Genomic DNA, 57671 nt, shown 5'->3' on the forward strand with positions numbered 1-57671 from the left:
GGCCGACGACCAAGTGGTCGACGAGGCCGGTGCCACGCACGTGTTCGTCGAGAAGGAGGCCGCGCCCGCACTGGATGCGCTGAGTCTCGACACCGATCCGGAGGCCCAGGGTCCGGGGTTCGTCCTCACGCCTCAAGGCTGAGTCACCGAGCGTCGACGACGGCCGTCGCCCCGCCTGGGGCGGCGGCCGTCGTGTGTGCCGCCCACGGTGCCCGGTCGTGGCGACGCGGGACCGCTCGGCGGCACAAGGGTGCGCGCTGGATCCTGCCCGGGTGTGCGTGACGCCCCGAGCGCCGCGCGAGCCGGTGTGCGGGCCTTGGCTCAGGACGGGTCGTCGCGGTCGGTGCCCGCCGATTCCATGCCCGGGGAGCCCCGGGAGCCCGCAGGTGCGGGGTCCTGCGTGCGCCGTGCGCCGTGTGCCGGTGCGAAGCCGTTCGAGCGCAGGTCGTCGTCGATCAGCACCCGCAGCAGTTCTACGACCACCTTGCGGTGGCGGGGGGAGAGGTGGTCGACGTCGGGCGGGAGCTCTTCGGCGAACGGGGGCCCTGGCAAGGGCTCGCCTGCGGCGGCGAAAGCCTGGGACTCGGGGACGTTGGCCAGCCAGGCGACGGCACGGATGGTCGCCGGGGTCGGGCGGGACTTGTAGGTGCCCGCTGCGAGGGCGCTCAGCGTGGTGCCGACGATCCTGAACCCGTTCTCCTGAGCCCTGCGCGCGAGCTGGCGCATCGACGACGCCCCGGACCGGTCCTGCGCCTCGCGCGCGAGGTCCTGGAGTGTCTGGCTCATCGGCTCCATGACGTTCCCCCCCGTCTGGCAGCGGTCGGCGCGTGCCACGACGACCTTGACAACCAGCAGTTTCATCATCGCAGGTGGGAACGGACTTTGCGGGAAATTGTCTGACAACGAGCGGCAAATGCGGTATACGGCACTTGATAACGTTTCCGAACCGGCCGTTAGAACGGGCTCGTGCGAGCACGTCGGCCGCAAGGAGGACCGCATGTGGGTGAAGGACCCTGAGCTGATCCGGTGGACACGCCAGCAGCGCCGCTACACGCAGCGCGACCTGGCGTTTCTGGTCCGCCGTTCCCAGGCGGCGATCTACGCCGTCGAGGCCGGGAAGCTCCGGAGCATCGGGGACGACTTCGCCCTCGCGATCGCGCAGCGTCTCGACGTGCCGTGGGAACTGCTGTTCCAGGCCGACTCCGACGGCGAAACCGCGCCCGCGAGCCCCGTACGACGTGGAGCTCGACGGGCATCCTCCGCACCAGCCGCTGGCCCCGAAGCGGCTGTCTCCCCCAGCGCAGGCGACGACCCCGGGGTGGCGTCGCGACGAGAGGTGTTCGAACAGTGACTCACAGGCCCGCACGATCCCCCATGTCCCGGAGAGGAGGGGCGAGTACCGGTGCCGAACGCCGCACCCCGTGCAGTCCGGCGCGCCCGCGAGTGCTGCGGCTCGTCGCCGGCCTCGCCGCGGTGACCCTCGCCGTCGTCTCGGGCGGCCTCGTCGCGACGTCGGCAGCGGCCGACGAGCCAGACCTGACGACCCTGGTGACGGCAGCCGATCCGGGCAGCAACCTCAGCCACGGGCCGACGGAGCAGCCGACCGACCAGCCAGGCGACGAGCCCGGTGACGGTGGTGCCGAGGAGGTCAAGGAGCAGAGGCTCGACGATGCGGACGCGTCCGCGGACGCGTCCGGCCTCGCGGAGGAAGGACCGGCCGAGGCGGCGTCCACGACGCCCGACGCGGTCACTCCAAGTGATGCCGTCGAGCGCGCCGACGCCCGCGGTCCCCCGGCCCCGGGTGGCCAGCACGCGGTAACGCCTGCCGCAGACGCGGCTCACGCGACCGTCGTCGTACGGACCGGCGCGCCGGGCACCCGGCTGGGCCTCGCCACCGAGGCCAGCGAGGGCGTTCCCCTGACGTTCGACTGGGCCGAGGCGACCTCCGGGGCGAACGGCGAGGCCGTCTTCACCATCCCTGTCCGCTCCACCACGGGCGGCGCCATCACTGCCGACGGCGTCGCGAAGAACCAGCAGCTCTGGGTGCGCGCAGTCACGGCCCCTGCGGGCTACTCGCTGCCGACCACGCTCGGCGGAGGGCCGCTGACGGCATCGGCCAACGACCAGCACCGGCTGCTGCCCTACGCGTTCCAGACCCCCAAGCTCGTCGCCGGCGAGACCTCTCGGTCCGGCGTGACGTTCATGAGCCAGCCGAGTCAGACCGGCACCTCCGACGCGCGGTACTCGGCGTCGAGCGGCACCTGGGCGGTCGTCCGGGACAATCCGACGATGCCGCGCTCGTGCTCGGGCCTCGACGTGGCGCTCGTCCTCGACTTCTCCGCCTCTGTCACCGAAGCCCAGGTCGCACAGGTCAAGAGCGCGGCGAACGCCTACATCGACGCGCTCGGCGGGACGCCGTCGTCGATGCAGGTGTTCCCGTTCGGGACGAAGGCGCTGACGGCCTCCAGCAAGCACGCACTGACCACGCAGAGCAACGTCGACTACCTGAAGCGGTACGTCACGCAGTTCAGCCGCCCGAGCAACCAGTACACGAACTGGGACAGCGCCCTGAGTGCGATCCCGACGGGCGTCTTCGACGTCATCGTCGTCGTCACCGACGGCATGCCGACCGTGTACGGGAACGGGTCGACGGCGGGTGGCTCGGGCGTCACACGGTTTGTCGAGATGGAGGCCGCGATCGCCGCGGCCAACGAGCACAAGAGCGCGCGCACCCGTGACGTGCCCGAGGGGACGCACATCAGGGCGTTCGGCGTCGGGAACGGCATCAGCTCACCCGCCGCGCTGGCCAACCTCGAGGCGATCGCCTCCAAGGACGCCGTCACGCGGACTGGCGACTACGCGGCGGTCGCCGCGTCGCTGCGGGCGCAGGTGCTGGCCGACTGCACGCCGTCGGTCTCCGTGACCAAGCTCGTCGAGCCGTGGAACGGTGGCGTCGACGACCGCACGCCTGCCGCGGGGTGGGAGTTCACGGCGTCCGTCGACGGGATGGCGTTCGGCGAGGAGGCGCCCACGCAGACCACGCCCGACGGTGGCGGCGTCATGTGGCGATTCAAGGCCGACCAGCCCGGTGACCTCGCGAACGTGACGATCACCGAGGCGCAGCAACCCGGCTACCGGATCGTCCCGCAGGCGGGCCAGAACGCCGCGTGCGTCGTCAAGAACGCGTCGACCCCGGTCGAGGGCTCGCCCCTGCGCGTGACCGACGCCGACGACGGGTTCACGATCGCCGACCTCGCGGGCGGGGACATGGTGACGTGCACGGTCGTCAACAAGGAGCCCGCGCCACCGGTGATCGGCGGCCTCTTCGCACAGGGTCGCGCCCACGTCGACTACGACTGGGCGATCACCAAGGAGGTCACCAACGACCCCGACGGCGACCGCACCTGGGAGACGACACCGGGCGAGGACGTCTCGGTCGACTACCGGCTCACCGTCTCGGCGACGAAGGACGTGTCGCCGCTCGACGTCGAAGGCTGGGTGACGGTCACCAACCCGTCGTCGGCCGAGCAGACGCTGAGCCTGCCGTCCGTCACCGTCGGGGGCGTCGCCGCCACGGTCCACGTGCCGTCGGGCGAGGCGCCCGTGGTCGCGGGCGGCGGAGCGGTCACCCTCCGCTTCACGGCCGCGCTCGGCGCCGCGGACCTCGAGGAGTGGATGCTCGAGGGCGGTGAGGTTCCCGTCGTCGTGAGCGTGCCCCACCGGCCCGACACGACGAGCGGGCTCAACCTCGACGACGTCGTCCGCACCGTGCGGGACGCGACCGCCGTCGTCGGGGACGACTTCCCCGAGCTCGCGCGGGCGTACTCGCCCGCCGAGCGCACGCTCGACGCCGAGGCCGTCATCGCGGCGGGCGGAACGGTGTTCGTCTACACCGCCGAGCGCGGCGGCAGCGTCCCCGCGGACGCCAGCGCGACGTTCGTCAACACCGCGACCGTCACGCCGAGCGACACGCCTGGCGGCGACCCGCGCGAGGACGACGAGAACCAGGACGCGGGCGCGCTCACCGACGACGAGACCGTCACCGTACGGACCCCTCCGCAGTACGACCTGGCACTGCGACTGTGGGTCGCCGAGGTGTGGCGCGACGGCGTCATGGTGTTCGAACGCAACGCGGACCCGAGCGACGCGGGACCGGACTACGCGATCCCGCACGTCACGTTCGACCACACCGAGGTCGACATCCGCGTGGGTGACCTCGTGGTTCACGACATCCACCTGTTCAACCAGGGCGACCGCACGGCACGGGTCGAGGAGATCGTGAACTACCGCGCGCCCGGACTGGAGCTCGCCACCACCGAGTCGATGGACGGCGTCGAGGGTCACGACAACGCCGGCTGGGAGCTCGCCGGCGACGGCTTGCTCCACCTGCCGATGGGTGACGCCGGCCTGGTGCTTGCACCGGGCACCTCGTCCGAGGTCAGCCTGACCCTCCAGGTCGCGCTGGACGCACCGGAGGAGGACGAGTACGTCGACCGGTTCTCGTTCGCCGAGATCTCGCGCTTCAGCGGTTGGGTTCCGGCGAGCCGGCCGGCCGCCGCGGGTGCGGTCTTCGCCGCGCCGCTGATCGCGGCCCGCGGTCTGGACTGTGCGACCGCGCTGGCCGTGCCGCTCGCCGCGGAGGTCCACGACGGCGTTGCCGGTGCCTGGTCCGCCGACGTCCTCGACGCCGACTCCGTGCCCGACAGGCACAACGGCGGGATCGACCCCGACGAGCAGACGCTGGTCTACCACTCGTGGGAGGACAACGAGATCGACGAACGCAACACGACCATGCTCTGGGACGACGAGAGCACCGACCACGACAACGACGAGGACGACCACGACGGGTCCATCATCCGCGTGGCCCGGACGGTCGCCACGGTCCCCGAGGGGTCCGGTGCACCAGGGCCCGGGACGAACGCGCCGGCTCCCGGTGAGAACACTGCCCCGGCGGAGCCCCAGGGGAGCCTCGTCAGCGCGCCGGTCACGCTCCCGGTGACGGGCGCGACGGTCGCGGCCACCGCGGCGGTGGCGGTTCTGCTGGCCGCCGTGGGTGTCCTTCTGGTCGTTTCGCGCAGGGCGCGTCCGCGCGTCTGACGGCGACCGCCTCGCGATCCCGGCACACCCTCGACGGGCGGTGTGCCGGGATCGCGGCGTCTCGTCCCGTGGACCGGGCGGTCGGTGCCGGCGCACGAAGATGAGACACTGGACCAGGCGCCCGCATCTACCGGCGCCGACGTCGTGGAGATCGCCCCCCAGGGGAGCGCGCGCGGCGACCCACGACCGGCGCCTCGCGCCGTGCCCACGAAAGGCACCATGAACTTCTCTTCCTTCGGCCTGCCCATGCCCGTTGTCGACTCCCTCGCGGAGCGCGGGATCACCGAGCCGTTCCCGATCCAGTCGGCCTCGCTGCCCGACTCCCTGTCCGGCAAGGACGTGCTCGGCCGCGGCCGTACCGGCTCGGGCAAGACCATCGCGTTCGCCCTGCCCGTCGTCACCCGCCTCGCCGGCGGCCGCCGCGCCCCGCGCCGCCCGCGTGCGCTGATCCTCGCCCCGACGCGTGAGCTCGCGCTGCAGATCGATGCGACGACGGCGCCGCTCGCCGCGACCCTCGGCCTGCGCACCACGACGGTGTTCGGCGGCGTCGCGCAGTCACGCCAGGTCGCCGCGCTCGACGCGGGTGTCGACATCCTCGTCGCGTGCCCCGGCCGCCTCGAGGACCTGCTCAACCAGAAGCTGCTCACGCTCGACGCGATCGAGATCACGGTGCTCGACGAGGCCGATCACATGGCCGATCTCGGGTTCCTGCCCGGCGTCAAGCGCATCCTGGACCGCACGCCGCAGCGCACGCAGCGCCTGCTGTTCTCGGCGACGCTCGACAACGGCGTCGACGTGCTGGTCAAGCGGTACCTGCACCAGCCCGTCACGCACTCGGTCGACGACGCCGCCGCGCCGCCGCCCCAGATGACCCACCACGTGCTGGCCGTCGCGGACGCGGCCGCCAAGCGCGACGTCGTCCAGCAGCTCGCCGCGGGAACCGGGCGCCGGGTGCTGTTCACCCGCACCAAGCACCACGCCAAGAAGCTCGCCAAGCAGCTCACCGCGGCGGGCGTGCCCGCCGTCGACCTGCACGGCAACCTCGGCCAGGGCGCGCGTGAGCGCAACCTCGCGGCGTTCACCTCGGGTGCGGTGCGCGTGCTGGTGGCGACCGACATCGCGGCGCGCGGCATCCACGTCGACGACGTCGAGCTCGTGGTCCACGTGGACCCGCCGGCCGAGCACAAGGCGTACCTGCACCGCTCGGGCCGCACGGCTCGTGCCGGGTCGGGTGGGGACGTCGTCACGATCATGCTTCCCGAGCAGCGTGGCGACGTGGCCGACCTGACGCGCAAGGCGAAGATCAGCGTGCGCCCGCGCCCCGTGGTTCCGGGCGACGCGACTGTCGCGGCTCTCGTCGGGACGGTGCTCGCGCCGGTCGCCCCGCGCCCGCAGGCCGCCCCGGCCCAGCAGACGCGCCAGGGCCAGGGCCGGACCCAGCAAGCCCGGACCCAGCAGGCCCGCCCGCAGCAGGCCCGGACCCAGCAGGCCCGCCCGCAGCAGACCCGGGCGCAGGCGACCCGGCCGCCGCAGTCCTCGGGTCAGCAGACCGAGGAGCAGCGGTCGCCGCAGTCGCGCTCGCGGTCGCGCCGTCGTCGTCGCCCGGGCGCGAGCCAGGGCCGCGGCGCCGTCACAGGCTGAGCGGACCCACGATCCACACGGCGCCCAGCACCAGGGCGCCCACGGTGACCACGAGGAACACGGCCACCCACACCAGGCCCGGCAGCCCGGTGAGCCGCGCGAGCTGGTCCGCATCGGACTGCCGTGCGGCTCGCCGGGCGCGCTGCGCCTGGAGCTCGAACACGGGCCGTACCGCGCCCAGCAGCAGAAACCACGTGACCACGTAGGCCACGGCGGCCTGTGCCGGCTCGTCGAGGAACCACGACACGAGCACGAGCCCGACGCCGGCCACGAGCACCGACCACAGCCCGAACAGGTTGCGGATCTTGAACAGCACGAGCGCCAGCATCACCACCAGCAGCCACAGCAGCCCGACGGCGTAGCCCGCGCGCAGCAGCCACGCCGCACCGAGCCCCACGAGGCCGGGGCCGACGTACCCCGCGAACGTCGTCGCGACCATGCCGAACCCGCGCGGGCGCCCCGCCGTGATCGTCAGGCCCGAGGTGTCGGAATGGAGCCGGATCGCGTCCAGGCGCCGCCCGGCGAGGGTGGCGACGAGGGCGTGAGCGCCCTCGTGCGCGATGGTGATGACATGCCGCGCCGTGCGCCACACCGGCCCCACGAGCACGACGGCGAGCGCGACGAGCCCCGCCGCGAGCACCACTTCCTGCGCGGGCGCCGGCACCGGTGACGTCGCCGCCTCCCAGATGCGCGCGAGCACGTCTTTCACTCCGCTCACGTTCACGGGAACCAGAATGCCCCCTTCGTTGTTCACGCCCTCGGAGGTGAGAAATGACAAAGCAGTACGAAGTGACCAAGACGAACGACCAGTGGAGGGCTGATCTCTCCCCGAGCGAGTACGCCGTCCTGCGCCAGGCGGGCACGGAGCGTCCCTGGACGGGGGCGCTGCTCGACGAGAAGCGGGTCGGCATCTACCGGTGCCGGGCCTGCAGCAACGAGCTGTTCCGTTCGGAGACCAAGTTCGACTCGCGCTGTGGCTGGCCGAGCTTCTACAGCCCGCTCGCCGGCGATCGTGTCGAGCTCATCGAGGACCGCAGCCTGGGCATGATCCGCACCGAGGTACGGTGCGCCCGCTGCGGCTCCCACCTGGGGCACGTCTTCGACGACGCGCCCCAGACTCCGACAGGTGACCGGTTCTGCATGAACTCGGTCAGCCTGACCTTCGAGGAGCAGGAGGGCTAGCGCGCCGAGGCAGGGTCGTCATGGGTGTCGCGCCAGCGCACCCAGTCCTCGGAGTAGCGGCGCAGCAGCGTCGCGAGGGTCGCGACGTCGTCCTGGTTCCACTCCGAGAGGGCCCGCCCGAGCGCGTCGATGCGCCCGTCACGCGCGGCGGCGAAGCGTGCTTCGCCGTCGCGCGTGAGCGTGATGAGCTGGCCGCGCGTGTCGTCAGGGTCGACCTCGCGCTGGATGAGGCCGAGGTCCGCGAGCCGCGAGAGCTGCCGCGACACGGTGGCCCTGCCGACACCGAAGTGTGCGGCGAGGTCGGACCCGCGCGTGCCGGGATGCATGTGGATGTGGGCGAGCAGCGGGTAGGCGCTCGCATCGAGCTCGGGGTGGACGACCAGGGCGATCTGCGCCGAGGACGACGCGGCCCGGCGCACCAGGATGCGCAGCTCGCGCTCGAGAGCGCTGAAGGGGTCGCTCGACGGGTCGGGCGCCGTGATGGCATGCGTCATGCGCCCATCATCGCCCCTGAACAGGCGGGACGGTAGGCGGCAGGCCGCAAACGGCGAGGCCGGGGCGCCCCGTGCTGGGGTGCCCCGGCCTCGCCGTCGGCGCCGATCGGATCAGCGGGACGCGGCTCCGGCGTCGTCCGCGCGCCCGGCGACGCTCGCGAGCACCGCCTCCTTGCCGGCGTCCGGGGCGGCGACGGTGGTCGCGGGTGCGGCGTCGGCCTTGTCCTGCTCCGCGAGCACCATCTCGATGCCGGAGCGCTTGCCCAGGGGACCTCCTTGATGAACAGCGTCGCGACGAGCGCGATCACGGCCATCGGCACGGCGATGAGGAAGATCTCGGAGATGCCGTCGGCGTAGGCGTTCTCGACGATCGTGCGGACCGGGCCCGGCAGGGTCGACATGTCGGGCACGGCCGAGGAGCTGCCGCCGAGCGCGTCGGCGGGGATGCCGAGGGTCGCGAGCCCGGTCAGCAGGTCGTTCTTGACCTGGCTGGCCAGCACGGCGCCCAGGGCCGAGACGCCGATGGCGCCGCCCAGCGACCGGAAGAACGCGACGGTCGCGGTGCCGGTGCCCATCTCGTGGACGGCCAGCGTGTTCTGCACCGCCAGCACCAGGTTCTGCATGAGCGCACCGACCGACAGGCCCAGGCCGAACAGGTAGATGCTGATGAGCACGAAGCTCGTGTGCGCGTCGATGGTGCTCATGCCCACCAGTGCGCCGATGAGGACGACGCCGCCGCCCACCATGATCGCCTTGTAGCGGCCGGTGCGGGAGATGATCTGGCCGAGCACGATGCCCGCGAGCATCGTGCCGACGACCATGGGGATGGTGAGCAGGCCGGACTGGGTCGGCGTCTTGCCGCGCGAGAGCTGCAGGTACTGCGACAGGAACACCGCGGTGCCGAACATCGCGACGCCCACGGCGATCGAGGCGACGACGGAGAGCACGAACGTGCGGTTGGCGAACAGGTGCATCGGGATGATCGGCTCGTCGACCTTGGTCTCGACGACGATGGCCGCGACGAGGCTCGCCACCGCTGCGGCGATCATGAGCGCCGTCTGCCACGATGCCCAGTCGAACTCGTTGCCCGCGAAGGTGACCCACAGGAGCAGCAGCGAGACGCCGATCGAGATGAGCGCGGCGCCCCAGTAGTCGACGCGGACGACCTTGCGCGGGCGTGCAGGCAGGTGCAGCGTCTTCTGCAGCACGATGATCGCGGCGACGGCGAACGGGATGCCGACGAAGAAGTTCCAGCGCCAGCCGAGCGCGGAGTCGGTGATGACGCCGCCGAGCAGCGGGCCGCCCACCTGCGACACCGCCATGACGCCGCCCATGATGCCCATGTACCGCCCGCGCTCACGCGGCGAGACGATGTCGGCGACGAGCACCGTGGCGAGCGCCATGAGGCCGCCGGCGCCCAGGCCCTGGACGGCACGGCACGCGATGAGCATGCCGATGTTCTGCGAGAACCCGGCGGCCGCGGCCGAGACGACGGTGATGACCAGGGCGATCTGGACGAGCGACTTGCGTCCGAACAGGTCGGCGAACTTGCCCCACAGGGGGGTGGAGACCGTCTGGGCGAGCAGCGTGGCGGTCACGACCCAGGTGTACGAGCTTTGCGAACCGCCCAGGTCCGCGACGATGCGTGGCATCGAGGAGGACGTGATGGTCGCCGCGAGGAGGGCGACGAACATGCCGAGGATGATCCCGAGAGAGCCTCGAGGACCTCCCGGTGGGTCATCGCCGCCGGCGTGGCCGTCGCGGTGGTGGTGGATGACATCAGTGAGTGCCTTCTTCGTCAGTGGCGGTGAGGGGAGGTTCGAGGGCGGCGTCGAGCGGGGCGTCGTGCGCGCTGGTGATCGCCTGGGCGACGCGGCGCACCTGGTGCGAGGCCTGGGCGATCTCCGCGGGCGACCAGAGGGTGAACGCCCCCCCGAGCATCTCGGCGAACTGCACCGCGAGCTGCTCGGTGAGCGCCTCGCCCTGCTCGGTGAGCTCGAGCACGCGGACCCGCCGGTCGGCGGCGTCCACGGTGCGGCGCACGTACCCGGCGTCGACGAGCTGGCTGACCTGCCGGCTGGCGACCGACACGTCCACGCGGAGCTTGGCGGCGACGTCGGTGAGCTGGACGGGGCCGCATGTCGAGAGCAGGCGGACGACGCCGAGGCCGGCGCGTGGCCAGTCGAGTCGGCGTGCCAGGTGCAGCCCGGCCTCGCGCTGGGCGCGCGCCAGCTCCTCGAGCGCGGAGAAGAGGTCCTCGGCGGGGGGCTGGGAGCGGTGCTGCGGGGCGGCCGAGGTGGCCGCTGCGTGTGCGATCACGAACACTCCTTAGTTGCTGAGCGCAACAATAACCCCAAGTGCTTGCAGCAAGCAACTATGGGGGGAACCCGGACGGAGCGCCTGGCGGGCACACTGGACGACATGAGCGAGCCCCGCTTCCGCCGCCCTGCCCGTCTCGACCCGCGTGACGCCGAGAGCCTCGCGGACCCGAGCGATCCCGCTCTGCGCGACGAGGTGGCGCACACCACAGCTCGCGCCGTCGTGAGCAGGGCGCGCGCCTCGGAGGACCCCGTAGTCGTCGAGCGGCTCGTGAGACTCGTCGAGACCGAAGGGCTCGACGCCGTCGCCGCCCTGTGGTCCGACGCCGCGCCCGTCACGCTCCCCGGGGCGCTGTGGCGCCTGTACTCGTTGCGGGAATGGGTGCTGCGCGACCCGCAGACGGTGGGACTGCGCTACCGCCTCGGAGCCGGTGCCGCGCCCGTGCACGAGGCGGTCGCAGGCGTTCCCCGCCCGCCGGAGCCGGCGGACCTGCGGGCGCTCGCCGACGCCGTGCTCTCGGGCGTCTTCGCGGGCGACCTCGCCGTCGCGCTCGAACGCGCCGCCGCGTTCTGCCGCATCCTCGCCACGGGTGCCGCCTTCGACGCCGACGCCCGCGAGGCCGCAGACCCCGGCGGCGCCGACCGCATGACCCGCGGGGCGTCGGGACTGCTGCGCACGGCCGAGGAGCTGGAGCAGGCTGCCGGGTACTGGCGTGCCGGCATGCTCGACTAGAATGCAGGGGCGACGTCGGGCCGAGGTTGCCCCGGGCTCCATCTTCAGCCGCTACGAGCGGCCACGCGCCGAGAGGCGCTTCCCGGTCCGGCGTCGCGCTCCTCGTGACAGCGGCCGAGGAACTGTCTCGCTCGGACGACGGTCGGCGCCAGCGCGTCGTGGAGCGTGCCCCTGGAGCGCGGGGCATTTACCCTGTGTTCGCCCCCGCTTCACCTTCGACTTCCTCCGACTGGAGAGCTGACGTGCGCTTGCGTCTGACCCCGCGCGACACCACCTACTTCGATCTCTTCACCACGCTCGCCGGGCATGTCGTCACCGGGGTGGGGCTGCTCGCCGAGCTGCTCGGCGCGGACAAGGCCGGGCGCAAGGAGATCGCTGCACGGTTCGTCCAGGTCGAGCACGAGGCCGACGCGGTCGCCCACGAGATCACGATGCGTCTCAACCAGACGTTCGTGACCCCGTTCGACCGCGACGACATCTACGGCCTCGCCAACGCGCTCGACGACATCATCGACGCGATGGAGGAGGCCTGCGACCTCATCGTCCTGTACAAGGTCGAGGAGCTGCCGCGCCGCGTCCCCGAGGTCGTGCAGGTGCTGCAACGGTGCGCCGAGCTCACGCACGACGCCATGCCGCGACTGCGGACCATGGAGGAGCTGCGCGAGTACTGGACCGAGATCCACCTGCTGGAGCACCAGGCCGACCGGCTGCACCGCAAGCTGCTGGCCCACCTCTTCGAGGAGACGACGGACGCGATCACGCTGATCAAGCTCAAGGAGATCGTCGACGTGCTCGAGGACGCGTGCGACGGCTTCGAGCGCGTCGCGACGCTCGTCGAGACGATCGCGCTCAAGGAGTCCTGACGCGTGGAGGCAGCACTCGTCGTCCTCGTGGTGGCGCTCGCACTCGGCTTCGACTACACCAACGGCTTCCACGATGCCGCGAACGCCATCGCGACCTCGGTCTCGACGCGTGCGCTGACGCCGCGTCTCGCCCTGATGATGGCCGCGGTCATGAACTTCGCGGGGGCGCTCCTCGGGACCGCCGTCGCGGAGACGATCGCGAAGTCGATCGTCGCGCTCGACCACGCCTCGACCACCGTGGAGCTGCGGGTGGTGCTGTGCGCGCTCGTGGGGGCGATCGTGTGGAACCTCATCACGTGGTGGTTCGGGCTGCCGTCGTCGTCGACGCACTCGCTCATCGGCGGGCTCGTGGGGGCGGGGCTCGCGGGGGTCTGCCGATCTTCTGGCGTGCGATCCTCGACAAGGTCGTGCTGCCCATGGTCGTCTCGCCCCTGGTGGGCTTCGTGCTCGCGTTCGCGGTGATGATCGGGCTGCTGTGGCTGTTCCGTAATGCGGCCCCGGCCCGCGCGCATCGCCGGTTCCGTATCGCGCAGACGGCGTCGGCGGCGGCCATGGCCCTCGGCCACGGCCTGCAGGACGCGCAGAAGACGATGGGCGTCATCTACCTCGCGCTCATCTCGGTCGGCTGGGCCGATCCCGCGGACGGCATCCCGCTGTGGGTCAAGCTCGCTGCCGCGGCCGCGATCTCGCTCGGCACCTATTCGGGCGGGTGGCGCATCATGCGGACGCTCGGGCGCCGCATCATCGAGCTCGATCCGGCGCGTGGCTTCGTGGCCGAGTCGGTGTCCGCGACGGTGCTCTATCTCAACGCGTTCGTGCTGCATGCGCCTGTCTCGACGACGCACACCATCACGTCGGCGATCATGGGCGTCGGCGCGACGCGCCGTCTCTCGGCCGTGCGCTGGGGGGTGGCGAAGAACATCGCGATCGCGTGGGTGCTCACCATTCCGGCCGCGGCGGCCGTCGCGGCGTTCGCCACCTTGCTGGTGACGATGTGGTGACCGCGTCGCCGCTCAGCTCAGCGGAGGCGTGACCCGTTCGACGGCGACGACGCGCGGGCCCTTGGGCGTGTGCGTCACGTGGGCGACCAGGAGCTCGCCTGGCTCGAGGAACGGGTCCTGCGGCGGGAGCTGGTCGGCCACGCTGCGGCGCGAGTGCTGGCCCAGCACGTCGAGCACGGTCGGCAGGACGGGCCGGTGCGTGCACAGCACCGAGGATCGCGGGGTCTCCAGGAGCTGGCGGACGGTGCGCGCGACGCGGGCCGGTGACTGCTCGTGCTGCGTCTCGGTCAGGTGCTCGCTGTACCAGGGCCGCAGCTCGGCGGCCTTGACGTACGGTGCCACGGTCGCGGCGCATCGTTCCCAGCGGGAGCTGACGACGCGGCTGACCCCGTAGGAGGCGAGCACCGGGACGAGGGCCGCGGCGTGCGCGTACCCGATGGGCGTCAGCGGCCGGCCCAGCTCCTCGCCGTGCCAGGCCGCGCGGGGCAGGGCGCGGCCGTGCCGCGCGATGACGACGGCGTGCGTCGCGAGCCGGCCCTGCTCGAACTCTTCGACGAGTGCGGCGAGCGGCTTGCGGTCGGCGCGGCGCGTCAGGCGGGCGACCGCGTCGGTGGCGTCGAGCCAGCAGACCTTGTCGATCTCCTCGGGTGACGCCGGCGGCACGGTCTGCCGGGCGGCGAGGGCGTGCCGGTGGCGTTCCGGCCGGGCGCGGTGCGCAGCCCAGTACGAGACGGTCTTCCACCGGCCGTCGGGCATCCGGTAGCGCAGGCCGGGCAGCGGCATGCCGAGCACGACGGGCTTCGACGTCTCCTCGGCCACCTCGCGGACGGCGGCCACCTGGTGGGACTCGCCGGGCTCGAGCTTGCCCTTGGGCCACGACCAGTCGTCGTAGCGCGGGCGGTGGACGAGCTGCACCTGGAGCTTCTCGTCACGTACACGCCAGACGAGGCCCCCCGCCGTCTGGACCGCTGGGACGCGTGCCGTCACCGGCTCTGGTCCCTGCGCCGGCGATGACGGCGCACGAGCACGGCCTGCAGGTCGGCGAGCTGCTTGCCCTCGGCGTCCTTGTGGTGCCGGGTCCAGGCGCCGTCGGGGCCGAGGTGCCACGAGGACGTCTGGTCGGAGGCCGAGACCTCGAGCAGGTCGAGCAGCTCGGCGACGTGACCTTCGTCGGTGATGCGCACGAGCGCCTCGACTCGACGGTCGAGGTTGCGGTGCATGAGGTCGGCCGAGCCGATGAAGACCTCCGGCCCGGTCTCGGGACCCTCGCCGATCGCCGGCCCTGCCGCGTTGGCGAACGCGAAGATGCGCGAGTGCTCCAGGAACCGGCCCAGGATCGAGTGGACGCGGATGTTCTCGCTCAGGCCCGGCACGCCGGGGCGCAGCGCGCAGATGCCACGCACCACGAGGTCGACCTGGACACCGGCCTGCGACGCGCGATACAGCGCGTCGATCGTCGCCTCGTCGACCGCGGAGTTGACCTTGATCTTGACCCACGCCTCGTGGCCGGCGCGCGCTGCCGCGGCCTCACGTTCGATGCGTTCGATGAGTCCCGAGCGGACGGTGCGCGGCGCGACGAGCAGGCGGTGGAACCGCGACTGCGGCGCGTACCCCGAGAGCTGGTTGAACAGCCGGGTCAGGTCCTGGCCGACGTCCGGGTCGCACGTCAGCAGGCCGTGGTCGGTGTACAGGCGGGCGGTCTTGGGGTGGTAGTTGCCCGTGCCGACGTGGCAGTAGCGTCGCAGCCCGTCCGCTTCCTGCCGCACCACCAGCGAGAGCTTGGCGTGGGTCTTGAGGCCCACGATGCCGTAGACGACGTGGACGCCCGCCTCTTCGAGCTTGCGGGCCCACGAGATGTTGGCCTGCTCGTCGAACCGCGCCTTGATCTCGACCAGCGCGAGCACCTGCTTGCCGGCGTCGGCGGCGTCGATGAGCGCGTCGACGATGGGCGAGTCGCCGCTCGTGCGGTAGAGCGTCTGCTTGATCGCGAGAACCCTCGGGTCGGCTGCCGCCTGCTCGAGGAACGTCTGCACCGACGTCGAGAACGAGTCGTAGGGGTGGTGCAGCAGCACGTCCCGGCGCTTGATCGCCTCGAAGACGTTGGTCGGCGTGGCCGACTCGACCTCGGCGAGCTGGCGGTGCGTCGTCGGGACGAACGACGGGTAGTGCAGGGCCTGCCGCTCCACGTCGGCGATGACGTTGAGGCCCGTCAGGTCGAGCGGTGCCGGCAGCAGGTAGACCTCCTCGGGCGAGACGCCGAGCTCGCGCACCAGCAGGTCCCGGATGCGGGGGCTGATGCCCTCGGCCAGCTCGAGGCGCACCGGCGGGCCGAACCGGCGCCGCAGCAGCTCCTTCTCCATGGCCTTGAGAAGGTTCTCGGCGTCGTCCTCCTCGACCTCGAGGTCCTCGTTGCGCGTCACGCGGAACGTGTGCGACTCGACGACCTCCATGCCGGGGAACAGGTGGTCGAGGTGGCGGGCGATGACCTCCTCGAGCGGCACGAACGACGTCGGCCGCTGTGCTGCGCCTCCCGACGACGGGTCGCTCGGGCGTCCCCGCTCGTCCACCGCGATGAACCGCGGCAGCAGCGGCGGCACCTTGACGCGCGCGAAGTGCTCCTTGCCCGTCAGCGGGTTGAGCACCACCACGGCCAGGTTGAGCGACAGCCCCGAGATGTACGGGAACGGGTGCGCGGGGTCGACCGCCAGCGGCGTGAGCACCGGGAAGATCTGCTTGCGGAAGAACTTGTGCAGGCGGTCCTGCTCGCGCGTCTCCAGGTCGTCCCAGTGGACGATCGTGATGCCCTCGGCCATGAGGGCGGGCTGCACGTCCTGTGCGAACACCTTGGCGTGCCGGGACATGAGCCGGTGCGCGTGCCGGCTGATCCCGGCGAGGACCTCGTGCGGCGACGACCCCGACGCCGCCGTCACCGCGATGCCGATCGCGATGCGCCGCTTGAGGCCCGCGACCCGCACCATGAAGAACTCGTCGAGGTTCGAGGCGAAGATCGCCAGGAACCGCAGCCGCTCCAGCAGCGGCAGGTCCGCGTCCTCCGCGAGCTCCAGCACACGCTCGTTGAACGCCAGCCAGCTCAGCTCGCGGTCGGCGAACCTGTCCTCGGGCAGGGGCGGGAGCGCGTCCTGGGCGGCGTCGCCGCCGTCGTCGGCGCTCGAGTCCTCCGCGATGTGTTCGGCGATGTGCGCCGCGAGCTCGGGGTCGATGGTACGGGCGAAGCGCCCGCGGTCGTCACGGACCCGGATCTCTGGCGTGCTCATGCCTAGATCATGGCATCGTTCGGGCGCCCATACTGGACATCGGCCGTCTCTCGCATGAAGCCTGCCGCGCGGTAGACGGCGATTGCAGCCGAGTTGTCGCCGTCCACGTACAGCACCGCACGTTCTGCGTGCCGCGCCAGGTAGGCCAGCCCGACGCCCGTCAGCGCCGCACCCAGCCCGCGGCCACGGTGCGCCGGGTCGACGCCCACGGCATAGATCTCTCCGTCGGAACCCTGCGGCCCCTCGGTCACCTTGGTCCAGATCGACCCCGCGAGCGCGCCGTCGGGCCCGGTCAGGAGAAGGAAGCCTTCCGGGTCGAACCACGGCGCGGCCATACGGTCGCGCAGGTCCGCGACCGTGAGGCGTCCCTGCTCGGGATGTGCGGCGAACGCGCGCGCGTTGAGGGCCACCCACGCGTCGTCGTCCCGGCCGGGAACGAAGGCACGCACCGCGTACCCGGTGGGGAGCGGCGCCGGTGCGGGGGCCGGCAGCGGCCTGGTCAGGAACAGCAGCTCACGCACGACGACGTAGCCGGCGCTCGCGGCGAAGGCCCGCGCCGGAGCGAGGTCCCCGTGCGCCCAGACGCGCAAGGCCTTGCCGCGCTGCCCTGGGGTGCCACTGAACTGGGGCAGCCGGGCGTCACGCTCGGCCGTGCGCAGCAGGAGCCGGCCGAGGCCGCCCCGGCGGTGCTCGGGGTGGACGACGATCTCGGCGCTCGCCGTGCCCCCGCTGCGGTCGATCTGTGCGTACCCGGTCACGGCACCGGTCCTGGAGCGTGCGACGGCGTGCGTGAGCCACGGCTCGTCGGCCGCCAGGCGCAGCAGCGGTTGCTCGGACAGGGGGGAACGCCGTCGGCCTGGCACGTGGTCTCGGCCAGTGTGCGGACGGCGTCGGCGTCGATGGGCGAGAGCGGACCGATCTGGAGCGGCACGGCGAAGCGCATGTGCCCATCGTCCCCTACCCGGGCCGCGCGAGGTCCTGGGATGAACCGAGGGGTGATTTCCCGGGCCGTGCGCCGTGGCGTTCGGTACGCCCGCCGACGATCGGTCACGTAGTCGAGGCGCTGGAGGAACCATGAGGCGGGTTGTCGGGAACACTCGCGGTGCGGCCGCGGTCGCAGCGGCGATGGGCCGAGTCGGCGACCATCGGGTCCCGCCCGGCGTGCGGCATCATCGCGCCGCAGGTCGCCCACCGGCGCGGCGGCGGATCGCGGTGGTGGGCATCCTTGTGCTGCTCGTCGGCGTGCTGGCCGCCGTACTCATCGCCCTGACGCAGACGACCCCTCCTGCGTTCGCCGAGAGCAACCCGGCGAACAGCACCGTGCGTGGCGCGCAGACCTGGTACGCGTACGTCGGCGCCGGCGAGAGCCTGTCGGTGCGGTTCGACCGGGCCGGACGGGACTACAACGGCTGGGGTGACACCAGCAGGATCGAAGTCGCAGGCCCTGAGAACGGCGGCGCGGTGGTGTTTACGTGCGACGTCGACCTGAGTACCAGCTCGCCCTGCACCTTTACCCCCCGGAGAGGAGTACGCCGGGGGTCTACAGCATCGAGCTCAAGCCACGCGAGAACTCCTCCAACACGCTCGGCAATGTCACCCTCAACTGGGACATCACGGTGAAGAGGGGCGGGGTGGCGCGCCCCGGTCGTGTCTGGACGGAGCACTACGTGCTCCGTGACGTGTACAGCAGCAGCGCAGACACCAGTGTGAACCTCGTGCTCTACTACCAGTCGGTCTACGGGTTCACCTACAAGACCCAACGAAGCGGCCTGAACGGCGCCGACTCGCGGTTCGTCGCGAACGCCTACGGGGCCGTCAACAGAGACAGCTGTACCTCGTCCCACCTGTCGATCCCGAACAGGGAGCTCCGGGACGCCAAGAATGTCTCCGGGGAGTACGGCGAGCTCGGAATCCCTGCGGACAACACGAAGTGTCGGTTCACGCCGTACAAGATCTTCTTCGAACCGCCAAGCGAAGACCTTCCCCCCAGCGTGACCGTTCCCGACAAGGCGACGGGATCCATGAAGACCACGTGGCTGCGCGTGAGCCCTCCGGAACCACAAGAGATCAACGTGACGAACCTGACGTTCGCCCCCACGGGCGAAGGGTCGCGTGCCGGAGTCATCACCTTCGGCGTGAGCAAGCACGACGGTCAGGCGGTGGTACAGGTCGACGTCAACAACGACGGCCAGTTCGACGGTCCCCTCGACCGGGTGTTCGACGTCCAGGTGCTCGCGGGCGAGCAGGTCAGGCTTCCGTTCGACGGCAAGGACGCACGGCGCAACGACATCTCACCGACCACGCCGCTGGCGGTGCGCGTCGTCGTACCGTCCACAGGAGAGGTTCACTTCACCGACTTCGACGTCGAGATCCTCACCAATGGTCTGGAGGTCACGCGACTCAACGGCCCGCAGGCAGGCCGGACGAACGTCTCGTGGAACGACACGCTGATCGACAGCCAGACGAGGAGCGGACTCGGCAAGTGCTCGCGGGTGAGTGCCACCTCAGGAACCAACGTCGACAGCACACCGGGTGTCCACTACTGGGGCATGGGCGACTGCATCGTCGAGGAATCCGACAGGCCGAACGTCTGGAACCCCAGGGGGCTAGCCAGTCGGAACACCTTCGGGACGTGGGGCAACCTCGCCGCGATCGACAACTGGGCGAACGTGCCGGTCAACCGGCAGGCCACGCTCGAGGTTCCCGCGTTCTCGATCGCCAAGGAGGCCACACCGGCTGCGGGCACCGCCGTCAAGCCCGGTTCGAAGATCACCTACCAGATCACCGCGAGCCCGGTGAGGTACAAGTTCCCGGCCACGGGCAATGACGGCGACGCGTGGATCCCCGCGACCACCTGGAGCGGGCGCTACGCCGACTCCGCCGCGTCGGTCGCAACCTCGGCGACCATCGACTGGTCCACGCTGGCGAACAACCCCGGCACCGGCAATCGTGCCTCCGTCGCATCCACGAAGGACGGCTACTCCTGGGTCGGAACCGCGGTGCCGATCGGATCGGGCGTGGTGACCACGTACGACGCGACGGTCAAGCCGGCGAGCGAGCTGAGCGACCGCGCGCAGCTGCGCAACCTCGCGTTCGTCGTCACCGGGGACACTCCCGTACCGCCGCCGACCTGCGTGCCGGGACTGTGCGGCGAGACGGTCCACCCCGCCGAGGTGATCGACGTCGTCAAGACGTCCAACCCGGAGGACGGGACAAAGGTCGATCCCGGCGGCGTCATCCAGTTCACGCTCACGTTCACCAACCGCAGCGCCGTCGCGGTCACTCCCACGTACTCCGACAACCTGGCCGGCGTCGTCGACGACGCCGTGGTGGACCGCTCCTCGATCTCGGCCAACAACGGGCTCCAGGCCCGATGGACCGACCAGGGGCCGGCGATCGAGGTGGGCGGCACGCTGGCCGCGGCAGGCGCCTCGGGGCCGACCGTGGGCACCGTCACCTACCGGGTGACGGTCAAGGACTCCGGGTTCGCGGACGGCGTCGTGCGCAACGTCGTCGTCGTGACGGGTCAGGATCCTGGCAGCACGTGCGCGCCGGGCGACCCGCTGTGCACCGAGCACCCGGTGACGGGGAGCTTCTTCGTGACCAAGACGTCCGACCCGGCGACCGGCGCGTACGTCTCCCCGGGGGACACCATCACCTACACCGTCACCGCAACGGGGCGCGGGACGGGGATGGCGGGCATCGTCCTGGACGACAACCTCAAGGGAGTCCTCGGGAACGCCACGTTCGTCGCGGGATCGGCCACGCTGACCGTGGCCGGTGGCCAGCCGACTCAGGTCGCCGACCCCGTCGGCGCGCGCCTCGTCTCGGGCTCGTTCGACCTGGCCGAGGACGAGACCGGCGTCCTGCGCTACTCCGTGAAGGTGAACGACGGCGCCTGGTCGAAGAAGCTCGACAACGTCGCGGGCGGGCGCGGCGAGGGCGACACCCCGCCCACCACGTGCGACCCGTGCACGACGACGCACACGGTCACGGCACGCATCGAAGTCCTCAAGATGAGCTCGTCCCTCGGCGGGTCGGCGCCGATCTCGGGCTCCGAGTGGGCGGTCTACGTCGACAAGGACGGCCTGATGGGCGAGCAGGTGACGAAGCCGGCGGTGCAGGCCGTGCCGGGCACGATCGGCAGGTTCGAGCTCGCGGGCATCGTCCCGGGCACCTACTGGCTGACCGAGACCCGTGCGCCGGACGGCTTCACCCTCCTCGCGGAGCCGGTGCGCTTCGACGTCAGCGACAGTGGTGCGGTGTCGCTCCGCGACGCGGACCGCCAGGGTCAGGCCGTCACCACGGTGGTCGACCAGGGCACGGCGGTCATCACCGTGCGGAACGTGACGACTCCCGTGATCCTGCCCCTGTCGGGGGACACGGCGAAGGGGTCCCGGCCGTACACGGTGGCGGGAGGGTGCCTGCTGGTGATGTCGCTGTCGACGCTGCTGGCCGAGACCACCAGGCGCCGCCGCGCCCGGCGGCACGGCAGCCGCGCGTGAGCCGCGGCGGAGCGTGAGCCGCAGCCGAGGTCCAGGTCGACGGCCTGGACCTCGGCTGCGCTGTGGGTGGGGGGGACGGCGCTCAGGACCTGCCCGAGCCGGTGCCGAGTCCGGCCGTGATCAGGTCCATGACCGAGGCGTCCGCGAGCGTCGTCGAGTCGCCGACCGCGCGGTTCTCGGCGACGTCACGCAGCAGGCGGCGCATGATCTTGCCCGAGCGCGTCTTCGGCAGCTCGGGCACGACGAGGATGCGCTTGGGCTTGGCGATCGGCCCGATCTCCTTGGCGACGTGGTCGCGCAGCTCGGCCTCGACCGCGGTCCGACCCTCGGGGGTCGCGGCACGCTCGGCGTGCTCGCCGAGCAGGATCACGAACGCGACGACGGCCTGCCCGGTCGTGTCGTCCGAGGCGCCGACGACGGCGGCCTCGGCCACGACGTCGTGCGACACCAGCGCCGACTCGATCTCCGTGGTCGACAGGCGGTGGCCCGAGACGTTCATGACGTCGTCGACGCGGCCGAGCAGCCAGATGTCGCCGTCCTCGTCCTTCTTGGCGCCGTCGCCCGCGAAGTACAGGCCGCGGAACCGCGACCAGTACGTGTCCTCGTAGCGCTGGCGGTCGCCCCAGATGCCGCGCAGCATCGCGGGCCACGGTTCCGTCAGCACCAGGTACCCGCCGCCGCCGTTGGGGACGGGGTGCGCCTCGTCGTCGACGACGTCGGCGCTGATGCCCGGCACGGGCACCTGCGCGGACCCCGGCTTGGTCGCGGTGATGCCTGCGAGCGGGGTGATCATGATGGCGCCCGTCTCCGTCTGCCACCAGGTGTCGACGATGGGTGTGGTGTCGCGGCCGATCACGCGCCGGTACCAGATCCACGCCTCGGGGTTGATGGACTCGCCCACCGAGCCGAGCACGCGCAGCGACGTCAGGTCGTACTGGGCGGGCACGTCGTCGCCCCACTTCATGAACGTGCGGATCGCCGTCGGGGCGGTGTAGAGGATCGAGACCTTGTGCTTCTCGATGATCTCCCACCAGCGGCCGCGGTGCGGGGTGTCGGGCGTGCCTTCGTACAGGATCTGCGTGCCGCCGTTGGTCAGCGGGCCGTAGACCACGTACGAGTGGCCGGTGACCCAGCCGATGTCCGCCGTGCACCAGAAGACGTCGTCGTCCTTCAGGTCGAACACGACCCGGTGCGTGTACGCGGCCTGCGTGAGGTAGCCGCCCGTCGTGTGGAGGATGCCCTTGGGCTTTCCCGTCGTGCCCGAGGTGTACAGGATGAACAGCGGGTGCTCGGCGTCAACCCACACGGGCTCGTGGAAGGTGTCGGCGGACTCCAGGGCGTCGTGCCACCAGACGTCGCGGCCCTCGGTCCACGCCGTCTCCTGCCCCGTGCGGCGCACCACGAGGACGTGCTTGACCGTCTCGGTGCCCTCGCCCGTGAGCGCCTCGTCGACCGCAGGCTTGAGCGCGCTGGGCACGCCGCGGCGGTAGCCGCCGTCGGCCGTGATGACGAGCGAGGCCTCGGCGTCGGCGATGCGGCTGCGCAGCGCGTCGGCGGAGAACCCGCCGAAGACGACGGAGTGGGGCGCGCCGATGCGCGCGCACGCCAGCATCGCGACGACCGACTCGACCAGCATCGGCAGGTAGATGACGACGCGGTCGCCCTTCCCGACGCCCAGGGCCGCGAGCGCGTTCGCGGCGCGGGCGACGTCGCGCTGCAGGTCCGCGTAGGTCACCGTGCGACTGTCGCCCGGCTCGCCCTCGAAATGGATCGCGACGTGATCACCGCGCCCCGCCTCGACGTGCCGGTCCACCGCGTTGTACGCGGCGTTGAGCGTGCCGTCGGCGAACCAGCGTGCGACCGGGGCGTCCGACCAGTCGAGCGTCTGGGTGAACGGGGTGCGCCAGGAGATCAGCTCGCGTGCCTGCTTCGCCCAGAACCCGAGCCGGTCGGCGCTGGCGTCGTCGTACAGGCTGGGCCCGTAGTTCGCGGCCGCCACGAAGGCGGGGTCCGGCGGGAAGGTGCGCGTCTCGTGGAGCAGGTTCTCGAGGCCGCCGGCCTCGGGTTGTTGCGTGGTCAACGGAGGTACCTCCAACTTCGTCGCGGGCGGCTCCGCTCCATCGCGGGGCCGCGGACGCGAGTGTAGACCCACAGGTGACAGGGGTCACAGGTCTTGAGCGATCGAGGGATGAGATCACACTCCTGCGGCCTGTGTGCGGCGTGCCGCCGTTCTTAGGCTGGGTCATCGTGAGTCTGCTCTTCGAGCCCGTGCGGCTGCGCGACCTGACCGTGACGAACCGCGCGTGGCTGGCGCCGATGTGCCAGTACTCGGCGGTCGACGGCCTGCCCGACGACTGGCACCTGGCCCACCTGGGTGCGCGCGCCGCCGGCGGGTTCGGGCTGCTGCTCACCGAGGCCACCGCCGTCGTGCCCGAGGGACGGATCTCCCCGCAGGACGTCGGCCTGTGGGGCGACGAGCACGTCGCCGCATGGCGCCGCATCACCGGGTTCGTGCACGAGCAGGGGGCCGCGATCGGCGTGCAGCTCGCGCACGCCGGCCGCAAGGCGTCGGTGTTCCGCCCCTGGTCGCCCGTGCAGGGCAGCGTGCCGCGGGCCGAGGGCGGATGGCCGACCCTCGGCCCCACCGAGGTGGCCTTCCCCGGCTACGCCGCGCCCGCGGCGATGACCCCAGCGCAGATCGCGGCCGTGCCCGGGCAGTTCGCCGCAGCGGCCCGGCGTGCGCACGCGGCGGGGTTCGACGTCGTCGAGCTGCACGCCGCGCACGGCTACCTGCTGCACCAGTTCCTCTCGCCACTGACCAACCGGCGCACCGACGACTACGGCGGCACCCCCGAGAACCGGGCACGGCTGCTGGTCGAGACCGCGGACGCCGTGCGAGCGGTGTGGCCCGACGGCAAGCCGGTGTTCGTGCGCGTCTCGGCCACCGACTGGACGGACGGCGGCCTTCACGTCGACGACGTCGCCGCGGTGGTCAAGGACCTGGCGGCGCACGGCGTCGACCTGGTCGACGTCTCGACGGGCGGGCTCGTGCCGGCACAGGTCCCGGTCGCGCCTGGCTACCAGGTGCCGCACGCACGGCGTGTGCGCGAGCTGTCCGGGCTGGCGGTTGCCGCCGTCGGGCTCATCACGTCGGCCGAGCAGGCCGAGCAGGTGCTCGGCGACGGTGCCGCGGACGCGGTGCTGCTGGGCCGCCCGGCGCTTCGCGACCCGCACTGGCCGCTGCGCGCCGCACGCGAGCTCGGCGATGCCGTCGCCTGGCCTCCGCAGTACCAGCGCGCCGCCTGGCGGTGACCGGCACCCCGGAGGCGGGGTGCCGGTGTCGGGATGCGGGTGTCGGAATGCGGAATGTCGGGGTGCCGGTGCGGAGGGGGCAAGGCACGCGATTGCGGCACCCGGGAGTCAGTGTCGACCGGGTGCCGCGCTCGCCGGAGGGCACGGGTAGCAGGCGCCTTGTCCTGCTCCGTCACGGGACCTGGCCCGCCGGAGTGTCCGTTGAAGGGGACTACCTTGGCGTGGGTTCCGTGCCCTGCCGTGGTGTTGCTGTACCTCCATCAGACTCCTGCGGAGCGGGTTGCGCAAGGCGGGACGACGCCGCGTGACCGAGGCCACGCGCACGGGGCTCAGCGGCGCCGCAGCGCACGCCACACCAGCACCCCGGCCACCGCGGCGGCCAGCACGCCCAGCACGCCGAGCACCGGCGTCGGCGGGCGCAGCGTCGTGCGCAGCGAGACGGGTCGCGAGAACGCGAGCACGCCCCAGCCGCGTTCGGCGGCGAGCCGGCGCAGCGTGCGGTCGGGGTTGACCACGAACCCGTGACCGACGGCGTCGAGCATCGGGGCGTCCGTGATCGAGTCGGTGTAGGCGTACGACCGCTGAAGGTCGTAGCCGTGCTTGCCCGCGAGCTCGCGGATCGCGACCGCCTTGTTCTCGCCGTAGGCGTAGAACTCCATCTCGCCCGTGTACTTGCCGTCGGCGACGCGCATGCGCGTGGCGACGACGTGGTCGGCGCCCAGCACCGTGGCGATGGGCTCGACCAGCTCGACTCCCGACGCCGAGACGATCACGACGTCGTGACCCAGCTCGTGGTGCTCGGCGATGAGCTCGACGGCCTCGGCGTACACGTAGGGGTCGATCACGTCGTGCACCGTCTCGGCGACGATCTGGCGGACCTTGTCGACGTCCCACCCGGCCGCGAGCTCCGACAGGTGCTTGCGCATGCGCTCGGTCTGGTCGGCGTCGGCACTGCCCACCACGAAGAGGAAGTGCGCGTACGCGGTGCGCAGCACGTCGACTCGGGTGACGAGACCGCCCTCGTAGAACGGGCGGGAGAGAGCGGCCGACGCGCTCGTGGCGATGATCGTCTTGTCGAGGTCGAAGAATGCGGCGACACGGCTCACGGGCCGAGCCTAGCCGGGGGGTGCGGTTCCCGGGCCGCGGGCGGGCCGACGGCGGTCGAGGTCGGCGCGTGGGCGGCGCGTGGGCGGCGCGTGGCCGCGGGCCGGCGGTGCCCGGGCCGGGGCGCTCGGGCCGCGGCCTGCGCGGTGGCGTCGCCCGCGCCGGGGTGGACGGCGCAGGCGGTCTCGACGCCGGTCGCGATGGTCGTCGGAGGCGGGTTCAGCGTGCGGGGAGCGCTGTGCTTCCTGCCGGCGGTGCGCCAGGGGAAGGCGCTGCGTGCCACGGGCTTGCTCGGGGCCAGCGTGTGACGGGTCCCGTTCGGCGGGCCTCGTCCTGCGGGAGGCGTGCGGGTCGTCCCGAGCCGCGGCGCGGTGCGAGCGAGGCGGGCCGCGGTCCGTCCCTCTCGCTTGTCCACAACCGGCGGTGAGACCGGCCCACGGCTCCCGTCCCGGGAGCAAGAGTCCGCGGCATGGGACACCGAACCACACCACTGGTCGCCGTCGTCGGAGCACGCGGCGGCGCCGGGGCGTCGTGCGTCGCCGCCGCGGTCGCGCACGGGCTCCGCCGGGCACACGGGCGCGGCGTGCTCGTCGACCTCGACGCGGGCGGGCCCGGCGTCGAGGTGCTGCTCGGCGTCGAGGACGAGCCCGGCGCCCGCTGGCCCGAGCTCACCGGGGCACGCGGCGACGTCGACGGCCGCGGACTTCTGGCGGCGCTGCCGCGCTGGGGCGCCGTACCGGTGCTGTCCACGACCCGGCTGCTGCCCGCCGCGCCCGACGACGACGTCGTGCTCGACGTGTGCGCCGCACTGCTGCGCTCCGGTGAGACCGTCGTCGCCGACCTGCCCCGGCCCGGCGCATGGACGCCCGCGGTGCGCGCGCTGCTCGCGGACGCCGACGAGGTGGTCGTGGTGACCACGGCGTCGATGCCCGGGGCCGCCGGCGCGGTCGCCGTGGCGCGGGCGCTCGACGGCCTCACCGGCGGCGCGCGGGCGCGGCTCGTGCTGCGCGGGCCGGGTGCCGGCCGCGTCGAGGCGACCGACGTCGAGCGGCTGACCGGGCTGCCCGTCGTCGCGCAGGTCGGCGAGGACCGGGCGCTCGCCGGTGCCGTCGAGCGTGGCGAAGGGCCACGAGTCGGGCGGGGCACGCGGCTCGGGCGCGCCGGTGCGCGGGTCGCGGAGCTGCTCGCGGCAGGGCCGACGGCGCTCGTGGGGAGCCCGCGATGAGTGCCGTCGACGATGGGCCGCGCGACCTCGGCCTGCGCGATCTCGGCCCGCGCGACCTCAGTCTGCTCGATCACGGACTGCTCGATCACGGCCTGCTCGGCGACGTGCGCGGGCGGCTCGGCACGCGCGACGTCGACGACGCGGCCGTGGGTGCGGCGCTCGTCGCGAGCGGGCGCGTGCTCGGCTCCGACGCGCTGCGTGAGCTGACGCGTGCCGCACGTGCCGAGCTCGCCGGGGCCGGGCCCCTCCAGCCGCTGCTCGACCTGCCCGGAGTCACCGACGTGCTCGTCAACGGCCCGCACGACGTCTGGCTCGACCGCGGGCACGGGCTCGAACGCGCCGACGTGAACCTCGGCACGCCCGCGACCGTGCGGTCGCTCGCCGTCAGGCTCGCCGCACTCGCCGGGCAGCGGCTCGACGACGCCGCGCCCGTGTGCGACGGACGGCTCCCGACGGGACGCGGCTGCACGCCGTCGTCGAGCCCGTCGTGCCCGCCGGGGCGGCGCTCTCCCTGCGGGTGCTGCGGCAGTCGTCCCTGAGCCTGGACGCGCTCGCCGCCGGGGGTGCCGTGCCGCCGGGATGGAGAGCGCTGCTGCGGGGACTCGTCGCCGGGCGTGCCAACGTGCTGATCTCGGGCGGGACCGGCACCGGCAAGACGACGCTGCTGGCGGCGCTGCTCGGACTCGTGCCGCACGACGAACGGCTCGTCACCGTGGAGGAGGCGCGCGAGCTCGCGCCCGCCCATCCGCACGTCGTGCCCCTGGTGACGCGGCGGGCCAACGTCGAGGGCGCCGGAGCCGTCGAGCTCACCGAGCTGGTACGGGCGGCGCTGCGCATGAGACCCGACCGCATCGTCGTCGGCGAGTGCCGCGGAGCCGAGGTACGCGAGGTGCTGCTCGCGATGAACACCGGGCACGACGGCGGGATGGCCACGGTGCACGCGAACGCCGTCGAGCACGTGCCGGCACGGCTCGAGGCGCTCGCCGCGCTCGCCGGGATGCCGCGCGAGGCCGTGGCGGCACAGGCGGTCGCGGCGGTCGACGTCGTGCTGCACGTGCGGCGCGAAGGTGGGCGGCGGTTCGTGGCGGCGGTCGGCGTCGTCGGGCGCGACGGTGCCGGGTTCGAGGCGCGCGAGGCGGCGCGGTGGGACGGGGCGAGCTCCCAGGCGAGCGTCGTGGACGTGTGCGCCTGGGAGCGCGTGGTCGGGCAGTGGTCCTCGTGATCGGGTTGACCGATGTGCTGATCGGCGGGTCGGCGTGCGGGCCTGCCGCGGGGCTGGTGGCGGACCTCGGTGCGCGGGCCGGGGTGCCGCCGGCCGGCGGTGCGGGGGGTGCCGTCGTCGTCGGTGTCGCCGTCGCGATCGCCGTCCGGGTGGCCCTCGGCGCAGGCGGGCGGCGCGCGTCGGCGGTGCTCGGCGGGCGGGGCGGCGGCCGGGCCGGGGTACGCGGCACCGGTGCGGGCCGAGGATGGCTCGCGTCGCTCGGTGGTGGTTCGCGCCGAAGCGCGACCGGGGCGGCCGCGTCCAGGGCCGGCACGTGGCCCTGGCGGAGAGCCGTAGGTCCGGGCGACGTCCGAGTCGTGGTGGCGCAGGTCGCGGCGCTGCTGCGGGCCGGAGCGCCGCCGGGCGCGGCGTGGACCCGTGCGGCGGGCGTCCCGGTCGACGCGCTCGGCGTGCCCCAGGCAGAAGCGCTCGGCGATGTCGTCGGGCGGTCGCCCGCACGGGCCGTCGCCGCCGCGACCCGGCTGGCGCTCACGGTCGGGGCACCGCTCGGGCGCGTGCTCGAGGCGGTCTCCGACACGCTCGCCGCGCAGGCCGACGCCGATGCCGAGCGGGAAGCCGCGCTGGCGGGTCCGAGGGCCACCGCGCGGGTGCTGTGGTGGCTCCCCGCAGTGGGGGTGCTGCTGGGCTGGGCGCTGGGCGCAGACCCGTGGGCCGCAGCGACCGACGGCGGTGCCGGGACGGCGGCCGTGTGCGGAGGGCTCGTGCTGCTCGCGGTCGGGCGCTGGTGGACCGGGCGGCTGGTCGCGGCCGCCCGCAAGGCGGGTGACGAGGCGTGAACACCGTCGTGCTCGCCGCGGCCGGAGGACTGGCCGCCGCCACGCCATGGCTGCTCGCGTCCGCCGCTACCAGACGGCGATGCGCCCGGCTCGGTGCCGCACCGCCCGCCGCACGCGACGCCGTCGACGGCTTGGGCATCGAGGTCACGGTCGTGCTCGAGCTGCTCGGGGCCGCGCTGGGCGCCGGAGCGGGAGTGCCGCGCGCGCTGCAGGCGACGGGTGACGCCGTCGGCGGGATCGACGGCGTCGCGCTGCGGGCCGTCGCGGCGAGCCTGCGGCTGGGCGCCCCCTGGACCGAGGCGTGGGGTGGCGTGCCGCCACGGCTCGAGGTCGTAGGGCATGCGCTGCGCCCGGCGTGGGAGGAGGGCGCCGCACCTGGCGCCGCCCTCCGTGCGGCGAGCGACGAGCTTCGGCGGTCCCGCCGCGACGCCGCGCGACTCGCAGCGGGACGGCTGGCCGTGCGGCTGGTGCTGCCGCTCGGCGCGTGCTTCCTACCGGCGTTCGTGCTGGTCGGGCTCGTACCGGTGCTGCTGGCGCTGGGTGTGGGGCTGCTCGGCAGGTGACGGCAGCCCACCAAGGACGTCCCGGCAGACGCCGGGTCGAGGTAGGCACCGCGGCCACGCGCCGCGGTGCGAACGAAAGGGGGAAGGCATGGACGAGGAGACGACGGCCCCCGGGCCGGAGGCGGGCATGGCGACGGCCGAGTACGCGGTCGCGACGATCGGAGCGGTCGGCCTGGCCGGACTGCTCATCGCGATCCTCAAGAGCGACATGGTGCGAGGACTGCTGGAGAACATCATCACCACCGCCCTGTCGGTGGTGTGAGGCCATGACGAGGGCACGGGCCCGAGACGGTCGGGGGCGCGCACCCGCCGGAGGCTGCGCCGAACGCGGCGCGGTCACCGCGGAGCTCGCCGTCGGGCTACCCGTCGTGGCTCTGCTGCTCGTCGCGGTGCTCGCCCTCACGGCCGCGTCCAGCGCGCAGCTTCGCGCGCTGGACGCGGCCCGGGCCGGGGCGCGGGCGCTGGCGATCGGGCAGGAGGAGGCGCAGGTGCGCGCGCTCGTCGCGACCGTGGGAGGCGAGGGCGCGGTAGCCGAGGTCCAGCGAGACGGAACGTGGGCAGTGGTCGAGGTCTCGCGGCCGGTCGGCGGCGGATGGTTCGCGCACGGCCCGCTGCGCGCCACCGCGCGGGCGACGGCGTGGGTCGAGCCGTGAACGCCCCTCGGCCCTCCGGCGGCGTGCGCGTCAGCGCCCCTGGGGGCCCGCGCGGGCAGCGTCCGGAGGACGATGCACGACTCCGCGCGGCAGACGGCGAGCGCGGCGCCGGGACCGTGCTGGTTCTTTGCCTCGCCGCGGTCGTGCTGCTGCTCGGCCTCGGTCTCGCCACGCTCGGCACCGCTCAGGTCACGCGCGATGCCGCCCAGGGGGCCGCGGATCTCGCGGCGCTCGCGGGTGCGACCGCGCTCCGCGACGGTCTCGACCCGTGCGGCACGGCCCGTGAGGCGGCGGTGCGCAACCACGCGTCCCTCGCGTCGTGCGATCTCGAGGACGGCGGCATCGTCGGCGTCGTGGTGACGCGGCCGATGCCCGCCGTCCCGGCATGGGCGGGAGGCGAGGCCGGCGCTCGCGCCCGGGCCGGGCCGCGGCTCGGGCCGGGCTGATCCCGAGGCGGCGTCGCCCGCTCCCGGACCGGCCGAGCCCCGCCGCGTCGCCGAGCGCCGGGCTCGTCTCTGCGCGGCGCAGGCCCGGGCGTGGGTCGGCGAGGGCTCGGACGCGGGTCGGCGTGGGCCGGCGAGGCCGGGACAGAGGAGGTGCCGGCGGGGTGCGAGCCGACGCCCGCCAAGCCGACGGCGACCGCGGCCGATGTGCCGACGTGCTCTCCCTGCGGGGCGGCTGGTCCGTCAGGCGCTCGGCGCGTGGCGCAGCACGGCGTCGAGGAGCGTGACCGCCGCGGCCTTGTCGAGCGGGCTGTTGTAGCTGCCGCACTTGGGCGACTGCACGCACGCCGGGCAGCCGTGGTCGCAGGGGCAGGCGGCGATCGCATCGCGCGTGGCGCGCAACCACACCGCGCCGAGCCGGTACCCGCGCTCGGCGAACCCGGCGCCACCCGGGTAGGCGTCGTAGACGAAGACCGTCGCCTCCCCGGTGTCGGCGTGCAGCTCGGTCGAGATGCCGCCCAGGTCCCACCGGTCGCACGTCGCCAGCAGGGGAAGGAGCCCGATCGAGGCGTGCTCGGCCGCGTGCAGCGCACCCGGCACGACGTCGGCGTCCAGGCCCGCTGCGCGCAGCACGAACTCGGGCACCGACCACCACACGGCGGTCGTCGCGAGGGTCCGCTCGGGCAGGTCGAGGGCCTCGGTGCCGAGCACCTGCAGGTCGGGCAGCCGGCGCCGCTCGAAGCTGACGACCTGGCTCGTGACCTCCACGGGCCGAGCCCCACGTGACCGGCCCCCATGACCGCCCGGTCGTGGCCCGCCCCGGCCCGGCGTCCGGCGCCGGCTCCTCGACCACGATCGACATGACCTCGCGCGACCACGTCCCGTGGTCGACGTCGCGTCGCACGACGAGCGCGACGCGATCGGCGAGATCGAGGTGGTCGACCACGAACGTCGTGCCCTGGTGGACGTACACCGCACCGTCGTGGACCTGGCCGTCGGCGGCGCCCGCGTCGACCGTCCCCAGCAGCCGGCCGGTGGGCGCCTCGACGACGCGCACGGGTCGTCCGCCCGAGCCGCGCAGATCGGCCATGCCGGCCGCGGGCTGCGCGTGCGTCCAGTACCAGCCGGAGGGCCGGCGTCGCAGCGCCCCGCCCTCGACCAGCTCGTCCAGCACGGCCCGCACGTGCGCCGGGTCGCCGAACCGGGCCAGGTCCTCGGAGCGCAGCGGAACCTCCTGCGCCGCCGCGCACAGCTGCGGGGCCAGCACGTAGCGGTTGGCCGGGTCGAAGACCGTCGCCTCCAGCGGCGCGTCGAACACGGCCTCGGGATGGGTCACGAGGTAGGTGTCGAGCGGGTCCTCGCGGGCCACGAACGCCACCAGCCCGTCGGCCCCCGCGCGCCCGGCGCGCCCCGCCTGCTGCCACAGCGACATGCGCGTGCCGGGCCAGCCCGCGATGAGCACCGCGTCGAGCCCCGAGATGTCGACGCCGAGCTCGAGCGCGTTCGTCGTCGCCAGGCCCAGCAGCGCACCCGAGCGGATCGCCTGCTCGAGCTCGCGACGCTCCTCCGGCAGGTAGCCGCCACGGTAGGCGGCCACACGCCTCGACAGGTCGGCCGACACCGGCCGCAGGTGGTCGCGCGCCGCTTGCGCGACAGACTCCGCGCCGCGGCGCGACCGCGTGAACGCGAGCGTGCGCGCCCCGTGCGCCGCCAGGTCGGCCAGCAGGTCGGCCACCTCCGCGGTCGCCGTGCGGCGCGGGTGGTCGGCCGCGCCGTCGGCCGTCACCACGGGCGCCTGCTCACCCTCGGCGTGGCCCGGGTCCAGCGGGTCGGGCAGCAGCCACGGGTCGTCGTCGCCGGGCGTGGAGCGCGCGAACGCGAACGACGCCAGCTCGGGCGGCTGCCACAGTGCCACGGTGCGCCGCCCGGACGGCGACGCGTCCGCGGTCAGCGCGACGACGTCGTCGGCGCTCACCCCGAGCAGCCGTGCGGCGCTCGCGGCGGGCTCGGCCGACGTCGCGCTCGCGACGACGAACGTGAGCGCCCCGCCCCGGTGGTGCTCGACGAGCCGGGCGAGGCGGCGCAGCACGAGGGAGACGTGCGCGCCGAACACGCCCCGGTAGGTGTGGCCCTCGTCGACGACGACGTAGCGCAGCGCACGCAGGAACCGCGACCAGCGCCGCTGGTTCGGGAGCAGCGAGAAGTGCAGGAAGTCGGGGTTGGTGAGCACGACGTCGGCGTGCTCCTGCACCCAGCGGCGCTCCTCGGCGGGGGTGTCGCCGTCGCAGGTGGCCACGCGCAGGTCGCGCCCGGCGTCGTCGGGCATGGCCGCCAGGACGCGGTCGAGGGCCGCGAGCTGGTCGGCGGCGAGCGCCTTGGTGGGGGACAGGTAGAGCACCGCGCCCCGTCGTTGCCGCGGCAGCCCGCGCCCGACGGCGGTCAGCGCGGGCAGCCAGAACGCGAGCGACTTGCCCGAGCCGGTCGACGTGGCGAGCGCGACGTGCCGTCCCGACCACGCGGCCGAGGCCGCGTCGGCCTGGTGCACCCACGGGCGCCCGACGCCCAGCGACCGGTAAGCCGCGACGAGGGCCGGGTCGGCCCACGCGGGCCAGTCGGCGGTGCGGCCGGCTCGGGCGGGGAGGGTGCGCACGTGCGTCAGCCGGTCGGCTCGCGCGCCGCCCGCGAGCAGCACGTCGAGCAGCGGGTGGGGGGCGTCGGGCACGGGTTCATCCTCCCAGGTCCGTGGTGGGACGACCGGCGCCGGCCGTCCGGGCCTGGCGGGCTGGCCCGGCGGGCTGGCCCGGCGTCGACCGGCGGCTCAGCGCGCCTGCGAGGCCGGCCCGTCGACCGTCAGGTGGCGGGCGAGGAACGGGTCGACGACCGCGTGGTACGCGGCGGGTGCGTCGCGCCGGACGCAGTGCCCTGCGCCGTCGATCACCACGGCCTCGACGTTCGGGTTGCTCGTCCGGGCTGCGAACGGCGCCAGAGCCCCGAGCGCAGGGAGCACGAACAGCGTCGGCACCGCGAGGGTCTCCAGCAGTGCCGGCCAGTCGCGTTCGGGCAGTTCGAGCCGGTCGATCATCGCCCGCTCGACGAACGGCTTGCACGCGGCCCAGGCGTGGATCTCGCGTGCGGACCAGGGGGTCTCGGCCGCCATCCGGCCGATCTCGGCGTCCGTCCCGCCCGCGAAGGCGTCGAGGAACCGGTGCTGCTGCGCCTGGAACTCCGGCAACGAGTCGTTGTCTCCCGGGCACGGCAGGGGCGGGTCCTCCAGGACGACGGCACGGACCAGGCCGGGCGCGGCTGCCGCCACGCTCAGCGACAGGTGCGCGCCGAGCGAGTGCCCGACCAGCGCGGGAGGTTCCGGCAAGGACGCGAGCAGTTCCCGCAGGTCGCGCGTCCACCGCTGGGCGACGTCGCCCGGCTCGTCGTCGGTGAAGCGCGGTGAGGCACCGTGACCGCGCAGGTCGACGGCCAGGAGGGGCCACCGGGCCTGCCACCGGCCGACGGCGTCGGGCCAGGTGGTGCCCGCGTCGGTCAGGCCGTGGACCAGGACGAGGCGGGGCGCGCCCGCCGGCCCGAACCGATGCGTCACGATCGGTGCCACCGTGCCCTCCCACCCGTGCGCCGACGCCAGGAACGCCCTCAGTGTGGCCCGGCCGTGGCCGGCTGGTGGCGGCCCTGGCGCTCGAAGCGACGCACGGGACCACCGGCACTGGCGTGAGGGACGCCGGGCACGCACCATCGAGTCATGGACCGAACCCGTGGCCGTCCCGCGTCCCTCGTCGCGACCTGCGCCCTCGGAGTGGGGGCCGCCCTGCTCACCCGGCGCATGACCCAGACGTGGGGCACGCTCGCCGGCGAGGCGGACGAGGTGCTCGCGGGCGACGGGATCCTGCCGCACGCCGACGTCGTCGCCACGCGCGGGATCGGGATCGCCGCCCCGCCGCGGGCGGTGTGGCCGTGGCTGGTCCAGCTCGGGTACGGGCGCGGCGGCTTCTACAGCTACGACCGGATCGAGCGGATGATCGGCCTCGACATCCACTCGGCGGATCGCGTCGAGGAGCGCTGGCAGGGCCTGGCCGTCGGCGACCCGGTCCACCTGGCGCCGCAGGTGGCGCTGCGCGTCGCGGAGCTGGAGCCGGGGAGCCACCTCGTGCTGGAGGGCGACGGCTCGCTGCCGGGGGCCGGCGCGGCCCCCTACGCGTTCACGTGGGCGTTCGTGCTGCGTCCGGTGGACGCGGGCACGCGCCTGCTGGTCCGCGAGCGGTACCGCCCGCTGGGCGCGGGCGGGCGCGTGCTTGCGGAGGTGGTGCAGCCGATGAGCTTCGTGATGACGGCGGCCATGCTGCGCGGCATCCGCGAGCGGTCGCTGACGGCCGCCTGAGCGCTTCCGGTCAGCCGGCGAGCACCTGCGCCATCGCCCGCGTCAGGTACCACGGGTCGACGACGGCGGTCAGTTCGCGCGCGGAGTGCATCGACAGGATCGGCACCCCGACGTCGACGGTGCGCAGCCCGAACCGTGTGGCGGCGATCGGCCCGATGGTCGACCCGCACGGGATCGCGTTGTTGGACACGAACTCCTGGCTCGGCACGTCCGCGGCCGCGCATGCGGCCTGCCAGCGCGCGGCGCCGTGCGCGTCCGTCGCGTACCGCTGGTTGGCGTTGATCTTGAGGATGGGGCCGCCGCCCGCGACCGGGTGGTTGGCCGGGTCGTGCCGCTCGGGGTAGTTGGGGTGGACGGCGTGCCCGACGTCGGACGACACGAGGAACGACGCGGCGAACGCCTGCGCGCGCTGCTCGGTGGTCGCGCCGAGCGCGGCGGACACGCGGGTGAGCACGTCGCCGAGCAGCGGCCCGCCGGCGCCGGACCGCGTCTGGGAGCCGATCTCCTCGTGGTCGAACGCGGCGATCACTTGCACGCTCGGCCCGGTGCCCGCGACGCTCAGCAGTGCCGCGAGCGCGGCGTGCGTCGACAGCAGGTTGTCGAGCCTTCCCGACGCCCACAGGGCGCCCCCCGCCCGAACGCACGTGGTGCCTGCGTGTCCGCGACGACGACGTCGTACCCGCCGATCGCGGCCGGGTCGACGCCGGCGCCGTCGTCGGCGGTCGCGGCGAGCGCCGCGAGCACGTCGGCCTCGGACGGGTCGCCCAGTCCCCATACGGGCTGGGTGTGGCGCTGCTTGTCGAGCGTGAGGCTCTCGTTGGCCGACCTGTCGAGGTGGACGGCGAGCTGTGGCAGGCGCAGCAGCGGCCCGGTGCGTACCAGGTGCTCGCTGCCGTCGAGCAGCACGAGGCGTCCCGCGAGCTCGAGCTCGCGGTCGAGCCACGAGTTGAGCAGCGGCCCGCCGTAGACCTCGACGCCGGCCTGCCAGAACCCGTGTCCGCCGGTGGTGGGGCGGGGCTTGAGCTTGAAGCCGGGTGAGTCGGTGTGCGTCCCCAGGACGGTGAACGGGGTCGTCGGCCCGGCGTGGGCGGGCACGGCGAACGCGACGACGGAGCCGTCTCGCACGACGACGTAGCGGCCGCCGGGCTCGATCGCCCAGGCGTCGGTCTCGTCCAGCGGGGCGAACCCGGCCGCTCGTGCGCGCATTGCGACATCGGCTGCGGCGTGGAACGACGAGGGTGAGGCGGTGACGAATGCGCCCAGGTCCTCGACGTGGGCGCGGGCCTGGGCGGGGACGGCGGCGATCGGCATGCACCGCAGTCTCGCATGCGCTATGTCGTGGGCCACGTTGTCGCGCTCTTCACACCCTCTCGTGAGAACCGTCACATTGTGGGTACACTCCCGGCATCCCGTCGTCAACGACGCCGGCGGGTCCTTTCACCGCCTCGGGGGAGGCGTCGTCAAGGAGGACGGATGCTCACGCTTGGTACCGGAAGCGTCGTGATCGTCGCGGTGGTCACCGCGATCGGGGTCGCGGCCCTGGTTTGTGCTTTCGTCCTGCGACGGCAGGTTCTCGCGGCCGGCGAGGGGACCCCTGCGATGCGCGAGATCGCCAAGGCGGTGCAGGAGGGCGCGGCCGCCTACCTCAACCGGCAGTTCCGCACGCTGGCACTGTTCGCGGTCGTGGTGTTCGCGCTGCTGTTCCTGCTGCCCGGCGACGGCGGCGTGCGTCTGGGGCGCTCGATCGCCTTCCTCGTGGGCGCGGCGTTCTCGGCCGCCATCGGGTACCTCGGCATGTGGCTGGCCGTGCGTGCGAACGTCCGTGTCGCCGCCGCGGCCGCGGAGCACGGCGGGCGCAACCGGGGCGCGCAGATCGCGTTCCGCACGGGCGGCGTCGTCGGCATGTCCGTCGTGGGGCTGGGCCTGCTGGGGGCCGGGCTCGTGGTGCTGGTCTACCGCGAGAACGCGCCGGTCGTGCTCGAGGGCTTCGGTTTCGGTGCGGCGCTGCTGGCGATGTTCATGCGTGTCGGCGGCGGCATCTTCACCAAGGCCGCCGACGTCGGCGCCGACCTCGTGGGCAAGGTCGAGCAGGGCATCCCCGAGGACGACCCGCGCAACGCCGCGACCATCGCCGACAACGTCGGTGACAACGTGGGCGACTGCGCCGGCATGGCCGCCGACCTCTTCGAGTCCTACGCCGTCACGCTCGTGGCCGCCCTCATCCTGGGCCGGGCCGCGATGGGCGAGCAGGGCATGGTCTTCCCCCTCATGGTCACCGCGATCGGTGCGTTCGTCGCGCTGCTGGGCGTGCTCGTGACCCGGGTGCGGGGCACCGAGAACGGCCTCAAGGCGATCAACCGGGGCTTCTACATCTCCGCCGTGGTGGGCGTGGTGCTTGCTGCGGTCGCGGCGTTCGCGTACCTGCCGTCGTCGTTCGACGACCTGCTCGGCGGGGGCGGCACCGCCGACCTCGGCGCGCTCGGCTCGCTGTCGGCCGACCCGCGCGTCGACGCGGCGCTGGCCGTCGCCGTCGGCGTGCTGCTCGCGGGCGTGATCCTGTGGATCACGGGCTACTTCACGGGCACGACGTCGAAGCCGACGCTGCACGTCGCCCAGACGTCGCGCACGGGCGCGGCCACCGTGGTGCTGTCCGGCATCGGCGTGGGCTTCGAGTCGGCCGTGTACACCGCGGGCATCATCGCGGCCGCGATCTGCGCGGCGTTCCTGCTGGCCGGCGGCTCGGTGTGGCTGGCGCTGTTCCTCATCGCCCTCGCGGGCTGCGGGCTGCTGACGACGGTCGGCGTCATCGTCGCCATGGACACCTTCGGGCCCGTGAGCGACAACGCGCAGGGCATCGCCGAGATGTCCGGCGACGTCGACGAGGAGGGTGCGCAGGCGCTCACCGACCTCGACGCCGTCGGCAACACCACCAAGGCCATCACCAAGGGCATCGCCATCGCGACGGCCGTGCTCGCCGCGACGGCCCTGTTCGGCTCGTACGCCGACGCCGTCGAGCGCGCCGTGGCCGGTGTCGGTCACCGCGGCGCCGGGCTGGTCAACGCGATGCTGAGCTTCGAGATCATCTCGCCGGTCACGCTCGTGGGCGTGATCCTCGGTGCGGCGACGGTGTTCCTGTTCTCCGGCCTCGCCGTCGACGCCGTCACACGCGCCGCCGGCGCGATCGTCTACGAGGTGCGCCGCCAGTTCCGCGAGCACCCCGGGATCATGACGTACGAGGAGCGGCCCGAGTACGGCCGGGTCGTGGACATCTGCACGCGCGACTCGCTGCGCGAGCTTGCGACGCCCGGCCTCCTCGCGGCGTTCGCGCCCATCGCGGTCGGGTTCGGCCTCGGCGTCGGGCCGCTGGCCGGGTTCCTCGCGGGCGCCATCGGTGCCGGCGTGCTCATGGCGATCTTCCTGGCCAACTCGGGCGGCGCCTGGGACAACGCGAAGAAGATCGTCGAGGACGGCGCCCACGGCGGCAAGGGCTCGGAGGCTCACGCGGCGACCGTCATCGGCGACACCGTCGGCGACCCGTTCAAGGACACCGCCGGCCCGGCCATCAACCCGCTCATCAAGGTCATGAACCTGGTCGCGGTGCTCATCGCCCCCGCGGTGGTCGCGATGTCGGTGCCCGACGACGCCAACCACTGGCTGCGGGTCGGGCTCGCGTGCGTGGCAGCGGCGGTCGCGTTCGGCGCCGTCATCGCCTCGCGGCTGCGCGCGGCGCGCGTCGACGAGGAGGCGGAGCGGGCCGAGGAGGAGGCGCTGGCAGCGGAAGGGCGCTAGGGCCGTTCTCGCGTCGGCGCCGAGGGCCCGCGGGCGCAGGCGTCGACCGGCCTAGAGCCCCGTGCGTCCGTCGATGCACTCGCGCAGCAGGTCAACGTGGCCCATGTGCCGCGCGTACTCCTCGATCAGGTGGACCAGCACGTCACGAGCCTCGACCGTGCCGTCCGCGAACGGCACCTCGCGGTCCATCTCCTCCGACCAGAACACGTCGTCGGACGCCGCGACCGCCTCGCCCCACGCGTCCCACGCCTCGGTCACGCACGCGTCGGTCGCCGTCGCGCCGGCGAAGTCGTGGTCGGCGACCTCCGGCAGCTCGAACGGACCGGGCGTGTGCCGGCCGTTCAGCACGCGCTGGAACCAGTGGTGCTCGACGTTGGCGAGGTGCCGCACGATCCCGAGCAGCGACAGCGCCGACGGCGGCACCGACCGCCGTGCGAGCTGCTCGGCGTCGAGGCCGTCGCACTTCATCACGAGCGTCATCCGGTAGCGGCACAGGTACTCCCAGACCGTCTCCTTCTCGCCCGAGGGCTCGGGGCCGGTGGAACGCGGGTCGTGTTCGGGGTCGACCCACAGGGCGGTCGTCGCGGACGTCACGCGCGGAGGATCACCCGAGCGTCCCGCCCTGGTCAAGTGCACGATCAGGCATTCGGCGCGCGCCGGGCTCCGCGCTACCCTCCCGCCATGAAGCGAGCCACGACGCGACGGTTCGCCGTGCGTGTTCCGCGCGGTCGCCGCCTCGCCGTCCCCCGCATGCTCGACCGTCGGCTGGCGCTCGTCACGGTGGCGGGCGCCGCGCTCGTCGCGGGCCTGGGAGCGGGCGCGGCCGGTGACCGGGTCCCCGAGGCCGCGCCCGAACCCGTCGCTGCGACGCCCGAGCAGTGCGCCGCCGCCCAGGTCGCCTGGACGGAGTCGGCGGCGCGGCAGGTGACGATGGACGCCGAGGATCCGGCGACGCTGCGGGCAGGGTTCGTCGGGGCGAGCCGGGCGCTGGCGGACGTCGCCCCGCCGGCCGCGGTCGCGGCGGACTGGACCGCCGTGAGGTCCTTCTTCGACACGGTCGCCCAGGCCGTCGCTCCGGTGGACCCCGCGGACGCGGACGGGATCGTGGCCGCCGTCGACACCGCCCTCGCCGGGCTCGACACCGGCGCGGTCACCGCGGCCTCGGCGCGCGTGACGCAGTTCCTGCACACCGACTGCGCGGGCTGAGGCGAGATGTCTCGCGGGTGAGATCTGGCGCGGTTTCTGCCCTGAACCGCGCCGCGCGATTTCATCTGACGCGCTCGGTGGGTGACGATGGACGGATGCTTCCCTTCCGGCCGGTACAGCCCCGCGCGCCCCGCGTGCGCGCCGTGGCGGCCCTCGTCTCAGCGGGGGTGCTCGCCACCGTCCTGCTCGGCGGCTGCAGCGGACCCTTCGGCGCGAACGACTCCGGGTCGGGCGAGCCCACGTCGGAGTCGTCCGCGGTGGTCGTCGCCCCGGACGCCGTCGTGCCCGAGTCCGACGGCGGCGGCGCCGAGATGCCGGCCGCCGAGCCGAACGCCACACCCGAGGCGGACTGCGCTGCTCTGCAGGCCGCGTGGAACCAGACCAACCAGGCGCTGGTGAACCTCAGCGCAGACCACCCGCGCGCGCTGGTCAACTCCTTCCGTGTCGCGGCCGAGGCGATGACGGGCGTCGAGGCTCCCGAGGCGATCGCCGAGCCGTGGTCGGCCATGGCCCGCTACCTCGCGCGGGTCAACAAGGGCCTGGAGGACGTCGACGCGAGCGACGCCGGTGCCGTCTCCGCCGCGATGGCCGACGCCGTGTCCGCCGACGACACGAAGGCGGCCACCGCCGCCGGCGAGAAGATCACGCAGTTCGTCTCCGGCGGCTGCGTCGCGCCGTGAGCGTCCCTGCCGCCGACGCCGCCGCGCTCGCCGCGCTCCGTGCCGACCTGGAGGATGCCGACTACACCGTCGACGGCGTCGCCGACCTCGTCGGCAGCCTGGGGGTGGCGGCGCTGCACCGCGAGCAGGCGCTGCCCGCGATCCGGGCGGTCGAGGCCGCCGTCGGTGGCCGCGCGCCACGCTCCTGGGACCCGCGGGCCACGCTCACCCGGCTCTTCCTGCTGGGCGGCCAGGTGCCGCGCGCCGCGCTCGACGCGGCGCTCCCGGCCACGGGCGCCGACGGACTCGTGCGTGCGGGCCTCGCGATCGCTGCCGGCCAGGGCGACGACGCCGCGGTGCGCGCCGCCGTCGACCTCGCGCCCTATGCGGCCACCGACGCGCGCGGCGACGTGCGCTGGTGGCTCGCCTCCGACCTGGGCGAGCTGGCCCGGGGCGGGGCCATCGCCAACGACCACGTGCTCGGCGCGGGCGGGGCGTCGCTCATGCTCGCGCAGGTCACGATGCGTGAGCCGGTCGGGCGCGTGCTCGACCTGGGCACCGGGTGCGGCATCCAGGCGCTGCACGCGTCGCGGCACGCGGGCGCCGTCGTCGGCACGGACGTCTCGGCTCGGGCGCTGGCGTTCGCGCGGCTCAACGCGGGTCTCAACCTGGGGGACGCGGACGCGTTCGACCTGCGGCTCGGGTCGATGCTCGAGCCGGTCGCGGGGAGGCCTTCGACCTCGTGGTGTCGAACCCGCCGTTCGTCATCACGCCGCACTCCGGGGCGGCAGGCCGCGCCGTCCACGACGCCCTGGGCGACTTCGAGTACCGCGACGGGGGCCGCGCGGGCGACGACCTCGTGCGCGACCTGGTCACCGCCGTCGGTGCGGTGCTCGCGCCCGGTGGGACGGCCCAGCTTCTGGGCAACTGGGAGCACCGGCGTGGCGAGCCGTGGGCGGAGCGTGTCGGAGCCTGGCTCGACGCGTCGGGGCTCGACGGCTGGGTGATCCAGCGCGAGGTGCTCGACCCGGCCGAGTACGCCGAGACGTGGATCCGCGACGGCGGCACCACCCCCGACCGCGACCCGGACGGGTGGGCGGCCGCATACGGGGCGTGGCTCGACGACTTCGCGTCGCGTGACGTCGAGGCGATCGGGTTCGGCATCGTCACGCTGCGGCGCCCGGCCACCGAGCGCGCACGCCTGCGCCGCATCGAGGAGCACACGGGCGCGGTACGGCAGCCCCTCGGCGCGCATCTTGCGGCCTCGCTCGCGGCGCACGAGTGGCTCGCGGCCCGGACCGACGAGTCGCTCGCGCACTCACGGCTGGAGGTCGCCGCGGACGTGACCGAGGAGCGGTACCTCACCCCGGGCCTGCCGGACCCGAACGTCGTCGTCGTGCGGCAGGGCGACGGGCTGGGCCGCGGGGTCCACGCCTCGACGGCCCTCGCCGCGCTGGTCGGCGCGTGCGACGGCGAGCTCACGGTGGGGCAGATCGCGGGGGCGGTCGCCGCCCTCGTCGACGTCGACGCGGACGCCCTGCGCGCCGAGCTGCTTCCCGCGGTGCGCGGGCTGGTGCGCGACGGCTTCCTGCGGCCGGCCTGAGCCCGCGGTGGCACGTTCGCGCCGGGTCGCCGCGCGGCCCGTCCCGCACGATCACGGCCTCCCCACATCCTTTCGCTACGGTCTTACCATGCTCGACGCCACCCAGACCGCTCCTCGGTACCCCGTGCCTCTGGTGCACGCCGTGCCCCGGACGGTGCCGCGGGTGTTGTCCGCGCTCGTCGCGGTCGTCGCCGCGCTGGGCGTCCACCTCGTGTGGGCCGTCTTCGTCGCGACCGAGGCGGGCCAGCGTGTCGACCAGCTCGCGCTCACGGGTGCGCAGCACGGGCAGTACCGCCTGTGGACGCTCGCGGAGCCCGTGCTCGACGTCGTCTCCGTGGCCTTCGTCGTCGCGGGCATCGTCGTGGCCATGACCGTGGCGCTGGCGCGCCGGCGCTGGGCGCTCGCCCTCCAGGTCGCCGTGCTCGTCGGGGGCGCGAACGCGACGACGCAGCTGTTGAAGAAGCTCGTCTACGACCGGCCCCACCTGCTGCCCGGGTGGAGCGGGCCCAACACGCTCCCGAGCGGTCACACCACGGTCGCGGCGTCGGTCGCGCTCGCGCTGCTCCTCGTCGTCCCGCGCGCCTGGCGGCCCGTGGTCGCCGTGCTCGGCGCCCTCTGGACGGCCGCCATGGGCGTGTCCACGCTGGTGGGGCAGTGGCACCGGCCTTCCGACGTCGTCGCCGCCCTGCTGGTGACGCTCGCGTGGGCTGCGGCGGTCTGCGTGTTCGGCTCACGGTCGTCGCTCGACGTCGCCCGCCCGGGTGCGGGCATGCCGTTGCGGGGTTCGCTCGCGACGGCCGGGCTCCTCGTGCTCGGCGCCGCGGGTGCCGGCGTCGGCGCCCTCGTGGCGCTCGGCGACCTGCACGGCGGTGGGCGCGGGGTGCCGTTCTCCGGGGAGGTCACCGCCTACACCGGAGGCGTCGCGGGGGTGGTCGCGGTGACGGCGGCGGCGTTCGCGGCGATGCTGCTGCTGCGGCAGGCGACGGCGCGGCCGGGACCCACCTGAGCCTTTCACCCACCGGGCTCGCGGAGGCGCGCGAGCCGCGCCGGTCCGTGAGTGCGCGCGACGCCCAGCGGCGGCCACGGGTAAGGTGCCCGGACGGTGGGGGCGTACCGTGAACACCCGCGGAGCCGCGCCCGGCCCGCACGGAACCCCGGAGAGCAGGAACGGATGCCACGCAAGCTCGTGATCGTCGAGTCGCCGACCAAGGCTCGCAAGATCGCCGGCTACCTCGGCAAGGACTACGAGGTGGAAGCCAGCGTCGGGCACATCCGTGACCTTCCGCAGCCTTCCGAGCTTCCGGCGGAGATGAAGAAGGGCCCGTTCGGCAAGTTCGCCGTCGACGTCACGAACGGGTTCGAGCCTTACTACGAGGTGTACGCGGACAAGAAGGCCAAGGTCCGCGAGCTCAAGAAGGCGCTCAAGGAGGCCGACGAGCTGTTCCTCGCGACCGATGAGGACCGCGAGGGCGAAGCGATCGCGTGGCACCTCATCCAGGAGCTCAAGCCCAAGGTGCCCGTGCGCCGCATGGTGTTCCACGAGATCACCCGCGAGGCGATCCTGCGGGCGCTGGAGAGCACACGTGAGCTCGACACCGATCTCGTCGACGCGCAGGAGACGCGCCGCATCCTCGACCGCCTGTACGGCTACGAGGTCTCGCCCGTGCTGTGGCGCAAGGTCCGCCAGGGCCTGTCGGCCGGGCGGGTGCAGTCGGTCGCCACACGCCTCGTCGTCGAGCGCGAACGTGAGCGGATGGCGTTCGTCGCGGCGTCGTACTGGGACGTCACCGGGTCGTTCGCGCCGACGTCGGGCGAGGACGCCGGCACGCTGTTCACCGCGCGCCTGACGGGTGTCGCGGGCGAGCGCGTCGCCTCGGGCCGCGACTTCGACGACAAGGGGCGGCTCAAGGTCCGCACCGGTGTCGTCCACCTCGACGAGGCGACGGCGAACGCCGTCGTCGCGGGCCTGGACGGTGCCGGGTTCTCTGTACGTTCGCTCGAGACCAAGCCGTACACGCGCAAGCCGGCCGCGCCGTTCACGACCTCGACGCTGCAGCAGGAGGCCTCGCGCAAGCTGCGCATGAACGCACGCGCGACCATGCGCACCGCGCAGTCCCTGTACGAGAACGGCTACATCACGTACATGCGTACGGACTCCCCGGCGCTGAGCTCCGAGGCGATCGACGCCGCACGGCGCCAGGCCGCCGAGCTGTACGGCACCGAGTACGTGCCCGGGGCGCCGCGGCTCTACCAGTCGAAGTCGGCGGGCGCCCAGGAGGCGCACGAGGCGATCCGCCCCGCGGGCGACTCGTTCCGCACCCCCGCCCAGGTGGCGGGCGAGCTCACCGGCGACCAGTTCCGGCTGTACGAGCTCATCTGGAAGCGGACCGTCGCCTCGCAGATGGCCGACGCCAAGGGGTCGACGGCATCGGTGCGGCTCGCGGCCGCGCTGTCCGGTGCCGCGGGCGATCTCGCCGGGCGCGACGCCGTGTTCTCGGCGTCGGGCACCGTCATCACGTTCCGCGGGTTCCTCGCCGCGTACGAGGAGGGCTCGGACACCGAGGACGCGCCCGAGGCCGCGACCACGGGCAAGGACGCCCGCCTGCCGCGCATGGCCGAGGGTGACGCGCTCGACGCGCGCGACCTGAGCGCCGACGGGCACTCCACCACCCCGCCCGCGCGCTTCACCGAGGCGTCGCTCGTCAAGGCGCTCGAAGAGCTCGGCATCGGCCGCCCGTCGACGTACGCCGCCACGATCTCGACCATCCAGGACCGCGGGTATGTGCGCACGGCCGGGCAGGCGCTGATCCCGACCTGGCTGGCCTTCGCCGTGACCCGGCTCCTGGAGGATCACTTCGGCTCGCTGGTCGACTACCGCTTCACCGCGGCGATGGAGGCCGACCTCGACGAGATCGCGGCGGGCGAGCGCGAGCGCGTCGCCTGGCTCACCGAGTTCTACTTCGGCGGGTCGGCGGACGCTCCCGCCGCCGGCTCGGGGACCGCGGGCGGGCTCAAGAACCTCGTGGAGAATCTCGGCGAGATCGACCCGGTGGCCATCAACTCCGTGGAGATCGGGGACGGGCTGCGCGTGCGCGTGGGCCGCTACGGGCCGTACCTGGAGGACCTGTCGGCACCGGTCGCCGAGGGGGAGAACCCGCCTCGCGCCTCGGTGCCCGACGACCTCGCGCCCGACGAGCTGACGGTCGAGAAGGCGCGTGAGCTGCTCGCCGCGGGCGGGGACGACGGGCGTTCGCTCGGCGCGGACCCGGCCACGGGCCACGAGATCATCGCCAAGGCCGGACGCTACGGCCCGTACGTCACCGAGGTGCTGCCCGAGCCCGTGCTCGCCGAGGGCCTGTCGGCCGCCGCGCGCAAGAAGGCGCTGGCCGCGCAGCCCAAGCCCCGCACGGCGTCGCTGTTCAAGGACATGGACCTGGCGACCGTCACGCTCGACGACGCCCTCAAGCTCCTGTCGCTGCCGCGCGTCGTGGGCGTCGACCCCGAGTCGGGCACCGAGATCACCGCGCAGAACGGCCGCTACGGGCCCTACCTCAAGAAGGGCACCGACTCGCGCACGCTCGCGTCCGAGGCGATGCTCCTGACGGTCACGCTCGACGAGGCGCTGAAGATCTACGCCGAGCCGAAGCGCGGGCGTGGGGCTCGCGGGGCCGCTCAGCCGCCGCTGCGTGAGCTCGGCGACGACCCGACGAGCGGCAAGCCCATCGTGGTCAAGGACGGTCGCTTCGGCCCGTACGTCACCGACGGGGAGACCAACCGGACCCTGCCGCGCGACGTCACGCCCGAGTCGATCACCCCCGAGCGTGCGATCGAGCTGCTCGCCGAGAAGCGCGCCGCGGGCCCGGCGAAGCGGCGCACGACGGCGCGCAAGCCGGCGGCTCCGCGCAAGAAGGCTGCGGCGAAGTAGGGCTCCGGCGGGCTCAGTCCACCGTCACGGCCTCCAGCACGGGCAGCCGTGCCGCGCGGACGGCCGGCCCGATGCTCGCCACGAGCCCGATGACGACGGCCACGCCCAGGACGGCGAGCACCTGCCCCCAGGGGACGGCCAGGCGGCTGAGCCCCTCGTCGGCGAGCACCCCCGGCAGCGCGGCGCTCACCGCGATGCCCGTGGCCACGCCCAGCACCGTGCCGTACACCGCGATGAGCACCGACTCCAGGGCGATGACCGCGGCGAGCTGCAACCGCCCCAGCCCCACGGCGCGCAGCAGGCCGATCTCGCGCGTGCGCTCGATGACGCTGAGCGCGAGCGTGTTCACGATGCCCAGCAGCGCGATGACGATCGACAGGGCGAGCAGCGCGTACAGGATCGCGATGGCCTGGTCGACCTGGTCGGCGACGGCCGAGGCCGTCTCGTCGCGGTCGCGCACCGTCAGGACGAGGAACGGTGCGACGGCCTCGCGCAGGTCGGCGCGCACGGCGCCGACGTCGGTGCCGTCGGCGGGCGTGACGTAGACCGCCCGGACGCGTGCCTGCCCGGCGGGGACGACGTCGTCGAACACGTCGTCGCGCAGCACGATGCCCGTGCCGACGACCTGGCTGTCGAAGACGGCGCCGACCCGGACGGTCACACGGTGCGCGCCGAGACCCAGCCGCAGCTCGTCGCCGACCTGCACGCCCAGGGTGCGCGCGGTGCGGCGCACCACCGCGGCCTCCCCGTCGGCGAGCGCGGTCGAGGGGTCGCCCTGGAGGGCGTCGACGCGCAGCGCCGAGGCGAAGAACCCTCCGGCGACGCCCGCGACCTCGACCGACCGGGCCTCACCGTCACCCGCCGCGGCGCCCGTGGTCGCGAGCCGGACGACGTCGGTCGCGCCGACGCCCGGCACCGCGCGCACGGCGGGAACCGCGTCGGCGGGCAGCTGCATCGTGGCCGAGTCGACCAGGAGGGGAGCCCTCAGCTCGGTGTGGACGACGGTGCTCACCGACGCCTCGGTCGACGCGGCGATGACCCCCGTGCACGCGACCAGCGCCATGCCGATGAGCAGCGCGCCCGCCGTCGCCGCGGTGCGGCGCGGGTTGCGTGTGACGTTGCCGCGGGCCAGGCCGCCAAAAGGGCGCAGCAGCCAGGCCGCGGGGGCGCCGAGCACACGCAGCACGCCCCGGGCCACCGCGGGCGAGCCGACGAGCACGCCGAGCAGCAGCAGTCCCGCGCCGACGCCCAGCACCCAGCGCGGCGGCAGGGCGTCGACCCACCCCCAGCCGGTCACGCGGGCGTCGAGCGCGGAGCCGAGCCGCGAGGCGAGCACCAGCGCCCCGCTGCCGGCGATCGCCAGCACCGCCCCGGCCAGCGCGCGGGCACCCGTGCCGCGCTCGGGGCGACGTCGTCGCGCATCGCCTGCACGGGCGGCACGAGCGCGGCGCGGCGTGCGGGCAGCGCCGCGGCGACCAGGCACAGCACGGTGCCGAGCGTGACCGCCACCGCGACCTCGCCCGCCGACAGCGGCACGTCGCTGCCCAGCTGCATGCCGAACCGGGCCAGCACCGCGCGGATGCCGTGCACCAGCCCCACGCCGCCACCCACCCCGAGGGCAGCCCCCACGAGCCCCACCGCGAACGCCTGCACGAGCACCGAGGCGAAGACCTGCGCGGGGGATGCGCCGACGGCGCGCAGCAGCGCGTTCTCGCGCTGGCGTTCGCGCACCGCCATCGCGAACGCGTTGGTGATGATGAACGCGCCCACCACCAGGGCGATCGCGGCGAAGATGAGCAGGAACGTCTGCAGGAACCCGAGCACCTCCTGGATCGAGGCGCGTGACTCGGCGCGGACCGTCTCTCCGGTGACGGCCTGCGCGCCGGAGCCCGCGGGCAGCGCGGCGGCGACGCGGGCGGCGAGCGTCGCCTCGTCGACGCCCGGATCGGCGTACACGGACAGCTGCGGCACCTGCCCGTCCGGGGCGAAGACCGCGCGGGCCGTGGCGGCGTCGACGCCCACGAGCACGGCGCCGGCCGCCGAGGCGTCGATCGCGAACGTGCCCGAGACGGTGACCTGCCGCGGCGAGTCCCCGATCACCACCGTGGTCGCGTCCCCCGTGCGCAGGCCCGAGGCGCGCACGGCACCGGTCTCGAGCACGATCTGACCCTCGCCCGGCCACTCGCCCGTCGTGAGGTGGGCGGTCGGGTACTCGGGGTCGATCGCGAACGCCAGCGACGGCGGGCCCGAGGTCACGACCGCGGTGCCGTCGGCGCCGACGAGCACGACGGGGCCCGAGTAGTCCGGGACGACGCGCTGGACGCCGTCGACGGCCGCGACGTCGTCGGCGAGCGCGGCGGCGACCGGGCTGCGTTGCGCACCGAATCCCACGGGCGACGTGGGGGCGGCTCCCGGGTTCGCGAGGTCGGTCGCGACGGCCTCGGCCCCGCGGACGTAGACCGCGGCGTTGACCGACGTCGTGATGATCGCGTCGAACGTCGCGGCGAGCATGCCGCGGAACGCGAACGTGCCGACGACGAACGCGACGCCGAGCGTGACCGCGAGCACCGACAGGCTGAACCGGACCAGGTGCTCGCGGACGCCGCGCAGGGCGACCCGGATCACGGGGTCGCGGTCTCCGCCCCGGCCGGGGCGTCCGTGGCGGGGCGCGGAGGCTCGTCGGCGGGGATCGCCGCGTGCATGCCCGTGGGCGGACGCGCGGGCTCGTCGGCGGGGACCAGCGCGTGCATGCCTGTGGGTGGACGTGCGGGCTCGTCGTCGTCCTCGGCTCCGACGGCGGCGAGGATCTGCTCGCGGCTGGGGGCGTCGAGGTCGGCGGTGATGCGGCCGTCGCCGAGCATGAGCACGCGGTGCGCGTAGGACGCGGCACGCGGGTCGTGCGTGACCATGACGACGGTCTGGCCCAGGTCGTCGACGCTGCGGCGCAGGAACGTCAGCACCTCGCGCGAGGACCGTGAGTCGAGGTTGCCCGTCGGTTCGTCCGCGAACACCACGGACGGGCGCCCCACCAGGGCTCGCGCGCACGCGACACGCTGCTGCTCACCGCCCGACAGCGCGTTGGGGCGGTGGTGCAGCCGTGCGCGCATGCCGACGGCGTCGACCACCTCGTCGAACCAGGCCGGGTCGATGGGCGCGCGTGCGATGTCGAGCGGCAGCGTGATGTTCTCCGCCGCGGTGAGCGTCGGCACGAGGTTGTACGCCTGGAACACGAACCCGATGCGGGTGCGCCGCAGCCGGGTGAGCTTGCGCTGGCTGAGCGACGACACCTCGACGCCGTCGACGACGACGGTGCCGCTCGTGGGCGTGTCGAGCCCGGCCATGCAGTGCATGAGCGTCGACTTGCCCGACCCGGACGGCCCCATGATCGCGGTCAGCCGCCCGCGCGCGAAGTCGACGGACACGCCGTCGAGCGCCCGCACCTGCGTGTCGCCGGACCCGTAGGTCCGCACGAGGTCGCGCGCCGAGGCCTGCGCGGGCGGCTGCTCGGGGCGGGGGGTGTCGGGCGCGGTGTGCCGTCCGCGAGGCAGGTCCATGCCCCCATGCTGGCCCGCCCGGCCCGGTGCGCGCATGTGCGCGCGCCGGGGCGAGCGTCGCGGGGGTGTTGCACAGTGCCCGTGACCGACCATGAAGAGGGATGAGAACCAGGACCGGCCCGTGAGCCCCGCCGCGAACCGTCCCGACTTCGGCGAGGTGTTCCGCTCCACCTACCCGGGCGTGCTCGCGTACCTGCGGCGACGCGCCGCCGCTGTGCGGGCCCGGGTCGGTGCCGTTCGAGAGCTGCTGAGCGACGCCCGGCGACGACCGCCCCGGCCCCGGATCGACGCCCGGGACCGGGGCGGTCGCCGTCGTCGCTGATCGCCGGCCCCGGGAGCGAAGGTCAGGTTCCGAGGCGCCCGACGGCCGTCGTCGCATCGACCACGGCGGCGACCAGCGTGCCGGCGTCGAAGGGCGCCTCGACCGTGAACCGCACGGCCGTCTGCGCGACCTCGGGTGGCACGCCCAGCGCGAGCAGCACGTGCGACGGCTCGTCGCGCCCGGCCGCGCACGCCGACCCGCTCGACGTCACCACCCCGGCACGTTCGAGCTCCAGCAGCACCGCCTCGCCGCTCGTGCCGGGGAAGCAGAAGCTCGCGTGGCCCGGCAGGCGGGTCGCCGCCCCCATGGTTCGGTGCGCCGCCCGCGGGTCCGGCCCGGTCAGGACGGCGCCGGGCACACGCGCGAGCACCCCCGCGACGAGTGTGTCGCGTGACGCCGCCACGTCGGCCGCCCGCCCCCGCAACGCGGGCAGCGCGCGTACGGCCGCCGCGAGCCCGACGGCGAACGCGACGTTCTCGGTGCCGGACCGGCGCCCGCGCTCCTGCCCGCCGCCGTGGACGAGCGGTTCGAGCGGCAGCCCGGCGCGCACCAGCAGCGCGCCGACGCCCTTCGGGGCGCCGAGCTTGTGACCCGAGACGGACAGTGCGTCGACCCCGAGCCCGGCCAGCGAGACGTCGAGCCAGCCCGCGGACTGCACGGCGTCGGTGTGGAAGAGCGCGCCGGCCTCGTGTGCGGTGGCCGCGAGGGCGCGCACGTCCTGGACCGTGCCGACCTCGTTGTTGCCGTGGTGGATCGTCACGAGGGTCGTGTCGGGGCGCAGGGCGGCGCGCAGCGCGTCGGGGGTGACGGTGCCGTCGGGGGCCGGGGCCAGCACGGTCGCCGCGAACCCGTGGCACCGTTCCAGGTACGCGACGGACTCCAGCACCGCCTCGTGCTCGATCGCCGACGTGACGACGTGCCGACCCCGCGGCGCGGCGAGCGCGAGCCCCTTGACCGCGAGGTTGTCGGCCTCCGTGCCGCCCGACGTGAAGATCACCTCGCCGGGCCGCGCGCCGAACGCCGCCGCGACGTCCGCCCGGGCGGACGTGAGCGCCGTCGCGGCCCGGTGCCCGAGGTCGTGCGTCGACGACGGGTTGCCGAACTCGCCGGTCAGGTAGGGCCAGAGCGCTTCGAGCACCTCGCGTCGTACGGGCGTGGTGGCGGCCGCGTCGGCGTAGAGCATGGTCAGCCGGCGGCGGCCGCGACGCGCAGCGCCGCCGTCACGTCCATGTCGAGGCCCAGGTCGAGCGACCGCACCCCGTGGGTCAGGGCGCCGACCGAGATGACGTCGACCCCGGTCTCGGCCACCCCGCGGATCGTGTCGAGCGTGATGCCGCCCGACGCCTCGACGATCGCCCGGCCCGCGACGATCCCGATGCCGGTGCGCAGGTCGTCGTTCGAGAAGTTGTCGAGCATGATCGTGGTGACCCCGGCCGCCACGACCTCCTCGACCTGGTCGAGGCGGTCGACCTCGACCTCGATGGTGGTGGCGTGCGGCAGCGCAGCGCGTGCGGCGCGGATCGCGTCGCCCACCGAGACGCCCTGCGCGGCGAGCACCGCGAGGTGGTTGTCCTTGGCGAGCACCGCGTCCGAGAGCGAGAAGCGGTGGTTGTGCCCGCCGCCGTCGCGCACCGCTGCCCGCTCCAGGACGCGCAGCCCCGGCGTCGTCTTGCGGGTGTCGACGACGCGGGCGCCCGTCCCGGCGACGGCCTCGACGTAGCGGGCGGTCGCCGTCGCGATGCCGGACAGGCGCTGGACGAGGTTGAGGCCGATGCGCTCGGCACGCAGCACCGCACGGGCGTCACCCTCGACGACGGCGAGCACGTCGCCCGCCGCGAAGCGCTCTCCGTCGGCGGCTCGCTGCTCGACGACGGCGTCCGGGTCGAGCAGCGTGAACGCTCGGGCGAACACGTCCAGCCCGGACAGGACGCCCGGCTCGCGGGCCACGAGCGCGGCCCGCGCGCGGGCGCCGGAGGGCAGGAACACCTCGCTCGTCAGGTCGCCCCACGGGGCGTCCTCGGCGAGCGCGCGCACCAGGATGTCGTCGACCGCGGCGGCGGGGGTCAGGCTCATGCGAGGACTCCGGTCGCGGGGGCGGTGGCGGGCACCAGGGCGGCTGTGGGCAGACGCCAGGCGCGGGAGGCGGCCTGGGCGTCGTCGGGCGCGGGGAAGTCGGAGCGGGCGTGCCCGCCGCGCGACTCGGTGCGTGCGAGCGCGGCCGTGACGAGGGCGCGGCCCAGCTCGAACAGGTTGCGGTCCTCCAGTGCGCCGAACGCGTCGGCGCGCGGCGGGCGCACGGCCCCGTCGATCACGTCGGCGGCGTGCCGCAGCCCGTCGGCGCCGCGCACCAGGCCGGCGTGCTCCCACAGGAGCGACTGGAGCCCGGCGCGGTCGAGCACGGCCGGGGCGGCGGCGTGCGGCGCGCCCCGGTGCGGCGGCAGCACCCGGTGCGCGATGCGGCCGGGCCGCCCGGGGTCGGCGGCAGGGCGTGCGGCCGGGTGCACGGTCGCGGTGTGGCCCGGTGTGGGCAGCACGTGCGCCCCGACCGCCGTCGTCGGCCACGCCTCGTCCTCGATCGCCGCCGCGGCCCGCCACCCGAACACGAGCGCTTCGAGCAGCGAGTTCGACGCGAGCCGGTTGGCCCCGTGGACGCCCGTGCACGCGGCCTCGCCGACCGCGAAGAGACCGGGCAGCGACGTGCGCCCCGACAGGTCGGTGCGGATGCCGCCCATCCAGTAGTGCGCGGCGGGGGTCACGGGCACCGGCTCGGTGCCCCAGTCGAACCCGTGCGCCTGGAGGGTCGCGGTGATGCCGGGGAACCGCTGCGCGAGCCGCTCGCCGCCCAGCGCGGTGGCGTCGAGCAGCACGGGCGTGCCGCCCTGGGCGGCCATGGCCGCGGCGATCCCGCGGGCGACGACGTCGCGCGGGGCGAGCTCGGCGTCGGGGTGGACGTCGAGCATGAAGCGGCGGCCGGTGGCGTCGCGCAGCACCGCCCCCTCGCCGCGCACGGCCTCGGAGATGAGCGGTGTTCCCGGCACGGCGAGCGCCGTGGGGTGGAACTGGTAGAACTCCAGGTCGGCGACGGCGGCCCCGGCGCGCAGGGCGGCGGCGACGCCGTCACCCGTGGTGACCTCGGGGTTGGTGGTGTGCCGGAAGAGCTGCCCGGCGCCGCCGGTCGCGAGCACGACGGCGTCGGCGCGCAGGATCGAGGAGGACCCGTCGGCGTGCACGACGTCGACGCCGACGACGCGGCGCCCGGCCCCGGCGTGCGGGGCGGCCGCGTCGCACGGCGCGGGCTCGACGACCAGGTCGCGCAGCATCGTGCGCTCGTGCACCTCGAGCGGCACCGTGCGGACGGCGTCGATGAGGGCGATCTCGATCGACAGGCCGGTGGCGTCGCCGTGCGAGTGCAGCACGCGCGCCGCCGAGTGTGCGGCCTCGCGTCCGCGGGCGAGGTCGCTGCCGGGCCCGGCGACACGGTCGAGGTCGAGGCCGAGGGCGAGCAGGTCGCGCACGCGTTCGGGCCCCTCGGCGCACAGCAGCCGCACCGCGTCGGCGTCGCACAGCCCGGCGCCCGCGACGAGGGTGTCGGCGACGTGGGCGTCGATCGTGTCGCCGTCGGGGCCGCCCTCGGCCATGACCGCGGCGACGCCGCCCTGGGCGTAGCGCGTGTTGGACTCGGGCAGGTCGGCCTTGGTCACGAGGGCGACGTCGTGCCCGCGGGTGGCCGCGCGGAAAGCGGTGAGCAGCCCGGCAGCGCCGGAGCCGACGACGACGACACGCATCAGCGGGCCTCCGATCCGGTGGTGGCGGGCTTGGGCTTGGCCGCGAGCATCCGTTCGAGGGCCACGCGGGCGTCGGCGGCGACGTCGTCGGGCACGGTGACCTGGTTGACGACGCGCCCGGCCACGAGCTCCTCGAGCACCCAGGCGAGGTAGCCGGGGTGGATGCGGTACATGGTCGAGCAGGGGCAGACGACGGGGTCGAGGCAGAAGATCGTGTGCTGGGGGAACTCGGCGGCGAGCCGGTTGACCATGTTGATCTCGGTGCCGATGGCGAACGTCGTCGGCTCGGTCGCGGCGGCCACGGCCTTGCGGATGTGGTCGGTGGACCCGGCCTCGTCGGCCGCGTCGACCACGGCCATGGCGCACTCGGGGTGCACGATGACCCGCACGCCGGGGTGCTCGGCGCGGGCCTGCTCGATCTGGCCGACGGTGAAGCGCTTGTGGACGGAGCAGAACCCGTGCCACAGGATGACGCGCGCGTCGCGCAGGTCCTCGGCGCTGGAGCCGCCCAGCGTGAGGCGCGGGTTCCACAGGGGCATCCGGTCGAGCGGCACGCCGAGCTTCTTGGCGGTGTTGCGCCCCAGGTGCTGGTCGGGGAAGAACAGCACGCGCTGCCCGCGCTCGAACGCCCACTCCAGCACGGTCTCGGCGTTGGACGACGTGCACACGATGCCGCCGTGGCGGCCGCAGAACGCCTTGAGGTCGGCGGCCGAGTTCATGTACGTCACGGGGATGACGGGCGCGCGCCCGTCGGCGTCGGGCTCGTCGCCGTAGAGCGCGGTGAGCTGGGCCCACGCGTCCTCGACGGCGTCGATGTCGGCCATGTCCGCCATCGAGCAGCCGGCCGCGAGGTTGGGCAGGATCACGGTCTGGCCGGGCTTGGCCAGCACGTCGGCCGTCTCGGCCATGAAGTGCACGCCGCAGAAGACGATGGCCTCGGCGTCGGGCACGGTCTGGGCGGCGTTGGCGAGCTGGAACGAGTCGCCCAGGAAGTCGGCGTGCTGCACGATCTCGTCGCGCTGGTAGAAGTGGCCGAGCACGACGGCGCGCGGGCCGAGCGCGGCACGCGCGGCGGCGATCCGGTCGCTCAGCTCGTCGTCGCCGGCCTCGCGGTACTGCGCGGGCAGCGCGCCCTGGCGGGGCGAGGACGCGGGGGCGGTGTCGTCGAGGGAGGCGCCGGGGCCGTAGCCGGGCACGGTGTCGAAGTCCCACGGCCCCTGTGCGAGGCCGGAGTCACAGGTCGCGCTGGGCGCGGCCTGCACGAGGAGGTCCACGGAGGTCATTGCCGTTCTCCAGGTGAGGGGAAGGGAGCGTCGTCGCCCAGGGGACCGTTGTCCACGAGGGTCGCCGACGTGTCGAAGCGGTACAGCCGTGGTGGCCGGTGCCTGCCACCGGTCACGCGCTCCCCGGTGGCGACGATGACGCCGGAGGCCTCCACCTGGCGGCGGAAGTTTGCGGGGTCGAGCTCGCGGTCCAGCACGGCCTCGTGGACCTGCCGGAGCTCGCTGAGCGTGAAGGTCTCGCCCAGGAACCCCTGGGCGATGGCCGAGTACTCGACCTTGGTGCGCAGCCGCCACAGCGCGTACTCGACGACGCGGTCGTGGTCGAACGCCAGGTGCGGGTCGCCCTCGGCCAGGGAGTCGGCGACGAACCACCGCACGTTCGCGGTGTCGCGGGCGGGGCCCTTGCCCGAGGGCGGGCGCTCGCCGATCTCCTCGGGGCGCACCAGCGCCCAGTAGACGACGCTGACGACCCGTCCGCCGGGTGACCGGCCGGGGTCGCCGAACGTGTAGAGCTGCTCCAGGTAGGAGGGGCGCACCCCCGTCGTCTCGACGAGCGTGCGGCCTGCGGAGGCCGCGAGGGACTCCGTGACGGTGACCCAGCCTCCGGGCAGCGCCCACTGGCCCTCGTAGGGCTCGCGGGTGCGCCGCACCAGGGGATCGACAGCACCGGGCGGTGCGTGGTGGGGTGCGGGCGGAGCGCGAAGATGACCGTGGAGACGGCGAGGCCGATGTCGTGCACGCACACCCCCGAAGGTCGCGGTCCGTGGTCTGACCTGAGTAAAAGTCGGTATGACTAGAACGGATGCTACACCTTCGGGTCAGGGTGACTGCAAGTGTGTCCAGCGGGCGGTACGTTGCCGAACATGGCCCAGCCCCACGCGTATGCCGCCCGCCTCACCGCCGCCGACCTCGACGGCACCGTGCCCGACCTGCTCTCCGCCCCCGCGATCCGCTGGGGCATCCTCGGCGCCGGAACGATCGCGGCATCGTTCAGCGACGGCGTCCGCGAGCGCACGCGCGCGTCCGTCGTGGCCGTCGGCTCACGGTCTGCCGCCAAGGCCCAGGAGTTCGCCGCCGCGCACGCCCCGGGCGCACGCGCGCACGGCTCCTACGAGGCGCTCGTCGCCGACCCCGGCGTCGACGTCGTGTACGTGGCCACCCCGCACTCCCACCACCTGGAGCACGCGCTGCTCGCCGTGCGGGCCGGCAAGCACGTGCTCGTCGAGAAGCCCCTGGCGCGCTCGGCGGCCGAGTCGCGGGTGCTGCTCGACGCCGCCCGCGAGGCGGGCGTGTTCCTCATGGAGGCCATGTGGACGCGGTTCCTGCCGCACGTCGCCGCGCTGCGCGGCGCGATCGCGCGCGGCGAGATCGGCACGGTCGTCACCATTGAGGCCGAGTTCGACGTGTTCTTCCCCTACGACCCGGCGCACCGGATCTTCGCGCCCGGGCTGGCGGGCGGCGCCCTGCTCGACCTGGGCATCTACCCGGTCGCGTTCGCGCACGACCTGCTCGGGGCGCCGTCGTCGGTCACCGTGCGCGGGACGCGCGCGCCCACCGGGGTCGACGACCACGTCGCCCTCGTCCTGGAATGGGACGGCGGGCAGCACGCCGTGCTGCACACGTCGTCGCGCGCCGCGGGCCCGCACGCCGCGACCGTCGTCGGCACGCGCGGGCGGGTCGAGGTCCCGCGCGAGTTCTTCATGCCGGCGGACCTCGTGGTGACCCGTGCCGACGGCACGAGCTGGGACTTCACCTCGCCGCGCGGCGAGGGCAAGGCCTACGAGGCCGCCGAGGTCGCGCGCCTGGTCGCCGCGGGCGTCACGGCGTCGCCCCGCCACCCCTGGCAGGACACGATCGAGGTGATGGCGATCCTCGACGAGGCTCGCCGTCAGCTCGGCGTGGTCTACCCGGGGGAGTGACGACGGCGCTGGCTCAGCGCGTGAAGCGGCGTCCCGACACCTCGGTGGGCGTGATGCGCAGCCACACGGGCTTGTGCGTGTCGAGGTAGGTCAGCAGCCCGGTCGCCTCGGCGTCCGTGATGTCGTCGTCGTGCTCCAGGATCTCGGCGGTGCCCTTGAGCACGACGCTGTAGGCGAGGTCCGTGCCGATCTCGTCGACCTCGAACGCGATGCGGCCGTTGACGGCGATCTCGGCGAGCTTGGAGCCCGGCGCGGTCCGGACGAAGATGCGGCGCTTGGTCGCGGCGTAGTTCACGGGGAAGATCTCGACGTCACCGGCGACGGCCGTGGCGAGGCGTCCGATCTTCTGGAGGCCCAGCACCTCCCACGACTGCTCGTCAGTGAGTGGGGTGGCGGTCGAACGGTCCGTCATGTCGTCCTCCAAGCTGATCAGTGGCGTACACCCCAGTGTGGACCGACCACACCGGTCCGGGCGAGCCTACCTGGGCGCCGTAGGACGTGACGTGGGCCACTGCGGCCCCGTGGCGGGCTGCGTCGGCGCTCGTGGTCGCTGTCGGAGCCCGCGGTTAGGGTGAGCGGCGTGAGCACACCCGGGTACTTCGTGTCGTTCGAGGGCGGCGACGGCGGCGGCAAGACGACGCAGGCGCGCCTCCTGGGCGACTGGCTGGGCACGCTCACCGGGCGCGAGGTCGTGGTGACGCGCGAACCGGGCGGCACCGCGCTCGGCGCCGAGCTGCGGCAGGTGATCCTGCACGGGCAGGACATGGACCCG

The 57671-nt window shown here is 73.9% G+C and carries 47 protein-coding genes and 5 pseudogenes (2 of these 52 only partly in view); 29 read left to right on the forward strand and 23 right to left on the reverse strand.

The features are described 5' to 3' along the window. A protein-coding gene (locus ET495_RS14520) for a Fe-S cluster assembly protein HesB (protein ID WP_129205379.1) crosses the window boundary here: on the forward strand, positions 1-142 show its final stretch. Its footprint begins 143 nt before the window's first position; only the last 142 of its 285 coding nucleotides appear in the window; its start codon lies beyond the left edge, outside the window; the stop codon is at positions 140-142. Positions 143-321: 179 nt separating this feature from the next. Here the strand turns inward: ET495_RS14520 and ET495_RS14525 are convergent, their stop codons facing one another. Next, positions 322-786, reverse strand: coding sequence for a hypothetical protein (locus ET495_RS14525; RefSeq protein ID WP_129205380.1), 465 nt, complete (start codon positions 784-786; stop codon positions 322-324). 211 nt (positions 787-997) lie between these two features. On the opposite strand from ET495_RS14525, the gene ET495_RS14530 reads away from it, so the two are divergent. The 3 genes from ET495_RS14530 to ET495_RS14540 all read left to right on the forward strand — a co-directional run bounded on the left by ET495_RS14530 (position 998) and on the right by ET495_RS14540 (position 6738). Beyond that, entirely contained in the window at positions 998-1351 is a 354-nt protein-coding gene (locus tag ET495_RS14530) for a helix-turn-helix transcriptional regulator (protein WP_129205381.1), read from the forward strand. A 23-nt stretch (positions 1352-1374) separates the two neighbouring features. Then, positions 1375-5097, forward strand: coding sequence for a vWA domain-containing protein (locus ET495_RS14535; RefSeq protein WP_129205382.1), 3723 nt, complete (start codon positions 1375-1377; stop codon positions 5095-5097). A 219-nt stretch (positions 5098-5316) separates the two neighbouring features. Beyond that, positions 5317-6738 (forward strand): DEAD/DEAH box helicase, encoded by a 1422-nt coding sequence (locus ET495_RS14540; protein WP_129205383.1) that lies wholly within the window; start codon positions 5317-5319, stop codon positions 6736-6738. Here ET495_RS14540 and ET495_RS14545 read toward each other — a convergent pair. Then, positions 6728-7471: a M50 family metallopeptidase gene (locus tag ET495_RS14545; RefSeq protein WP_129206063.1), complete on the reverse strand. Its 744-nt coding sequence runs from the start codon at positions 7469-7471 to the stop codon at positions 6728-6730. The two genes, ET495_RS14540 and ET495_RS14545, sit on opposite strands and share 11 nt — an antisense overlap. 38 nt (positions 7472-7509) lie before the next feature. On the opposite strand from ET495_RS14545, the gene msrB reads away from it, so the two are divergent. Further along, positions 7510-7920: a peptide-methionine (R)-S-oxide reductase MsrB gene (msrB, locus tag ET495_RS14550; RefSeq protein ID WP_129205384.1), complete on the forward strand. Its 411-nt coding sequence runs from the start codon at positions 7510-7512 to the stop codon at positions 7918-7920. Here msrB and ET495_RS14555 read toward each other — a convergent pair. From ET495_RS14555 to ET495_RS14565, 3 genes are all read right to left on the reverse strand, one after another. Next, the gene (locus tag ET495_RS14555) at positions 7917-8414 is read right to left on the reverse strand and encodes a MarR family winged helix-turn-helix transcriptional regulator (RefSeq protein WP_129205385.1); all 498 of its coding nucleotides are present in this window, start codon (positions 8412-8414) and stop codon (positions 7917-7919) included. The genes msrB and ET495_RS14555 overlap by 4 nt on opposite strands. Continuing rightward, positions 8411-10108 carry an MDR family MFS transporter gene (locus tag ET495_RS14560; RefSeq protein WP_245993104.1) on the reverse strand — a complete coding sequence of 566 codons (1698 nt, stop codon included), beginning with the start codon at positions 10106-10108 and terminating at the stop codon, positions 8411-8413. The genes ET495_RS14555 and ET495_RS14560 overlap by 4 nt, the downstream gene beginning before the upstream one ends. An 85-nt stretch (positions 10109-10193) precedes the next feature. Next, the gene (locus ET495_RS14565; protein WP_245993105.1) at positions 10194-10733 is read right to left on the reverse strand and encodes a MarR family winged helix-turn-helix transcriptional regulator; all 540 of its coding nucleotides are present in this window, start codon (positions 10731-10733) and stop codon (positions 10194-10196) included. A 102-nt stretch (positions 10734-10835) separates the two neighbouring features. Between ET495_RS14565 and ET495_RS14570 the strand changes: the two genes are divergently transcribed. The 3 genes and pseudogenes from ET495_RS14570 (at position 10836) to ET495_RS14580 (ending at position 13329) form a co-directional block, all read left to right on the forward strand. Continuing rightward, entirely contained in the window at positions 10836-11465 is a 630-nt protein-coding gene (locus ET495_RS14570) for a hypothetical protein (RefSeq protein WP_129205386.1), read from the forward strand. A 242-nt stretch (positions 11466-11707) separates the two neighbouring features. Further along, positions 11708-12328, forward strand: a complete 621-nt coding sequence (locus ET495_RS14575; protein WP_129205387.1) for a DUF47 domain-containing protein — start codon at positions 11708-11710, stop codon at positions 12326-12328. A gap of 3 nt (positions 12329-12331) precedes the next feature. Next, positions 12332-13329, forward strand: a pseudogene (locus tag ET495_RS14580) (anion permease). 12 nt (positions 13330-13341) lie between these two features. On the opposite strand, the gene ET495_RS14585 reads toward ET495_RS14580, so the two are convergent. Genes ET495_RS14585 through mshD form a run of 3 tightly spaced genes read right to left on the reverse strand, consistent with a single transcriptional unit; the run spans position 13342 to position 17467 of the window. Beyond that, entirely contained in the window at positions 13342-14316 is a 975-nt protein-coding gene (locus tag ET495_RS14585; RefSeq protein ID WP_129205388.1) for an NUDIX hydrolase, read from the reverse strand. Beyond that, the gene (locus ET495_RS14590; RefSeq protein WP_129205389.1) at positions 14313-16604 is read right to left on the reverse strand and encodes an RNA degradosome polyphosphate kinase; all 2292 of its coding nucleotides are present in this window, start codon (positions 16602-16604) and stop codon (positions 14313-14315) included. Before ET495_RS14590 ends, ET495_RS14585 begins: the two co-directional genes overlap by 4 nt. 2 nt (positions 16605-16606) lie before the next feature. Further along, positions 16607-17467 carry a mycothiol synthase gene (mshD, locus tag ET495_RS14595; protein WP_245993107.1) on the reverse strand — a complete coding sequence of 287 codons (861 nt, stop codon included), beginning with the start codon at positions 17465-17467 and terminating at the stop codon, positions 16607-16609. Between the two features lie 609 nt (positions 17468-18076). Here mshD and ET495_RS14600 point away from each other — a divergent pair. Further along, entirely contained in the window at positions 18077-21109 is a 3033-nt protein-coding gene (locus ET495_RS14600) for a DUF7927 domain-containing protein (protein WP_129205390.1), read from the forward strand. An 82-nt stretch (positions 21110-21191) separates the two neighbouring features. On the opposite strand, the gene acs is transcribed toward ET495_RS14600, so the two are convergent. Continuing rightward, positions 21192-23189 carry an acetate--CoA ligase gene (gene acs / locus ET495_RS14605; RefSeq protein WP_211340856.1) on the reverse strand — a complete coding sequence of 666 codons (1998 nt, stop codon included), beginning with the start codon at positions 23187-23189 and terminating at the stop codon, positions 21192-21194. A 167-nt stretch (positions 23190-23356) separates the two neighbouring features. Here acs and ET495_RS14610 point away from each other — a divergent pair, with 167 nt between their 5' ends. Next, positions 23357-24421, forward strand: coding sequence for an NADH:flavin oxidoreductase/NADH oxidase (locus ET495_RS14610; RefSeq protein WP_129205392.1), 1065 nt, complete (start codon positions 23357-23359; stop codon positions 24419-24421). A gap of 329 nt (positions 24422-24750) precedes the next feature. Here ET495_RS14610 and ET495_RS14615 read toward each other — a convergent pair whose 3' ends face one another. Beyond that, on the reverse strand, positions 24751-25527 hold the full coding sequence (locus tag ET495_RS14615; RefSeq protein ID WP_129205393.1) for an HAD family hydrolase: 777 nt from the start codon (positions 25525-25527) through the stop codon (positions 24751-24753). 144 nt (positions 25528-25671) lie between these two features. Here ET495_RS14615 and ET495_RS17800 point away from each other — a divergent pair, with 144 nt between their 5' ends. From ET495_RS17800 to ET495_RS14650, 9 genes are all read left to right on the forward strand, one after another. After that, entirely contained in the window at positions 25672-25833 is a 162-nt protein-coding gene (locus ET495_RS17800; protein WP_162616502.1) for a hypothetical protein, read from the forward strand. Positions 25834-25994: 161 nt separating this feature from the next. Further along, a complete protein-coding gene (locus ET495_RS14620) occupies positions 25995-26750 on the forward strand; it encodes a CpaE-like family protein (RefSeq protein ID WP_211340857.1) in 756 nt (251 codons plus the stop codon). Continuing rightward, positions 26747-27289 carry a hypothetical protein gene (locus ET495_RS19825; RefSeq protein WP_484455992.1) on the forward strand — a complete coding sequence of 181 codons (543 nt, stop codon included), beginning with the start codon at positions 26747-26749 and terminating at the stop codon, positions 27287-27289. Before ET495_RS14620 ends, ET495_RS19825 begins: the two co-directional genes overlap by 4 nt. Beyond that, a complete protein-coding gene (locus ET495_RS14625) occupies positions 27184-27972 on the forward strand; it encodes an ATPase, T2SS/T4P/T4SS family (protein ID WP_484455993.1) in 789 nt (262 codons plus the stop codon). Before ET495_RS19825 ends, ET495_RS14625 begins: the two co-directional genes overlap by 106 nt. Beyond that, on the forward strand, positions 27969-28808 hold the full coding sequence (locus tag ET495_RS14630) for a type II secretion system F family protein (protein WP_245993108.1): 840 nt from the start codon (positions 27969-27971) through the stop codon (positions 28806-28808). Before ET495_RS14625 ends, ET495_RS14630 begins: the two co-directional genes overlap by 4 nt. Beyond that, positions 28805-29371: a type II secretion system F family protein gene (locus tag ET495_RS14635; protein ID WP_245993110.1), complete on the forward strand. Its 567-nt coding sequence runs from the start codon at positions 28805-28807 to the stop codon at positions 29369-29371. Before ET495_RS14630 ends, ET495_RS14635 begins: the two co-directional genes overlap by 4 nt. Positions 29372-29459: 88 nt before the next feature. Continuing rightward, positions 29460-29633, forward strand: a complete 174-nt coding sequence (locus ET495_RS14640) for a DUF4244 domain-containing protein (protein ID WP_129205394.1) — start codon at positions 29460-29462, stop codon at positions 29631-29633. Positions 29634-29637: 4 nt separating this feature from the next. Next, positions 29638-30024 carry a TadE family type IV pilus minor pilin gene (locus tag ET495_RS14645; RefSeq protein WP_129205395.1) on the forward strand — a complete coding sequence of 129 codons (387 nt, stop codon included), beginning with the start codon at positions 29638-29640 and terminating at the stop codon, positions 30022-30024. Continuing rightward, positions 29964-30470: an Rv3654c family TadE-like protein gene (locus ET495_RS14650; RefSeq protein ID WP_129205396.1), complete on the forward strand. Its 507-nt coding sequence runs from the start codon at positions 29964-29966 to the stop codon at positions 30468-30470. Before ET495_RS14645 ends, ET495_RS14650 begins: the two co-directional genes overlap by 61 nt. Before the next feature lie 240 nt (positions 30471-30710). On the opposite strand, the pseudogene ET495_RS14655 reads toward ET495_RS14650, so the two are convergent. Both ET495_RS14655 and ET495_RS14660 read right to left on the reverse strand, forming a co-directional pair. Then, positions 30711-33189: pseudogene (locus tag ET495_RS14655) on the reverse strand (DEAD/DEAH box helicase). A gap of 96 nt (positions 33190-33285) precedes the next feature. Then, complete coding sequence (locus ET495_RS14660; protein ID WP_211340858.1) at positions 33286-34074, reverse strand: alpha/beta fold hydrolase; 789 nt, start codon at positions 34072-34074, stop codon at positions 33286-33288. Between the two features lie 144 nt (positions 34075-34218). On the opposite strand from ET495_RS14660, the gene ET495_RS14665 reads away from it, so the two are divergent. Next, a complete protein-coding gene (locus tag ET495_RS14665; protein WP_129205398.1) occupies positions 34219-34854 on the forward strand; it encodes an SRPBCC family protein in 636 nt (211 codons plus the stop codon). A 10-nt stretch (positions 34855-34864) separates the two neighbouring features. On the opposite strand, the pseudogene ET495_RS14670 reads toward ET495_RS14665, so the two are convergent. After that, positions 34865-36165 (reverse strand): annotated as a pseudogene (locus tag ET495_RS14670) (M18 family aminopeptidase). A gap of 162 nt (positions 36166-36327) precedes the next feature. Between ET495_RS14670 and ET495_RS14675 the strand changes: the two are divergent. Further along, positions 36328-38643: a sodium-translocating pyrophosphatase gene (locus ET495_RS14675; protein WP_129205399.1), complete on the forward strand. Its 2316-nt coding sequence runs from the start codon at positions 36328-36330 to the stop codon at positions 38641-38643. 51 nt (positions 38644-38694) lie between these two features. On the opposite strand, the gene ET495_RS14680 is transcribed toward ET495_RS14675, so the two are convergent. Then, positions 38695-39237, reverse strand: a complete 543-nt coding sequence (locus ET495_RS14680) for a DinB family protein (RefSeq protein ID WP_245993112.1) — start codon at positions 39235-39237, stop codon at positions 38695-38697. 87 nt (positions 39238-39324) lie between these two features. Between ET495_RS14680 and ET495_RS14685 the strand changes: the two genes are divergently transcribed. The 5 genes and pseudogenes from ET495_RS14685 to topA all read left to right on the forward strand — a co-directional run bounded on the left by ET495_RS14685 (position 39325) and on the right by topA (position 46036). Then, positions 39325-39849, forward strand: a complete 525-nt coding sequence (locus tag ET495_RS14685; RefSeq protein WP_129205400.1) for a hypothetical protein — start codon at positions 39325-39327, stop codon at positions 39847-39849. A 95-nt stretch (positions 39850-39944) separates the two neighbouring features. Then, positions 39945-40529 carry a hypothetical protein gene (locus ET495_RS18250; RefSeq protein ID WP_211340859.1) on the forward strand — a complete coding sequence of 195 codons (585 nt, stop codon included), beginning with the start codon at positions 39945-39947 and terminating at the stop codon, positions 40527-40529. Next, positions 40526-42111: pseudogene (locus ET495_RS14695) on the forward strand (DUF7059 domain-containing protein). The gene ET495_RS18250 and the pseudogene ET495_RS14695 overlap by 4 nt, the downstream one beginning before the upstream one ends. A gap of 88 nt (positions 42112-42199) precedes the next feature. Beyond that, positions 42200-43117 carry a phosphatase PAP2 family protein gene (locus ET495_RS14700; protein ID WP_129205401.1) on the forward strand — a complete coding sequence of 306 codons (918 nt, stop codon included), beginning with the start codon at positions 42200-42202 and terminating at the stop codon, positions 43115-43117. A gap of 165 nt (positions 43118-43282) precedes the next feature. Further along, a complete protein-coding gene (gene topA, locus ET495_RS14705; protein WP_129205402.1) occupies positions 43283-46036 on the forward strand; it encodes a type I DNA topoisomerase in 2754 nt (917 codons plus the stop codon). A gap of 13 nt (positions 46037-46049) precedes the next feature. Here the strand turns inward: topA and ET495_RS18945 are convergent, their stop codons facing one another. From ET495_RS18945 to ET495_RS14715, 3 genes are read right to left on the reverse strand one after another with little or no spacing between them, the layout of a single operon-like run. Beyond that, entirely contained in the window at positions 46050-47402 is a 1353-nt protein-coding gene (locus tag ET495_RS18945) for an FtsX-like permease family protein (protein WP_245993113.1), read from the reverse strand. Further along, positions 47330-48661 (reverse strand): FtsX-like permease family protein, encoded by a 1332-nt coding sequence (locus ET495_RS18950; protein ID WP_245993115.1) that lies wholly within the window; start codon positions 48659-48661, stop codon positions 47330-47332. Before ET495_RS18950 ends, ET495_RS18945 begins: the two co-directional genes overlap by 73 nt. Beyond that, positions 48658-49590 (reverse strand): ABC transporter ATP-binding protein, encoded by a 933-nt coding sequence (locus tag ET495_RS14715; RefSeq protein ID WP_129205403.1) that lies wholly within the window; start codon positions 49588-49590, stop codon positions 48658-48660. Before ET495_RS14715 ends, ET495_RS18950 begins: the two co-directional genes overlap by 4 nt. A 121-nt stretch (positions 49591-49711) precedes the next feature. On the opposite strand from ET495_RS14715, the gene ET495_RS14720 reads away from it, so the two are divergent. Next, positions 49712-49912 (forward strand): hypothetical protein, encoded by a 201-nt coding sequence (locus tag ET495_RS14720; RefSeq protein ID WP_129205404.1) that lies wholly within the window; start codon positions 49712-49714, stop codon positions 49910-49912. A gap of 22 nt (positions 49913-49934) precedes the next feature. On the opposite strand, the gene ET495_RS14725 is transcribed toward ET495_RS14720, so the two are convergent. The 5 genes and pseudogenes from ET495_RS14725 to ET495_RS14745 all read right to left on the reverse strand — a co-directional run bounded on the left by ET495_RS14725 (position 49935) and on the right by ET495_RS14745 (position 55719). Then, positions 49935-51095, reverse strand: coding sequence for a cysteine desulfurase family protein (locus ET495_RS14725; RefSeq protein ID WP_129205405.1), 1161 nt, complete (start codon positions 51093-51095; stop codon positions 49935-49937). 2 nt (positions 51096-51097) lie between these two features. Next, complete coding sequence (gene nadC / locus ET495_RS14730) at positions 51098-51985, reverse strand: carboxylating nicotinate-nucleotide diphosphorylase (protein ID WP_162616503.1); 888 nt, start codon at positions 51983-51985, stop codon at positions 51098-51100. Beyond that, positions 51982-53697 (reverse strand): L-aspartate oxidase, encoded by a 1716-nt coding sequence (gene nadB, locus ET495_RS14735; protein ID WP_129205406.1) that lies wholly within the window; start codon positions 53695-53697, stop codon positions 51982-51984. The genes nadC and nadB overlap by 4 nt, the downstream gene beginning before the upstream one ends. After that, positions 53697-54980, reverse strand: coding sequence for a quinolinate synthase NadA (gene nadA, locus ET495_RS14740; protein WP_129205407.1), 1284 nt, complete (start codon positions 54978-54980; stop codon positions 53697-53699). The genes nadB and nadA overlap by 1 nt, the downstream gene beginning before the upstream one ends. Further along, positions 54977-55719, reverse strand: a pseudogene (locus tag ET495_RS14745) (NUDIX hydrolase). Before ET495_RS14745 ends, nadA begins: the two are co-directional and overlap by 4 nt. A gap of 124 nt (positions 55720-55843) precedes the next feature. Here ET495_RS14745 and ET495_RS14750 point away from each other — a divergent pair. Continuing rightward, a complete protein-coding gene (locus ET495_RS14750) occupies positions 55844-56899 on the forward strand; it encodes a Gfo/Idh/MocA family protein (RefSeq protein ID WP_129205408.1) in 1056 nt (351 codons plus the stop codon). Positions 56900-56912: 13 nt separating this feature from the next. On the opposite strand, the gene ET495_RS14755 is transcribed toward ET495_RS14750, so the two are convergent. Further along, complete coding sequence (locus tag ET495_RS14755) at positions 56913-57311, reverse strand: pyridoxamine 5'-phosphate oxidase family protein (protein WP_129205409.1); 399 nt, start codon at positions 57309-57311, stop codon at positions 56913-56915. A 168-nt stretch (positions 57312-57479) separates the two neighbouring features. Between ET495_RS14755 and tmk the strand changes: the two genes are divergently transcribed. Next, positions 57480-57671: the beginning of a dTMP kinase gene (tmk, locus tag ET495_RS14760; RefSeq protein WP_129205410.1), read on the forward strand. It continues 456 nt past the right edge of the window; the window shows 192 of its 648 coding nt (coding positions 1-192); it begins with the start codon at positions 57480-57482; the stop codon falls past the right edge of the window.

Origin of the sequence: Xylanimonas allomyrinae (assembly GCF_004135345.1) — a bacterium.
GTDB classification, from domain to species: domain Bacteria; phylum Actinomycetota; class Actinomycetes; order Actinomycetales; family Cellulomonadaceae; genus Xylanimonas; species Xylanimonas allomyrinae.

Bases quoted from the DNA above. Each gene is read 5' to 3' on its own strand.
- ET495_RS14525 (WP_129205380.1), bottom strand. From the start codon at position 786: ATGAGCCAGACACTCCAGGACCTCGCGCGCGAGGCGCAGGACCGGTCC.
- ET495_RS14530 (WP_129205381.1), top strand. From the start codon at position 998: ATGTGGGTGAAGGACCCTGAGCTGATCCGGTGGACACGCCAGCAGCGC.
- ET495_RS14535 (WP_129205382.1), top strand. From the start codon at position 1,375: ATGTCCCGGAGAGGAGGGGCGAGTACCGGTGCCGAACGCCGCACCCCG.
- ET495_RS14540 (WP_129205383.1), top strand. From the start codon at position 5,317: ATGAACTTCTCTTCCTTCGGCCTGCCCATGCCCGTTGTCGACTCCCTC.
- msrB (WP_129205384.1), top strand. From the start codon at position 7,510: ATGACAAAGCAGTACGAAGTGACCAAGACGAACGACCAGTGGAGGGCT.
- ET495_RS14555 (WP_129205385.1), bottom strand. From the start codon at position 8,414: ATGACGCATGCCATCACGGCGCCCGACCCGTCGAGCGACCCCTTCAGC.
- ET495_RS14560 (WP_245993104.1), bottom strand. From the start codon at position 10,108: ATGTTCGTCGCCCTCCTCGCGGCGACCATCACGTCCTCCTCGATGCCA.
- ET495_RS14570 (WP_129205386.1), top strand. From the start codon at position 10,836: ATGAGCGAGCCCCGCTTCCGCCGCCCTGCCCGTCTCGACCCGCGTGAC.
- ET495_RS14590 (WP_129205389.1), bottom strand. From the start codon at position 16,604: ATGAGCACGCCAGAGATCCGGGTCCGTGACGACCGCGGGCGCTTCGCC.
- ET495_RS14620 (WP_211340857.1), top strand. From the start codon at position 25,995: ATGGGACACCGAACCACACCACTGGTCGCCGTCGTCGGAGCACGCGGC.
- ET495_RS19825 (WP_484455992.1), top strand. From the start codon at position 26,747: ATGAGTGCCGTCGACGATGGGCCGCGCGACCTCGGCCTGCGCGATCTC.
- ET495_RS14640 (WP_129205394.1), top strand. From the start codon at position 29,460: ATGGACGAGGAGACGACGGCCCCCGGGCCGGAGGCGGGCATGGCGACG.
- ET495_RS14645 (WP_129205395.1), top strand. From the start codon at position 29,638: ATGACGAGGGCACGGGCCCGAGACGGTCGGGGGCGCGCACCCGCCGGA.
- ET495_RS14650 (WP_129205396.1), top strand. From the start codon at position 29,964: ATGGTTCGCGCACGGCCCGCTGCGCGCCACCGCGCGGGCGACGGCGTG.
- ET495_RS14665 (WP_129205398.1), top strand. From the start codon at position 34,219: ATGGACCGAACCCGTGGCCGTCCCGCGTCCCTCGTCGCGACCTGCGCC.
- ET495_RS14675 (WP_129205399.1), top strand. From the start codon at position 36,328: ATGCTCACGCTTGGTACCGGAAGCGTCGTGATCGTCGCGGTGGTCACC.
- ET495_RS14685 (WP_129205400.1), top strand. From the start codon at position 39,325: ATGAAGCGAGCCACGACGCGACGGTTCGCCGTGCGTGTTCCGCGCGGT.
- ET495_RS18250 (WP_211340859.1), top strand. From the start codon at position 39,945: ATGCTTCCCTTCCGGCCGGTACAGCCCCGCGCGCCCCGCGTGCGCGCC.
- ET495_RS14700 (WP_129205401.1), top strand. From the start codon at position 42,200: ATGCTCGACGCCACCCAGACCGCTCCTCGGTACCCCGTGCCTCTGGTG.
- topA (WP_129205402.1), top strand. From the start codon at position 43,283: ATGCCACGCAAGCTCGTGATCGTCGAGTCGCCGACCAAGGCTCGCAAG.
- ET495_RS14715 (WP_129205403.1), bottom strand. From the start codon at position 49,590: ATGGACCTGCCTCGCGGACGGCACACCGCGCCCGACACCCCCCGCCCC.
- ET495_RS14725 (WP_129205405.1), bottom strand. From the start codon at position 51,095: ATGCTCTACGCCGACGCGGCCGCCACCACGCCCGTACGACGCGAGGTG.
- nadC (WP_162616503.1), bottom strand. From the start codon at position 51,985: ATGAGCCTGACCCCCGCCGCCGCGGTCGACGACATCCTGGTGCGCGCG.
- nadB (WP_129205406.1), bottom strand. From the start codon at position 53,697: ATGCGTGTCGTCGTCGTCGGCTCCGGCGCTGCCGGGCTGCTCACCGCT.
- nadA (WP_129205407.1), bottom strand. From the start codon at position 54,980: ATGACCTCCGTGGACCTCCTCGTGCAGGCCGCGCCCAGCGCGACCTGT.
- ET495_RS14750 (WP_129205408.1), top strand. From the start codon at position 55,844: ATGGCCCAGCCCCACGCGTATGCCGCCCGCCTCACCGCCGCCGACCTC.
- ET495_RS14755 (WP_129205409.1), bottom strand. From the start codon at position 57,311: ATGACGGACCGTTCGACCGCCACCCCACTCACTGACGAGCAGTCGTGG.